This is a genomic window from Streptomyces sp. NPDC051963, from assembly GCF_044593495.1.
GTDB lineage: Bacteria > Actinomycetota > Actinomycetes > Streptomycetales > Streptomycetaceae > Streptomyces.
Window position 1 is genome coordinate 1,311,886 of the sequence record NZ_JBIUCC010000001.1, and the last position, 55,789, is coordinate 1,367,674.

52 protein-coding genes, 2 pseudogenes and 1 riboswitch (2 of these 55 running past the window's edge) are annotated in these 55,789 nt (G+C 71.7%); of the genes and pseudogenes, 27 read left to right on the forward strand and 27 right to left on the reverse strand.

The features are described from left to right. Together ACIHFB_RS05610 and ACIHFB_RS05615 are read right to left on the reverse strand one after the other, a co-directional pair. Nucleotides 1–689 carry the 5' portion of a PQQ-dependent sugar dehydrogenase gene (locus ACIHFB_RS05610; protein WP_365270514.1) on the reverse strand. It extends 445 nt beyond the left edge of the window, so the window shows 689 of its 1,134 coding nt (coding positions 1–689); its start codon is at nt 687–689; its stop codon lies off the left edge, out of view. 169 nt (nt 690–858) lie between these two features. Beyond that, nucleotides 859–3,096, reverse strand: coding sequence for a LuxR C-terminal-related transcriptional regulator (locus tag ACIHFB_RS05615; protein WP_400125386.1), 2,238 nt, complete (start codon nt 3,094–3,096; stop codon nt 859–861). 114 nt (nt 3,097–3,210) lie between these two features. Between ACIHFB_RS05615 and ACIHFB_RS05620 the strand changes: the two genes are divergently transcribed. Beyond that, a complete protein-coding gene (locus ACIHFB_RS05620) occupies nt 3,211–3,897 on the forward strand; it encodes an alpha/beta fold hydrolase (protein ID WP_365270520.1) in 687 nt (228 codons plus the stop codon). Nucleotides 3,898–3,979: 82 nt separating this feature from the next. Beyond that, on the forward strand, nt 3,980–4,669 hold the full coding sequence (locus ACIHFB_RS05625; protein ID WP_365270522.1) for a class I SAM-dependent methyltransferase: 690 nt from the start codon (nt 3,980–3,982) through the stop codon (nt 4,667–4,669). Here ACIHFB_RS05625 and ACIHFB_RS05630 read toward each other — a convergent pair. Together ACIHFB_RS05630 and ACIHFB_RS05635 are read right to left on the reverse strand one after the other, a co-directional pair. Then, nucleotides 4,664–5,038 (reverse strand): fic family toxin-antitoxin system, toxin component, encoded by a 375-nt coding sequence (locus tag ACIHFB_RS05630; RefSeq protein ID WP_365270525.1) that lies wholly within the window; start codon nt 5,036–5,038, stop codon nt 4,664–4,666. The two genes, ACIHFB_RS05625 and ACIHFB_RS05630, sit on opposite strands and share 6 nt — an antisense overlap. A 4-nt stretch (nt 5,039–5,042) precedes the next feature. Then, on the reverse strand, nt 5,043–5,282 hold the full coding sequence (locus tag ACIHFB_RS05635; protein ID WP_400125389.1) for a toxin-antitoxin system HicB family antitoxin: 240 nt from the start codon (nt 5,280–5,282) through the stop codon (nt 5,043–5,045). A gap of 130 nt (nt 5,283–5,412) precedes the next feature. On the opposite strand from ACIHFB_RS05635, the gene ACIHFB_RS05640 reads away from it, so the two are divergent. From ACIHFB_RS05640 to mug, 9 genes are all read left to right on the forward strand, one after another. Continuing rightward, the gene (locus tag ACIHFB_RS05640; RefSeq protein ID WP_365270531.1) at nt 5,413–6,240 is read left to right on the forward strand and encodes an ABC transporter ATP-binding protein; all 828 of its coding nucleotides are present in this window, start codon (nt 5,413–5,415) and stop codon (nt 6,238–6,240) included. Between the two features lie 5 nt (nt 6,241–6,245). Then, nucleotides 6,246–8,813 carry an ABC transporter permease gene (locus ACIHFB_RS05645; protein ID WP_365270534.1) on the forward strand — a complete coding sequence of 856 codons (2,568 nt, stop codon included), beginning with the start codon at nt 6,246–6,248 and terminating at the stop codon, nt 8,811–8,813. A gap of 46 nt (nt 8,814–8,859) precedes the next feature. Beyond that, complete coding sequence (locus ACIHFB_RS05650) at nt 8,860–9,723, forward strand: LLM class F420-dependent oxidoreductase (protein ID WP_400125392.1); 864 nt, start codon at nt 8,860–8,862, stop codon at nt 9,721–9,723. A gap of 56 nt (nt 9,724–9,779) precedes the next feature. Beyond that, nucleotides 9,780–10,205: a GNAT family N-acetyltransferase gene (locus ACIHFB_RS05655; RefSeq protein ID WP_400125394.1), complete on the forward strand. Its 426-nt coding sequence runs from the start codon at nt 9,780–9,782 to the stop codon at nt 10,203–10,205. Between the two features lie 152 nt (nt 10,206–10,357). Further along, nucleotides 10,358–11,692 (forward strand): hemolysin family protein, encoded by a 1,335-nt coding sequence (locus ACIHFB_RS05660; protein ID WP_400125396.1) that lies wholly within the window; start codon nt 10,358–10,360, stop codon nt 11,690–11,692. After that, nucleotides 11,689–12,702 carry a hemolysin family protein gene (locus ACIHFB_RS05665; protein ID WP_365270546.1) on the forward strand — a complete coding sequence of 338 codons (1,014 nt, stop codon included), beginning with the start codon at nt 11,689–11,691 and terminating at the stop codon, nt 12,700–12,702. Before ACIHFB_RS05660 ends, ACIHFB_RS05665 begins: the two co-directional genes overlap by 4 nt. A 66-nt stretch (nt 12,703–12,768) precedes the next feature. Next, the gene (locus tag ACIHFB_RS05670; RefSeq protein WP_400125399.1) at nt 12,769–13,551 is read left to right on the forward strand and encodes an SGNH/GDSL hydrolase family protein; all 783 of its coding nucleotides are present in this window, start codon (nt 12,769–12,771) and stop codon (nt 13,549–13,551) included. 109 nt (nt 13,552–13,660) lie between these two features. Beyond that, complete coding sequence (purB, locus tag ACIHFB_RS05675) at nt 13,661–15,103, forward strand: adenylosuccinate lyase (protein ID WP_400125401.1); 1,443 nt, start codon at nt 13,661–13,663, stop codon at nt 15,101–15,103. Beyond that, on the forward strand, nt 15,100–15,645 hold the full coding sequence (mug, locus tag ACIHFB_RS05680) for a G/U mismatch-specific DNA glycosylase (protein ID WP_400125615.1): 546 nt from the start codon (nt 15,100–15,102) through the stop codon (nt 15,643–15,645). Before purB ends, mug begins: the two co-directional genes overlap by 4 nt. Before the next feature lie 4 nt (nt 15,646–15,649). On the opposite strand, the gene ACIHFB_RS05685 is transcribed toward mug, so the two are convergent. The 3 genes from ACIHFB_RS05685 to ACIHFB_RS05695 all read right to left on the reverse strand — a co-directional run bounded on the left by ACIHFB_RS05685 (nt 15,650) and on the right by ACIHFB_RS05695 (nt 17,816). Next, a complete protein-coding gene (locus tag ACIHFB_RS05685) occupies nt 15,650–16,063 on the reverse strand; it encodes a hypothetical protein (protein WP_400125403.1) in 414 nt (137 codons plus the stop codon). 105 nt (nt 16,064–16,168) lie between these two features. Next, nucleotides 16,169–16,894, reverse strand: coding sequence for an ABC transporter permease (locus ACIHFB_RS05690; RefSeq protein ID WP_400125405.1), 726 nt, complete (start codon nt 16,892–16,894; stop codon nt 16,169–16,171). Nucleotide 16,895: 1 nt separating this feature from the next. After that, the gene (locus ACIHFB_RS05695) at nt 16,896–17,816 is read right to left on the reverse strand and encodes an ABC transporter ATP-binding protein (RefSeq protein WP_400125406.1); all 921 of its coding nucleotides are present in this window, start codon (nt 17,814–17,816) and stop codon (nt 16,896–16,898) included. Between the two features lie 108 nt (nt 17,817–17,924). On the opposite strand from ACIHFB_RS05695, the gene ACIHFB_RS05700 reads away from it, so the two are divergent. The 3 genes from ACIHFB_RS05700 to ACIHFB_RS05710 all read left to right on the forward strand — a co-directional run bounded on the left by ACIHFB_RS05700 (nt 17,925) and on the right by ACIHFB_RS05710 (nt 21,029). Beyond that, complete coding sequence (locus tag ACIHFB_RS05700; RefSeq protein ID WP_400125407.1) at nt 17,925–19,094, forward strand: sensor histidine kinase; 1,170 nt, start codon at nt 17,925–17,927, stop codon at nt 19,092–19,094. A gap of 14 nt (nt 19,095–19,108) precedes the next feature. Then, complete coding sequence (locus ACIHFB_RS05705) at nt 19,109–19,771, forward strand: response regulator transcription factor (RefSeq protein WP_365270565.1); 663 nt, start codon at nt 19,109–19,111, stop codon at nt 19,769–19,771. Nucleotides 19,772–19,871: 100 nt separating this feature from the next. Then, nucleotides 19,872–21,029, forward strand: coding sequence for an ROK family transcriptional regulator (locus tag ACIHFB_RS05710; protein ID WP_400125409.1), 1,158 nt, complete (start codon nt 19,872–19,874; stop codon nt 21,027–21,029). A gap of 96 nt (nt 21,030–21,125) precedes the next feature. Here the strand turns inward: ACIHFB_RS05710 and ACIHFB_RS05715 are convergent, their stop codons facing one another. Beyond that, on the reverse strand, nt 21,126–21,881 hold the full coding sequence (locus tag ACIHFB_RS05715) for a GntR family transcriptional regulator (protein ID WP_365270570.1): 756 nt from the start codon (nt 21,879–21,881) through the stop codon (nt 21,126–21,128). Nucleotides 21,882–22,035: 154 nt separating this feature from the next. Continuing rightward, nucleotides 22,036–22,914, reverse strand: a complete 879-nt coding sequence (locus ACIHFB_RS05720) for an RNA polymerase sigma-70 factor (protein WP_400125411.1) — start codon at nt 22,912–22,914, stop codon at nt 22,036–22,038. 174 nt (nt 22,915–23,088) lie between these two features. Here ACIHFB_RS05720 and ACIHFB_RS05725 point away from each other — a divergent pair, with 174 nt between their 5' ends. Then, nucleotides 23,089–23,919 carry an alpha/beta fold hydrolase gene (locus ACIHFB_RS05725; RefSeq protein WP_365270576.1) on the forward strand — a complete coding sequence of 277 codons (831 nt, stop codon included), beginning with the start codon at nt 23,089–23,091 and terminating at the stop codon, nt 23,917–23,919. Between the two features lie 87 nt (nt 23,920–24,006). On the opposite strand, the pseudogene ACIHFB_RS05730 reads toward ACIHFB_RS05725, so the two are convergent. Continuing rightward, nucleotides 24,007–24,795: pseudogene (locus tag ACIHFB_RS05730) on the reverse strand (DMT family transporter); the annotation flags it as partial. Between the two features lie 47 nt (nt 24,796–24,842). On the opposite strand from ACIHFB_RS05730, the gene ACIHFB_RS05735 reads away from it, so the two are divergent. From ACIHFB_RS05735 to ACIHFB_RS05745, 3 genes are all read left to right on the forward strand, one after another. Next, on the forward strand, nt 24,843–26,303 hold the full coding sequence (locus ACIHFB_RS05735) for a PLP-dependent aminotransferase family protein (protein ID WP_365270579.1): 1,461 nt from the start codon (nt 24,843–24,845) through the stop codon (nt 26,301–26,303). A gap of 140 nt (nt 26,304–26,443) precedes the next feature. Then, nucleotides 26,444–28,018, forward strand: a complete 1,575-nt coding sequence (locus ACIHFB_RS05740) for an alkaline phosphatase D family protein (RefSeq protein WP_365270582.1) — start codon at nt 26,444–26,446, stop codon at nt 28,016–28,018. A gap of 175 nt (nt 28,019–28,193) precedes the next feature. Beyond that, nucleotides 28,194–29,468, forward strand: a complete 1,275-nt coding sequence (locus ACIHFB_RS05745; protein ID WP_365270585.1) for a GNAT family N-acetyltransferase — start codon at nt 28,194–28,196, stop codon at nt 29,466–29,468. Here the strand turns inward: ACIHFB_RS05745 and ACIHFB_RS05750 are convergent. Beyond that, the gene (locus ACIHFB_RS05750; RefSeq protein ID WP_365270587.1) at nt 29,465–30,664 is read right to left on the reverse strand and encodes a PLP-dependent transferase; all 1,200 of its coding nucleotides are present in this window, start codon (nt 30,662–30,664) and stop codon (nt 29,465–29,467) included. The two genes, ACIHFB_RS05745 and ACIHFB_RS05750, sit on opposite strands and share 4 nt — an antisense overlap. 59 nt (nt 30,665–30,723) lie before the next feature. On the opposite strand from ACIHFB_RS05750, the gene ACIHFB_RS05755 reads away from it, so the two are divergent. Beyond that, on the forward strand, nt 30,724–31,215 hold the full coding sequence (locus tag ACIHFB_RS05755; protein WP_365270590.1) for an Lrp/AsnC family transcriptional regulator: 492 nt from the start codon (nt 30,724–30,726) through the stop codon (nt 31,213–31,215). A gap of 32 nt (nt 31,216–31,247) precedes the next feature. Beyond that, nucleotides 31,248–32,928, forward strand: a pseudogene (locus ACIHFB_RS05760) (DUF885 domain-containing protein). On the opposite strand, the gene ACIHFB_RS05765 reads toward ACIHFB_RS05760, so the two are convergent. The 3 genes from ACIHFB_RS05765 to ACIHFB_RS05775 form a co-directional block, all read right to left on the reverse strand. After that, nucleotides 32,929–33,762: an SDR family oxidoreductase gene (locus ACIHFB_RS05765; protein ID WP_365270596.1), complete on the reverse strand. Its 834-nt coding sequence runs from the start codon at nt 33,760–33,762 to the stop codon at nt 32,929–32,931. It lies immediately after the preceding pseudogene. A gap of 75 nt (nt 33,763–33,837) precedes the next feature. Further along, nucleotides 33,838–34,353, reverse strand: a complete 516-nt coding sequence (locus ACIHFB_RS05770; protein ID WP_365270599.1) for an immunity 21 family protein — start codon at nt 34,351–34,353, stop codon at nt 33,838–33,840. A gap of 47 nt (nt 34,354–34,400) precedes the next feature. Next, entirely contained in the window at nt 34,401–34,877 is a 477-nt protein-coding gene (locus ACIHFB_RS05775; RefSeq protein ID WP_365270602.1) for a rhodanese-like domain-containing protein, read from the reverse strand. Nucleotides 34,878–34,971: 94 nt separating this feature from the next. Between ACIHFB_RS05775 and ACIHFB_RS05780 the strand changes: the two genes are divergently transcribed. Beyond that, entirely contained in the window at nt 34,972–35,418 is a 447-nt protein-coding gene (locus ACIHFB_RS05780) for an Lrp/AsnC family transcriptional regulator (protein WP_365270605.1), read from the forward strand. A 2-nt stretch (nt 35,419–35,420) separates the two neighbouring features. On the opposite strand, the gene ACIHFB_RS05785 is transcribed toward ACIHFB_RS05780, so the two are convergent. The 9 genes from ACIHFB_RS05785 to ACIHFB_RS05825 form a co-directional block, all read right to left on the reverse strand. After that, on the reverse strand, nt 35,421–38,405 hold the full coding sequence (locus ACIHFB_RS05785) for an AAA family ATPase (RefSeq protein ID WP_400125417.1): 2,985 nt from the start codon (nt 38,403–38,405) through the stop codon (nt 35,421–35,423). After that, on the reverse strand, nt 38,402–39,565 hold the full coding sequence (locus ACIHFB_RS05790; RefSeq protein ID WP_365270611.1) for an exonuclease SbcCD subunit D: 1,164 nt from the start codon (nt 39,563–39,565) through the stop codon (nt 38,402–38,404). Before ACIHFB_RS05790 ends, ACIHFB_RS05785 begins: the two co-directional genes overlap by 4 nt. 108 nt (nt 39,566–39,673) lie before the next feature. After that, nucleotides 39,674–40,303: a YigZ family protein gene (locus ACIHFB_RS05795; RefSeq protein WP_400125418.1), complete on the reverse strand. Its 630-nt coding sequence runs from the start codon at nt 40,301–40,303 to the stop codon at nt 39,674–39,676. 70 nt (nt 40,304–40,373) lie between these two features. Continuing rightward, complete coding sequence (locus ACIHFB_RS05800) at nt 40,374–40,913, reverse strand: histidine phosphatase family protein (RefSeq protein WP_365270616.1); 540 nt, start codon at nt 40,911–40,913, stop codon at nt 40,374–40,376. Next, nucleotides 40,910–41,626: a hypothetical protein gene (locus tag ACIHFB_RS05805; RefSeq protein WP_400125421.1), complete on the reverse strand. Its 717-nt coding sequence runs from the start codon at nt 41,624–41,626 to the stop codon at nt 40,910–40,912. The genes ACIHFB_RS05800 and ACIHFB_RS05805 overlap by 4 nt, the downstream gene beginning before the upstream one ends. A gap of 174 nt (nt 41,627–41,800) precedes the next feature. Next, nucleotides 41,801–42,613 (reverse strand): ABC transporter ATP-binding protein, encoded by an 813-nt coding sequence (locus tag ACIHFB_RS05810; RefSeq protein WP_400125423.1) that lies wholly within the window; start codon nt 42,611–42,613, stop codon nt 41,801–41,803. Next, nucleotides 42,610–43,623 (reverse strand): FecCD family ABC transporter permease, encoded by a 1,014-nt coding sequence (locus tag ACIHFB_RS05815; protein ID WP_400125424.1) that lies wholly within the window; start codon nt 43,621–43,623, stop codon nt 42,610–42,612. The genes ACIHFB_RS05810 and ACIHFB_RS05815 overlap by 4 nt, the downstream gene beginning before the upstream one ends. Beyond that, nucleotides 43,620–44,639, reverse strand: a complete 1,020-nt coding sequence (locus ACIHFB_RS05820) for an ABC transporter substrate-binding protein (RefSeq protein WP_400125425.1) — start codon at nt 44,637–44,639, stop codon at nt 43,620–43,622. Before ACIHFB_RS05820 ends, ACIHFB_RS05815 begins: the two co-directional genes overlap by 4 nt. Before the next feature lie 69 nt (nt 44,640–44,708). Beyond that, a riboswitch (cobalamin riboswitch) is annotated at nt 44,709–44,894 on the reverse strand. Nucleotides 44,895–44,966: 72 nt separating this feature from the next. Next, on the reverse strand, nt 44,967–45,383 hold the full coding sequence (locus ACIHFB_RS05825) for a nuclear transport factor 2 family protein (protein ID WP_365270626.1): 417 nt from the start codon (nt 45,381–45,383) through the stop codon (nt 44,967–44,969). A gap of 230 nt (nt 45,384–45,613) precedes the next feature. Between ACIHFB_RS05825 and ACIHFB_RS05830 the strand changes: the two genes are divergently transcribed. Both ACIHFB_RS05830 and ACIHFB_RS05835 read left to right on the forward strand, forming a co-directional pair. After that, nucleotides 45,614–47,035, forward strand: a complete 1,422-nt coding sequence (locus ACIHFB_RS05830) for an MFS transporter (protein ID WP_400125428.1) — start codon at nt 45,614–45,616, stop codon at nt 47,033–47,035. Between the two features lie 35 nt (nt 47,036–47,070). After that, nucleotides 47,071–47,667, forward strand: coding sequence for a cysteine hydrolase family protein (locus ACIHFB_RS05835; RefSeq protein WP_400125429.1), 597 nt, complete (start codon nt 47,071–47,073; stop codon nt 47,665–47,667). Nucleotides 47,668–47,677: 10 nt separating this feature from the next. Here ACIHFB_RS05835 and ACIHFB_RS05840 read toward each other — a convergent pair whose 3' ends face one another. Beyond that, the gene (locus tag ACIHFB_RS05840) at nt 47,678–48,127 is read right to left on the reverse strand and encodes a MarR family transcriptional regulator (RefSeq protein ID WP_365270632.1); all 450 of its coding nucleotides are present in this window, start codon (nt 48,125–48,127) and stop codon (nt 47,678–47,680) included. A gap of 106 nt (nt 48,128–48,233) precedes the next feature. On the opposite strand from ACIHFB_RS05840, the gene ACIHFB_RS05845 reads away from it, so the two are divergent. Beyond that, nucleotides 48,234–51,107, forward strand: coding sequence for a LuxR C-terminal-related transcriptional regulator (locus ACIHFB_RS05845; RefSeq protein WP_400125431.1), 2,874 nt, complete (start codon nt 48,234–48,236; stop codon nt 51,105–51,107). Nucleotides 51,108–51,129: 22 nt separating this feature from the next. Here the strand turns inward: ACIHFB_RS05845 and ACIHFB_RS05850 are convergent, their stop codons facing one another. Next, nucleotides 51,130–51,534 (reverse strand): WhiB family transcriptional regulator, encoded by a 405-nt coding sequence (locus tag ACIHFB_RS05850; RefSeq protein ID WP_365270638.1) that lies wholly within the window; start codon nt 51,532–51,534, stop codon nt 51,130–51,132. 231 nt (nt 51,535–51,765) lie between these two features. Between ACIHFB_RS05850 and ACIHFB_RS05855 the strand changes: the two genes are divergently transcribed. Together ACIHFB_RS05855 and ACIHFB_RS05860 are read left to right on the forward strand one after the other, a co-directional pair. Next, nucleotides 51,766–52,644, forward strand: coding sequence for an LLM class F420-dependent oxidoreductase (locus ACIHFB_RS05855; RefSeq protein WP_400125434.1), 879 nt, complete (start codon nt 51,766–51,768; stop codon nt 52,642–52,644). 69 nt (nt 52,645–52,713) lie between these two features. Next, nucleotides 52,714–54,243, forward strand: coding sequence for a GMC family oxidoreductase (locus tag ACIHFB_RS05860; RefSeq protein ID WP_400125436.1), 1,530 nt, complete (start codon nt 52,714–52,716; stop codon nt 54,241–54,243). 19 nt (nt 54,244–54,262) lie between these two features. On the opposite strand, the gene ACIHFB_RS05865 is transcribed toward ACIHFB_RS05860, so the two are convergent. Beyond that, nucleotides 54,263–54,901 (reverse strand): TetR/AcrR family transcriptional regulator, encoded by a 639-nt coding sequence (locus tag ACIHFB_RS05865; RefSeq protein WP_365270647.1) that lies wholly within the window; start codon nt 54,899–54,901, stop codon nt 54,263–54,265. A gap of 57 nt (nt 54,902–54,958) precedes the next feature. Here ACIHFB_RS05865 and ACIHFB_RS05870 point away from each other — a divergent pair, with 57 nt between their 5' ends. Beyond that, nucleotides 54,959–55,426 carry a nuclear transport factor 2 family protein gene (locus tag ACIHFB_RS05870; protein WP_365270650.1) on the forward strand — a complete coding sequence of 156 codons (468 nt, stop codon included), beginning with the start codon at nt 54,959–54,961 and terminating at the stop codon, nt 55,424–55,426. Between the two features lie 3 nt (nt 55,427–55,429). Here the strand turns inward: ACIHFB_RS05870 and ACIHFB_RS05875 are convergent, their stop codons facing one another. Further along, nucleotides 55,430–55,789 carry the final stretch of a low temperature requirement protein A gene (locus ACIHFB_RS05875; protein ID WP_400125437.1) on the reverse strand. Its footprint extends 852 nt past the window's final position, so the window shows 360 of its 1,212 coding nt (coding positions 853–1,212); the start codon falls outside the window, past its right edge; its stop codon occupies nt 55,430–55,432.

Genomic DNA, 55,789 nt, shown 5'->3' on the forward strand with positions numbered 1-55,789 from the left:
ACGCGGGTGCCGAACGGGTTGCCGGGGGCCGCGGCGCCGGTCTTGGTGATCCGGAGGATCTTGCCGTTGAGCGACTTCTTGTCCTGCGCGAGCTTCGGCTGGTAGGCGTCGCCGGTCGAGACGTAGAGGTATCCGTCGGGTCCGAAGGCGATCTGACCGCCGTTGTGGTTCCCGATCCGCTTGATTCCGCCGAGCAGCACCTTGTAGTTGCGCAGGGACTTGCCGTCGTAGTCCATGCGGACCACTTCGGTCCGGGTCTTCGTGGTGTGCACGAAGAACACCTGCTTGTCCTTCTTGCCGTTCCAGGTCGGCGAAGGAGTGACGCCCAGCAGACCTCCGGGGCCGTCGTCATAGGGCTCGGGGACCGTCTTCGGTACTTCGCCGACCCGCGTCTTCTTGCCGTCGCGGCCGAGGCGGTAGACCTGGTAGGTGAGCCGCTCGGTCACCAGCGCCGAGCGTCCGTCCGGCATGAACTTGATCTCCCAGGGTGTCTGCCATCCCGTGGAGAGCGTGGTGACGTCGGCCGGGGCGCTGGCATCGACGTCGTCCCTGGCCGCTGCCTTCGTGGACGCCGCGGCGGCCGCGGGCGCGGGGTGCGGCAGGCCGGCCGCGAGCACCGCTGCCGATGCGGCGAGCGCGAACAGGACGAACCGGGCCGGGCGCCGCACTGAGCGGCCTCGATCGGTCATGTCGACACCCTTCGTCATTCCTCGAGCGAGCAGTTGTGACGCAGCGTGTCCTTACGCATGCGGAAAGCAGCGTATTTCCCGCCGGGCGCAACGCAATGCAATGACATTCCGACGATGATCAATTCACCGGCCGTTCGGGTGAACCACGGGCGTGAGGCCTGCTGCCCGGTCAGATGGGGCCGCCGTCGCCGAGCAGCCGTACCAGTTCGATGCGGGAGCGGATGCCCAGGCGGCTGAAGACGCCTCGCAGGTGGTGGTCGATCGTGCGTGGGCTGAGGGCGAGCCGGACGGCTATCTCGCGGTTGGTGGCTCCTTCGGCGGCCATCCGGGCGACCACCAACTGCTGGGCGGTGAGCCGGGCCGTCGGGTTGCCGGGGGCGCCGCGTGCGGGTGGGGCGGGGGTGCCGAGTGCGCGGAGTTCGGTGCGGGCCTGGGCCGCGCAGTGCGGAGCGCCGAAGTGCTCGAACGCCGCGAGGGCGCTGTGCAGCCGGTCCCGTGCCTCCGTACGGTGGCGCAGCCGTCGTAGGGCGCCGCCGAACAGCAGCTCCGTACGGGCGCGTTCGAGGTCCCGGGTGCCGTGCGCGTGCAGGTCGAGGGCGGCGCGGTAGTGCTCCAAGGCTTCGGCGCCGGGCGCGAGCAGGGCCCGGCAGCGGGCGCTGAGGGCCAGGTCGTCGGCGCTGCGTACCGCGCTCGCCCAGCGGTGGTAGTCGGCGTGTGCCGCCCGGGCGACGCGGGTGTCGCCGGTGCGGACGGCGGCCTCGACGTAGTGCGGGGCGGCCAGGTGCCGGATGGCCCGGTGGCCGTGGCCGGGTCCGAACCCGGCGAGGGCGCGCAGCCGTGCCGCCGCGGCGGCGAACCGGCCGTGACCGAGGTCGAGGAAGGCGAGCGCCCACTGGGCGAGGGCGGCGGGCAGGCCGAGGCCATGGGCCAGGGCGTACGACCGGACGGTCGCGGCGCGCTCGCGGCAGACGTCCGCGTCACCCGTGATCGCCGCGAACATGGCGAGGGCCGCCTGGAGATGGCAGGCCCCGTTGTCCTGACCGGTGGCGTACGCCTGCCACAGGGCGTCCGCGGCGGCTGCCTCGCCGGCCCGTGGGCGCCCGGTCCAGAAGTCCGCGTACACCTGGAACTCCATGGCCTGCGCCACGGTGACGGTCGTGCCCCGCGTCCGGGCGGAGGCGGCGGCGCGGACGGTGGCGGTCACGGCGAGGGTGTGGTCGCCGAGCAGCAGGGCGGCGATCCCGGCGTGGATGAGCAGGGTCGGGTCCTCGCCCGGACCCGATCGCCCGGCCGCCGTCCGCAGCAGGTCCCGCGCGTCGTCGTACCGTCCCTCCACTGCGGCCGCCAGCCCACCGAGCGTTCCGGGCGCCGCGACCCCCGACTGCCCGGCCATCCGTACGGCTTCCCGGCACCGACGCAGGTCACCTGTGTAGATGGCGGCTTCGGTGGCGCGGGCGAAGAGATGCGCACGGTCCGGTAACCCCACGTCCTCCCCGGGCGCCCCGGCGCCGTGCCACTTCTCGTGCGGCGGGCCCGTCTTCCGTACCGCCGCCGTGAGCAGGGCGTCGAATGCCTCCGATGCGTTGCCGGTGCGCAGGGCGAGGACGCCGGTCAGGGCGTCGTCGGTGAGGGCTGCGGCCAGGCGGCGGGCGCGGTCGGTGTCGCCCGACTCCCAGGCGCAGGCCGCCGCGTGGGCGTGGAGGCGGGACTGCCGGCGTGGGTCGGGGGAAAGTACGGCGGCGCGTTCGGCGAGGGTGCGGGCGAGGGCGGGCCGGCCCGTGCGGTGAGCGCTCGTCGCGGCCGCGGTCAGCTCCGCGGCGAGGCGGGCGCTCGGGCCCAGCGCGCCCGCCGCCCGGTGCCAGGAGCGCCCGGCCGTCTCACCGTCGCCGCGCAGCACCCGCGCCAGCAGGCGGTGGACGTCGCGCCGGTCCGCCGGGGACCCGGTCTCGTACGCGGCGATCCTCGTCCACACGTCCCGGAACACCACACCGCTCGCCGTCGCGTGGGCGATCCCGGCCGCCTCTGCCGCTTCCAGGGGGCGTGTTTCGAGACCGGCGGCGGTGACGGCGCGCACGAAGGCATGCGTGGGGACGGGGTGTTGGTCGGCCGCCGCGAGGAGCAGCAGCAGCCGGGTGTCGTCCGGCAGCGCCAGGATCTCGGCGCGGTGCGCGCGCAGCAACGCGGGGGCCAGTTCGGCGGGTTCGGTCGGCAGTGGGTCGAGGCCGCCGGACTGCCGTGCGGTGAGCCGCGGTACCGCCTCGGCGGCCGCGCGCGGATCGCCGTACACGGAATGCAGCAGGCGCACACGGACGCCTTCGGGGAGCGTGGGGGCCAGTCGTCGCCACGTGTCCGGGTGCTGGTGTGGCGAAGTGCGGTCAAGAGGTGGGGGGTTCACCGGAGTCACCACGCAATTGACGTTACTGGCGGGTTAGTTCAACCGTAAAGACCGGCGATTTCGCCGATGCGGCGCGCGTAGACCCGGCCGACACTCCTGACAACCCCACACGTTTCAGGAGGCATCATGCAGCGCCACAAGCGTCGCATCGCCACGGCTGTTTCGGCCGTGACCTCATCGCTCCTTCTGGCACTCTCCCTGTCCGCGACCCCCGCCCGAGCCGCGACCCACGACCCCGTCGTCTTCGTGCACGGCCTCAGCAGTTCGTCGAGCAGCTGGGACGAATGGGCCGGCTACTTCGAGGCCGACGGCTACACCTCCGCCGAACTGGACGCCTGGTCGTACAGCTGGTCCCAGTCCAACGCCACCACCGCGCAGCAGCTGGCCACCGAGATCCGGAACGTCCTCGCGAGAACCGGCGCCACCAAGGTCGACATCGTCACCCACTCCATGGGCGTGCTCAGCTCCCGCTACTACCTCAAGAACCTCGGCGGAACGGCCTACGTCGACGACTTCGTCTCGGTCGCCGGCACGAACCACGGCACGAGCACCGCGGCCTGGTGCGCCTGGCTGTACACCTCGTGCGCCGAGATGAACACCGGCAGCTCCTTCCTGACCTCGCTCAACTCCGGCGACGAGACCCCGGGCAGCGTGGCCTACGCCAGCTACTGGTCGAACTGCGACGAGGCCCTGAACCCGGACAGCACGGCACTTCTGAGCGGCGCCACGAACGTCGGGGTCGGGTGCGTCTCGCACACCGACATGAACAACGACCACGGCGTGTACGAGCAGGTGCGGGACTTCGTCTCCTGACGTACCCGCGAACCGCGGGGGTGCGCGGGGCCCGCACGGGGGACAATCGCGGTAGGGCACTCCGTCCGCCCGGGAGGTCGCCATGCCGCAACGGTCCGTCAACGGCTCCGGCAAGGGGCCGCGGGGTCCCGTGCACCACCCGCTGTTCGCCCGGTACTACGCCCGTGTCAGCGTGAGCTTGGAGACGCGCATGGGCATGGGCGGTGTGCGCGACCGGCTGCTGGCCGGGCTGTCCGGGCGGGTGATCGAGATCGGTGCGGGCAACGGCCTGAACTTCGCGCACTATCCGAGCGCGGTCTCGGAGGTCGTCGCGATCGAACCGGAGCGCACGCTACGGCAGCTGGCGGTGGAGTCCGCCCTGCGCGCCGAGGTGCCCGTGGACGTGGCGCCGGGCGCGGCGGAGGCGCTGCCGGTCAAGAGCGAGGCCTTCGACGCGGTGGTGCTGTCGCTGGTGCTGTGCAGTGTGCGGGACGTGTCGCGCGCCCTCGGCGAGGTGCGGCGGGTGCTGCGGCCGGGCGGTTCCGTGCGCTTCTTCGAACACGGCAAGGGCGGCGGCCGGGCGATGTGCTTCACCCAGCGCGCGCTGGACCGCACGGTGTGGCCACGGCTGAACGGAGGCTGCCATCTGGCCCGGGACCCCATCGCCGCGCTGCGCGCCGCAGGCTTCGAACTCGGCCCCTACCGGCGGATGATGATGCCGGAGAACGGGCCCACGCTGCCGTCCTCGTACTGCGTACTGGGGACGGCCTGGCGGCCCGAAGTCCCCTCATAGGCTCCACTGCCGCAGTTCCTGCGCGATGTCGTGCACCGTGGCCTCGCCGCTCTTCACCAGCCGGGCCAGGTCACGGACCTGCTCCGGAGAGGTGACGACCTTCAGGCCGCTGGCGACGAGGTAGGCGTACGCGACGGCGGAGGCGAACAGGGCGTTGGATCGCTCCAGCGCGGGCACGTGGAGCAGCAGTTGCAGCAGCGAGGCGGCCCGGGCCTGCGGGGTGTCGTAGACGGGGACGTCGAATATCTCGGCCTCATGGCGTGCGACGGCGGCGACGAGCGCGCCCCAGTCGGTGACCTGGGGGTCTCCGGGAGTGTTCTGTTCGGCGAGCATGAGCAGCCAGGCGAGGTCGATTCTGAGGTTGCTCAAGGGATCAGCGGCGACCTTCGCGGGTGCCTTCACGGTCGGCGCCGAACTCGTCGGCGAACACCGACTCGTACTGCTTCATGAAGTCGGCGGCGGCCTCCACGAAGGTGTGGCCGACCTCTCCGGTGTCCTGTCGGACCAGCTCTTCGATGTAGCGGTTGACGCTCATGCCGCGGGCCACGGCACGCTCGCGGGCGGCGCGGGCGGTGCCTTCGTCCACGCGTACGTTCAGCTGGGTCTTGGCCATGCGTCAAAGCTAGCGCCGATGCGCTAGCGGCCGCAAGGGCTCATCCCATGGGTGGAGACCGTCCAGGACCCAAGGGGGATACCGAGTGTGCGCTGGATCACACTAGGCTCGGCCCTGGCAAGGAGCCGCGATGTCCGATATCGAGGAGGCAGCGTTGTCCACATCTGCTGCGGAGCACGTCTCGGCCGACGCGATCGCGGCCCGCGCCCGCGGTCTGACCAAGGCGTACGGTTCGGGCGAGACGACGGTCCTCGCCCTCGACTCGGTGGACGTGGACATCACGCGCGGCCGCTTCACGGCGGTGATGGGGCCCTCCGGCTCCGGAAAGTCCACGCTGATGCACTGCCTCGCAGGGCTCGACACCGTCTCGGCGGGTCAGGTGTGGCTCGGCGACACCGAGATCACGGGGCTCAAGGAGCGGGAGCTGACCCGGCTGCGTCGGGACCGGATCGGGTTCATGTTCCAGTCGTTCAACCTCATCCCGACGCTGAACGCGGCCGAGAACATCACGCTGCCCATGGACATCGCGGGCAAGAAGCCCGACGAGAAGTGGCTGGACCAGGTCATCGACACGCTCGGGCTGCGGGACCGGCTGAAGCACCGGCCGTCGCAGCTGTCCGGCGGCCAGCAGCAGCGCGTGGCCTGCGCCCGTGCGCTCGCCTCCCGCCCCGAGCTGATCTTCGCCGACGAGCCGACCGGCAACCTCGACTCGCGGGCCGGACTCGAGGTGCTGGGCTTCCTGCGGGACGCGGTCGACGACCTCGGACAGACCGTCGTGATGGTCTCGCACGATCCGGGCGCCGCCGCCCACTCCGACCTGGTGCTGTTCCTCGCGGACGGGCGGATCGTGGACGAGATGCGGGAGCCGACGGCGGAGGCGGTGCTGGAGCGGATGAAACGCTTCGACCTGGTCCGCAGCCAGTTCGACGACCCCGCGCCCTCCGCCCAGGAGGACTGACCGACGTGCTGAAGGCGACGCTGAGGAGCTTCCTCGCCCACAAGGGGCGGCTGCTGCTGTCCGCGCTGGCCGTGATCCTTTCCGTGGCGTTCGTCGCGGGCAGCCTGATCTTCTCGGACACCGTCAGCCGTACCTTCGACCGGCTCTTCGCCTCGACCGCGGCCGATGTCACGGTCAGCCCGAAGGAGAACCTCGACGAGGCGCTGCCGTCCGGCTTCACCCCCACCCTGCCGGCCTCCCTCGCGGACCGCGCGGGCCGGGTCGAGGGCGCCGAGTCGGCCCGTGCCGACGTCGACGTCGAGGGCATCACCGTCGCCGACGAGGACAACAAGTCGGTGGGCCCGACCACCGGCGCCCCCACGATCGGCACCGACTGGAACCCGACCGACCGCAGCCCCGTCGAGCTGACCTCCGGTCACGCTCCCCGGGGGCCGGACCAGGTCCTGCTCGACGCGGACACCGCCGACAGCAAGGACGTGGCGATCGGCGACACGCTCACCATCATCGCCGCGCCCGGCTCCTTCAAGGCCGAGGTCGTGGGCATCGCCACGTTCACCACCACCAACCCCGGTGCCGCGCTGGTCTTCTTCGACACCGAGACCGCGCAGACCAAGCTGCTGGGCGACCCGGACGCCGCCACCAGCATCTCCGTCGACGCCGCGGACGGCGTCAGCGACCCGCAGCTCAAGCAGCGCGTGGCCGCCGCGCTGGGCGCCGACACCTTCGACTTCCGGACCGCCGACGAACAGGCCCAGTCGGACGTCGAGCAGCTGGGCGGATTCCTCGACGTCATCAAGTACGTGATGCTCGGCTTCGCCGGTATCGCCGTCCTCGTCGGTGTGTTCCTGATCGTCAACACCTTCTCGATGCTGATCGCGCAGCGCACCCGCGAGTTGGGGCTGCTGCGGGCACTGGGCGCCGAACGCCGCCAGGTCCGCCGCTCGGTCCTCACCGAGGCGCTGCTGCTCGGCCTGGTCGGCTCCACGCTGGGCCTCGCCACGGGCATCGGGCTCGCCATCGGGCTCATCGAGCTGATGGGCCTGCTCGGCATGAACATCAGGTCCGCCGACATGGTCGTCGGCTGGGCGACACCCGTCTCGGCCTACGTCGTCGGCCTCGGCGTCACCTTCGTGGCGGCCTACCTCCCAGCGAGGCGCGCGGCAGGCGTATCGCCGATGGCGGCGCTCGCGGACGCCGAGATCGCCGACGTGGGCCGGCCGCTGCGGATGCGCGCGGTGGTGGGCACGGTCGTCGGGGCGCTGGGCGCGGCGGCGCTGGTCGGCTGTGTCACCTCCTCGGAGACGTCGACGGCGGCCTCCCTGCTCGGCCTCGGCGTCGTCCTGACGCTCATCGCGACGGTCATCGCGGGCCCGCTGCTGGTCCGGCCGGTGATCCGCGTCCTGGGCGGGGCCTTCCCTGCGCTGTTCGGTTCGATCGGCCGGATGAGCCAGCGCAACGCCCTGCGCAACCCCCGCCGTACCGGGGCCACCGCGGCCGCCCTGATGGTCGGGCTCGCCCTGGTCGGCGGGATGTCGGTGGCGAGCGCCTCCATGACCAAGTCCTTCGACGACCAGATCGACAAGACGCTCGGCGCCGACTTCGTCGTGCAGAACAGCAACTTCGTGCCGTTCCCGCAGGAGGTCACCGACGCGGTGCGCGGCACGGAGGGAGTGGGCCTGGTCGTGCGCATGCGGCTCACGCCGGTCGCGGCCACCCTGCCGGACGGCGACCGCGTCGAGACGACCGCCGCGGGCTACGACCCGAAGCTCGACGACGTCGCCAACATCACGTACGCGCAGGGGGACTCGGCGGCCGCGCTGGCGGGCGGGCGTCTCGCCATGGACCTGGACTTCGCGCGGGACCACGGTGCGCGCGTCGGGAGCACGGTCTCGGTCGAGTTCCAGGGCGGACGCACGGCCGACCTGACGGTGGGCGCGCTGACCGACCAGGACACCGCCGAGGGGTTCGGGGCACAGGGCGGGCTGTACTTCGGCATGGGCACGCTGGAGCGGTACACGCCCGGCAGGCAGGACTCGGCCGTGGACGTGAACTCCTCCCCCGGCACCAGCGCCGACGACCTGCGCGCGAACCTGGAGGACACCCTCGAGCCGTATCCGCAGGTGGACGTCCGGGACATCGCCGACTACAAGGAGCTGATCCACGACCAGATCGCCGTCCTGCTCTATCTCGTGTACGCGCTGCTCGGGCTCGCGATCATCATCGCGGTGCTCGGCGTGGTCAACACCCTTGCCCTGTCGGTCGTCGAGCGGACCCGCGAGATCGGTCTGCTGCGGGCCATCGGGCTCGCCCGGCGCCAACTGCGCCGCATGATCCGGCTGGAGTCGGTGGTGATCGCGGTGTTCGGCGCCGTGCTGGGGCTCGCGCTGGGGCTGGTGTGGGGCGTGTGCATACAGCAGGTTCTGGCGCTTCAGGGCATGAAGGCGTTCGCGATCCCGTGGAGCACGCTCATCGCGGTGGTGATCGGCTCGGCGGTCGTGGGTGTGGTGGCGGCCCTGCTGCCGGCGTTGCGTGCCTCGCGCATGAATGTGCTGGCGGCCATCGCCCACGAGTGATGGAATCGCGGCACGTACTCAAGTCGCTTTCAGCTGAGGAGAGTTCATGCCGCGCCCGTTCCGCTTCGGCGTCAGTCTGATCACCCCGGCGCCCGCCGCGGAGTGGCGCGCCAGATGCCGACGGGCCGAGGAGCTCGGCTACGACGTGATCCTGGTCCCGGACCACCTCGGCATGGTCGCGCCGTTCCCGGCGCTCGTGGCGGCCGCCGAGGCGACCGAACGGCCCCGGCTGGGCACCTTCGTGCTCAACGCGGGCTTCTGGAATCCGACGTTGCTCGCCCGCGAGGTGGCCACGACGAACGCGTTGACCGGCGGACGCCTGGAACTCGGGCTCGGCACCGGCTACGTCCAGGCGGAGCACGACGCGGCCGGGCTGCCGTACGGAACGCCACGCGCGCGTGTCGACCATCTCCAGCACACGGTCGAGGAGTTGGACCGGCTGCTCGACCCGGCGGAACGGGTGCCGTTGATGATCGGCGGCAACGGAGACCGCATGATGCGGCTCACCGCCGAGCACGCGGACATCGCCGCCTTCACGGCCGCGCGTGCGGTGCCCGGGACCAGGACGGGGCAGCTGCTGCCGATCCCGCCCGAGGAACTCGACGAGCGCGTGTCCCTGTACCGGCGGCTGGCCGAGGGCCGCAAGGAGCCCGCCGAGCTGAATCTGCTCGTCCAGATGGTGACCGTCACTGAGGACCGCGAGGCCGCCGTCCGGCCTCTGGTGGAACGGGTGCCGGGCGCGACCGTGGAGCTGGCACTCGACCTGCCCCTCCTCCTGGTGGGCACCCTGGAGCAGATCACCGCGCAGGTGCGGGCGCAGCGCGAGCGGTACGGCTTCTCGTATCTGACCGTCCTGGAGCCGTACATGGAGGCGTTCGCGCCGGTGATCGAGGCGTTGCGGGCCGAGTAGCCGTCCGGATGCTGGAATGTCGTGTCCCGTCCGATCGCGGGTGATGGGATCACACCATGACTGATCTGCGGATACGGCCCGCCGGGCCCGACGACCTCGACACCGTGCTGGCCTTCTGGAAGACGGCCGCCGAGGGCACGAGCATCAGCGACGACCGAAGCGGCGTCGAGCGGCTCGTCGCCCGTGACCCGGAAGCGCTGATCCTGGCCGAGCTGGACGGCGAGCTGGTTGGCACGGTGATCGCCGGCTTCGACGGCTGGCGGTGCCATCTGTACCGGCTGGCGGTGCATCCTGACCGTCGACGGCAGGGCATCGGTGCGGCGCTGCTGGCCGCCGCGGAGGAGCGATTCGTACGGCTCGGCGGGCGCCGTGGGGATGCGATGGTGCTGCGGCGCAACGAGACCGCACATCATGCCTGGCGCGCGGCGGGGTACGAGCCCCAGGAGCAGTGGCGGCGGTGGGTCAAGCCCTTCGGGGGGTAGGGTCGCGGGGCATTTTTGCTGACCCTTTACCCTGGAGGACCACTTCGGTTCTCCAAGGAAAGGTGTGAGCGTCCGCCCATGGGCGAGCCTCCCAGTACACGACATCGCGCGATCCTCCCCGCCCTGCCCGATCATGGGACGGAGGTGACCCGATGACCGAAGTGCTCCTTCTTCTGGTGGCGATCCTGCTGTCGCTCGCGTGCGGTGCCTTCGTCGCCGCGGAGTTCTCCCTCACCACGGTCGAGCGCGGCGACCTCGAACGTGCCGCGGAGCGCGGCGAGCGGGGCGCCGCCGGGGCGTTGAAGGCCGTACGGAGCCTGACCTTCCAGCTCTCGGGGGCACAGCTCGGCATCACGGTCACCAATCTGGTCGTCGGTATGCTCGCCGAGCCGTCGATCGCCGCGCTGATCGCGGGCCCGCTCGAGTCGATGGGCATCTCCGGCTCCACGGCCTCCTCGGTGGCGCTGGTGCTGGGTACGGCCCTGTCGACCGTGGTCCTGATGGTCGTAGGCGAACTGGTCCCGAAGAACTGGGCGATCTCCTCGCCGCTGGCCGTGGCCAAGCGGGTGGGCAACGCCCAGCGCTGGTTCAGCGCCGCCTTCCGGCCCTTCATCACCCACCTCAACAACACGGCCAACCGGATCGTGCGCCTCTTCGGCGTGGAGCCCGCCGAGGAGCTGGCCTCCGCGCGCGGACCGCAGGAGCTGGCGGCGCTGGCCCGGCACTCCGCCCGGGAGGGCGCCCTGGAGGCGGACACCGCCGAGCTGTTCGTCCGGACCCTGAACCTCGCCGACCTGACGGCGGAGAACGTGATGACGCCCCGCGTGCAGGTCTTCGCCCTCGACGTCCAGGCGACCTGCGAGGACGTGGCGAACGCGACCCGGGCGACCGGCCTGTCCCGGTTCCCGGTCTTCCGCGGCAACCTCGACTCGGTCGTGGGCACCGCGCACATCAAGGACGTGCTGGCTGTGCCCGCGGACCGCCGGGCGCGCGTCCGGGTCGCGGAACTCATGCGCGAGCCGCTGCTCGTGCCCGAGTCGCTGACCGTCGACCGGCTGCTGGACCGCCTCTCCGGCAAGCGCACGATGGCCGTCGTCATCGACGAGTACGGCGGTACGGCGGGCGTGGCCACGCTGGAGGACATCGTCGAGGAGGTCGTCGGCGAGGTGCGGGACGAGCACGACCCGCACGAGACGCCCGACCTCGCCGGAGCGGGCAGTGACGACGACGGCCGTGCGCTGTTCTCGGCGGACGGCGCCGCCCGCACGGACCAGCTCGCGCGCGTCGGACTGAGGGTGCCCGAGGGGCCGTACGAGACGCTGGCCGGTCTCGTCGCCCACGAGCTCGGCCGTATCCCCGCCGTCGGCGACCGTGTCGAGGTCGTGGGCTGGCGGCTGGACGTGGTCGACGCGTCGGGCCGCAGGGCCGCGCGCCTGCTGCTGCACGCGCCGCTGAACGACCCGAGCGAGGGGGAGACCGCACGATGACCGCCGTACAGCTTCTGATCGGTTTCGCGACCCTGGTCGTCAACGCCTTCTTCGTGGGCGCCGAGTTCGCGCTGATCTCCGTACGCCGCAGCCAGATCGAGCCGCACGCGGAGCAGGGCGACCGGCGGGCGAAGAGCGTGCTGTGGGCTCTGGAGCACGTGTCCGCGCTGATGGCGGCGGCACAGCTCGGCATCACCCTGTGCACGCTGGTCCTGGGTATCGTCGCGGAGCCGGCGATCGCACATCTGCTGGAGCCCGTGTTCCATGCGATCGGTGTGCCGACCGGTGCGGGGCACGCGGTGTCCTTCGTGATCGCGCTGGCCCTGGCGACGTATCTGCACATGCTGCTCGGCGAGATGGTGCCGAAGAACATCGCGCTGGCCGAGCCGGTGCGCAGCGCGCTGGTGCTCGGCCCGCCGCTGGTCGCCCTGTCGCGGGCGCTGCGCCCGGTGATCTTCACGATCAACGCCTTCGCGAACGGTCTGCTGAAGCTGCTGCGCGTGGAGACCAAGGACGAGGTGGCAGCGACTTTCTCGGACGCCGAGCTGGCCCGAATCGTCCGGGACTCCGGAGAGGCCGGCCTCATCGACGACCGGGCTCGGGAGCGGCTGCACGACGCGCTGGAACTGGGCCGCCGGCCCGTCCACGATGTCGTGCTGCCGCTGGAGAGCGTCGTCTACGCGCGCGTGGGCGTCACGCCGGAGCAGTTGGAGGGGCTGTCGGCCGAGTCCGGGTTCTCACGCTTCCCCGTGGTGGACGAGGGGCGGCGCATCGTCGGATATCTGCACGTGAAGGACGCGCTGGACAAGCTGCCGCGGGACCTGCCGTTCGAGGTGCGGGAGATGCGGCCCATCGCGCGCGTGCGGGCCGGCACACCCCTGGACGACGTACTCACGGCGATGCGGCGCAGTCGTACGCATCTCGCCGCCGTGCTGGGCGAGGACGGACTGCTGGCCGGGCTGGTGACCATGGAGGACGTGCTGCGGGAGCTGTTCGGGCAGCGGACCTGACCGGCCCGGAGGGGAGACGGGCCGACGTACCGGCGGGTATGGAAGCGGGTTACCATCTGTGTCGCCATGCAGAAGAACCCCACATTCACCAGTTTGGTCGCGGTCGGCGACTCCTTCACCGAGGGCATGTCGGACCTGCTGCCGGACGGCTCCTACCGCGGCTGGGCGGACCTCCTCGCCGGGAGGATGGCCGCCCGCACGCCCGGATTCCGGTATGCCAACCTCGCGGTGCGCGGCAAGCTGATCGCGCAGATCGTCGAGGAGCAGGTGCCGGTGGCCGTCGCCATGCAGCCCGACGTGATCACGCTGGTGGGCGGGCTCAACGACACGCTCCGCCCCAAGTGCGACATGGGGCGGGTGCGCGATCTGCTGACGGAGGCCGTGGAGCGGTTGGCCCCCGCCTGCAAGCAGCTGGTGCTGATGCGCAGCCCGGGCCGTCAGGGTCCGGTGCTGGAACGGTTCCGGCCGCGCATGGAGGAGCTGTTCTCCTGCGTCGACGACCTCGCCGCGCTGCACGGCGCGGTGGTCGTCGACCTGTACGGCGCCCCTTCGCTGAGCGACCCGCGCCAGTGGGACGTGGACCGGCTGCACCTCACCGCCGAGGGGCATCGACGCGTCGCGGAGGCGGTGTGGCAGGCGCTCGGCCACGAGCCGGAGGACACCGAGTGGCGCATGCCGATGCCGGCCACCGCACCGCCGGCGTGGGTCGCGCGCCGCGTCGGGGACGCGCGTTTCGCCCGGCAGTACCTGCTGCCCTGGATCGGCCGCCGGCTGACCGGCCGCTCATCCGGCGACGGCCTGCCCCCGAAGCGCCCCGACCTGCTGCCGTACGAGGGTCCGTCGGCGTGACGCCGGGTGCCGAGGCGGCGCCTTGCGCACCGGGGGCCGGGCTTTCGTAGGTTCCGCCAAACCGCCCGGTGGCGCTGGCCTGCACAAACCGCCAGTAGAATCCGTTTACGTGACTTCAGCGCCCGCCAAGCCCCGCATCCCGAACGTCCTCGCCGGACGCTACGCCTCCCACGAGCTCGCCACGCTCTGGTCCCCCGAGCAGAAGGTGAAGCTGGAGCGTCAGCTCTGGCTTGCCGTGCTGCGGGCCCAGAAGGACCTCGGGATCGAGGTGCCGGACGCGGCGATCGCCGACTACGACCGTGTTCTCGACCAGGTCGACCTGGCTTCCATCGCCGAACGCGAGAAGGTCACGCGGCACGATGTGAAGGCGCGGATCGAGGAGTTCAACGACCTCGCCGGGCATGAGCACGTGCACAAGGGCATGACCTCCCGCGACCTCACGGAGAACGTCGAGCAGCTCCAGATCCGGCTCTCCCTGGAGCTGATGCGCGACCGTACGGTGGCCGTGCTGGCCCGCCTCGGCAAGCTCGCCGGCGAGTACGGCGAGCTGGTCATGGCCGGCCGCTCGCACAACGTGGCCGCGCAGGCCACCACCCTCGGCAAGCGGTTCGCGACCGCCGCGGACGAGCTGCTCGTGGCGTACGGCCGGGTCGAGGAACTGCTCGGTCGCTATCCGCTGCGCGGCATCAAGGGCCCGGTCGGTACGGCGCAGGACATGCTGGACCTGCTGGGCGGGGACGCCGCGAAGCTGGCCGAGCTGGAGGGGCGGATCGCGCGGCACCTGGGCTTCTCGGAGGCGTTCACGTCGGTCGGCCAGGTCTACCCGCGCTCCCTGGACTACGAGGTCGTGACCGCGCTGGTGCAGCTGGCGGCGGCGCCGTCGTCGCTGGCGAAGACGATCCGGTTGATGGCCGGGCACGAGCTGGTGACCGAGGGCTTCAAGCCGGGCCAGGTCGGCTCGTCCGCGATGCCGCACAAGATGAACACCCGCTCCTGCGAGCGCGTCAACGGCCTGATGGTCATCCTGCGCGGCTACGCCTCGATGACCGGCGAGCTCGCGGGCGACCAGTGGAACGAGGGCGACGTGTCCTGCTCGGTGGTGCGCCGGGTCGCGCTGCCGGACGCGTTCTTCGCCCTGGACGGTCTGCTGGAGACGTTCCTGACCGTGCTGGACGAGTTCGGCGCCTTCCCGGCCGTGGTGGCCCGTGAGCTGGACCGCTATCTGCCGTTCCTCGCCACCACGAAGGTGCTGATGGGCGCGGTGCGGGCGGGCGTGGGCCGTGAGGTCGCGCACGAGGCGATCAAGGAGAACGCCGTCGCCTCCGCGCTGGCGATGCGTGAGCAGGGCGCCGAGCGCAACGAACTCCTCGACAAGCTCGCCGCGGACGAGCGCATTCCGCTGAACCGTGCCCAGCTCGACGATCTGATGGCCGACAAGCTGTCCTTCACCGGCGCCGCGGCCGCCCAGGTCGCCGCCGTCGTCGGCCGCATCGAGGAGATCGTGAAGCAGCACCCGGAGGCCGCGGGCTACACCCCCGGAGCGATCCTCTGACGCGCTTCACCGCCGAGGAGTTGGAGGCCGCCCGCGACCGTCTCGTACCGGACGTGATCGCGGACGGCCTCCGCGTGCTGTTCTGCGGTATCAACCCCGGTCTGATGACGGCGGCGACGGGCCATCACTTCGCCCGGCCCGGCAATCGCTTCTGGCCGGTGCTGCATCTGTCCGGGTTCACGCCTCGGCTGATGAAGCCGTCGCAGCAGGGGGAGTTGCTGTCGCACGGCCTTGGCATCACGAATGTCGTGGCGCGCGCGACGGCCAGGGCGGACGAGTTGAGCGCCGAGGAGTACCGCGAGGGCGGGCGGCTGCTGGCGACGAAGGTGGCGGACGTACGGCCGCGCTGGCTGGCCGTGGTGGGTGTGACCGCGTACCGGGCCGCCTTCGACGACCGCAAGGCTCAAGTGGGGCCGCAGGAGCGGACGATCGCCGATACGCGCGTGTGGGTGCTGCCCAATCCGAGCGGGCTGAACGCGCACTGGACGGCGGCGACGATGGCGGCGGAGTTCGGGCGGTTGCGGGTCGCAGCCGACGCCTGAGCGGTCACCGCGGGTTCAGGTCCGTGACGACGACGAACGGCTGAGGCCGGTTCTCGTCCTCGCGGTCGGCGACCGCCACGGTGATCGAACGACCCGTGCCGTTCGCTTGCCAGGTACACAGGTCGGATGCCTGGGCGTTGAGCGTCGCCCACGGCTCGGCCAAGTGCTCACCTCGTGCGAGGCGTTCGCCGAGCGTCACGGTCCCCCACCGCGACGGCTCTCCCCACCGCTCGGTCAAACGCTCGCCGATGCCGGTCTCGTAGGCGTAGCAGTCTTCCGCGCCCGGCCAGTCATCGGGCCCTAACCTGGCTATGTGATACCCGGGTCCGCCCCTGCCGACGTCCGTGCCGCCGTGCTCCGCGGGGAAGTCCAGGGTGCACAGCAGGTCGATCAGGGCGAGGTCCTTCGCGATGTCCATGTGATCCAGTATTCCCGCCGCCACTGACAATTGGCGTGGCGTCAGACGCCTCCCGGGTCGGGCGTCCCGCGCCCTACTGGGTCAGGCATCCCGCGCCCTTCCGGGTCAGGCGTCCCGGCGTCGCACACTCCACGCTCCCGCCCCCACCGCGGCGGCCGTCCAGAGCGCGGTCACCGCGAGGCCCGTCCACGGACCCAGGGTCCCGTCATGCGTCTGATACAGGACCACCTGCCCGGCCCTGTCCGGCAGGAAGTCGGTGAGCCCGCCGGCCGCGTCGCCGATCACGAAGGAGACGACGAGGATGAACGGGATCAGCACGGACAGGGCGCCCACCCCACTGCGCAGCACCGCCGTGAGCCCGGCCGCGAGCAGCGCCATGAGCATGAGATAGATCCCGGCGCCCACGACGCCCCGCACCTGCTCGCCCGCCGTCAGCCCGCTCGCCGCGTCGCCGAGTCCCGCCCGTGCGACGACCAGGGCGGCGCAGGCGGTGACCAGCCCCACCACGAGGGTCGGTACGGCGATCACTGCCAGCTTGCCCGCGAACCACCGCCCGCGCCGGGGCACCGCCGCCAGCGAGAGCCGGAGTCCACCCCCGTGGAACTCCGACGACACCGCCATGGCCCCGAAGGCGATGGCGGCGATCTGACCGGGCGCGACACCGGACAGCGCCATGAACAGCGGGTCGAACTCCGGGTCGGACGTCTCGGAGACACCGGCGATCGCGGAGAACGCCGTGGTCGCGACGGACAGGGCGAGGAGCGCTCCGCAGAGGGAGCGGAGTGTACGGATCTTCAGCCACTCGGAGTGGAGCACGGGTGCGAACGACATGTCAGGCCTCCTGCGGCTGGGCGGTGAACTCGGTCTCGGACGCGGTGAGATCGAGATAGGCCTGTTCCAAGGTGCCCTCCTCCGTGCTCAGTTCGAGGATCGGTACGCCCGCGGCCGACGCGAGGCGGCCGATGTCGTCCACGCGTGCGTGGGGCACCGTCCAATGCCCGTCCTCGTGCTCGACGGCGTCGTGGCCATGCCCGGCGAGGGCCCTCTTGAGCGCGATGGCGTCCGTCGTACGGATGCGCACACTGGGCTGCACGCGTGCGTGGATGAACTCCCGCATCGGGGTGTCGGCCAGCAGTCGGCCCCGTCCGAGGACCACGAGGTGGTCGGCGAAGGAGGCGGTCTCGTTCATCAGATGGCTGGAGACCAGGACCGCCCGCCCCTCCTCGGCGAGCCGGCGCAGCAACCGGCGGATCCAGATGATGCCTTCGGGGTCGAGGCCGTTCGAGGGCTCGTCGAGCATCACGACCTGCGGGTCGCCGAGCAGGGCGGCGGCGATGCCCAGCCGCTGGCGCATACCCAGGGAGTACGTCTTCACCCGGCGGCGCGCCACCGACGCGAGCCCGGTCTCCTCCAACAGCTCGTCGACGCGGCTGGACGGAATGCGGTTGCTCGCCGCCAGGGTGCGCAGATGGTCTCGGCCGGTACGGGAGCCGTGCGCGGCGTCCGCGTCGAGCAGAGCGCCCACATGGCGCAGGGGTTCGCGGAGAGCGGCGTAGGCGCGGCCACCGACGGTGGCCGTCCCGGAGGTCGGGCGGTCCAGGCCGAGCACCAGCCGCATGGTGGTGGACTTTCCGGCGCCGTTGGGGCCGAGGAAGCCGGTGACGCGGCCGGGGAGGACAGAGAAGGTGAGGTGGTCCACGGCTCGTCGGGGGCCGAACTCCTTGGTGAGGTCCTGGACTTCGATGCTGGTCATGGCGCCAGCCTTGCGGTCGGGCAGGGGCCGGGTCCTCCCCCGCCGGTGGAGATCGTCTCCCCCGCTCGGGGGAGGGCCGTTGTCAGTGGTGGCTGGCACGATGACGGAATGGTCCGCATTCTGCGCCCGTTCGCTCGGGCGGTGACGTACACACGGTGGCTGCATCTGTTCATGGCCGTCGTGTGGCCGGCCATGTGGTGGTACATCTTCGACGAGTTCCTGGCGTGGAGCACCGCGATCGTGCTGCTCGCCTGCGCGGGGCTGGTGCCGGCGATGCGCACCGTCGAGGGGTTCCAGGCCCGGCTGTTACTGCTCGCGCACGGGGACGACAGCGGGGACACGGAGATCGTCACCGCACCGTCCAGCACGTGGGGCGACCGCGGACGGACATCGCTGTGGCTCGAGTTCCGGCTGTTTCTGGGCTGCGGGGTCGGTTTCCTGACCGTCCATCTCCCCATGCTCGCCGAGGACTTGGCGCGCACGGCCCAGGGAGGCAGCCCGGACAGGGCGACGTTCATCCAGGTGCCGGGCCACCACTGGTGGTACGCCCTGCTCGCGCCCCTCCCCGTGATCGCACTGGCCGCCGTCGTCGTCGGCGCCGGAGCGCTGATCACCGTGATGGCCCGTCGTCTCCTCGGCCCCTCACCCGCAGAACGCCTCGCCGCCATGGAGGAGCGCACGGAACGACTCCTGGAGCGCACCCGGATCGCCCGCGAACTGCACGACTCCATCGGCCACGCCCTCACCGTCGCCGTCGTCCAGGCGGGCGCCGCACGCGCTGCCGGCGACCCCGCGTTCACCGACCGGGCCCTCGACGCCATCGAGGAGACCGGCCGCGCCGCCCTGGAGGACCTGGAGCGCGTCCTCGGCATCCTGCGCGAGTCGGACCGGCCGGTGAGCAGTCGGCCGACCCTCATCGACGCCGACCGGCTGCTGGAGTCTGCCCGCGCCTCCGGGGCGAAGGTCGACGCCGAGCTGACCGGCGCCGTGGACACCCTGCCGGGCCCGGTCTCCCGAGAGGGCTACCGCATCCTCCAGGAGTCGCTGACCAATGTGCTGCGGCACGCGGGCGCCGTTCCCGTCCGGGTCCGCATCGCCGTCGCGGAGGGCACCCTCGGCCTGGAGGTCCGCAATCCGCTGACCGCCGAGATACCCGGCCCGGGCCGGGGCAGCGGACTGCGCGGCATACGCGAGCGGGCGGCGCTGCTCGGCGGGAGCGCACAAACCGGCCCGGACCAAGGTGACTGGCAGGTGCATGTGGAACTGCCCCTGCGCTGATCTAGGCTGGTCGGATGCCGGTCACCGTTCTCCTCGTCGACGACGAACCCCTCGTCCGCGCGGGTCTGCGGGCCGTGTTGGAGGCGCAGCCCGACATCGAGGTGGTCGGCGAGGCGGCCGACGGGGCGGCGGTGATCCCGCTGGTTCGGCAACTGCGGCCGGACGTGGTCGCCATGGACGTACGGATGCCGCTGCTGGACGGTATCGAGGCCACGCGCGCGGTGCTGCGGTCGATGGACGAGCCGCCGAAGATCCTCGTCGTGACGACCTTCGAGAACGACGAATACGTGTACGAGGCGCTGCGTGCCGGTGCCGACGGGTTCCTGCTGAAGCGGGCCCGGCCCGCCGAGATCGTGCACGCGGTGCGACTGGTCGCCGAGGGCGAGTCGCTGCTGTTCCCGGCCTCCGTGCGGCAACTCGCCGCCGAGTACGGCGACGACGGCGGGAACCGCGCGGCCCGCGCCGTGATGGAGCGGGCCCAGTTGACCGAGCGCGAGGCCGAGGTGCTGCGGCTGATGGCCCGCGGGCTGTCGAACGCGGAGATCGCCGCCCGGCTGGTGGTCGGCACGGAGACGGTCAAGTCGCATGTCAGCGCCGTGCTGGCGAAGCTGGGGGCGCGCGATCGCACCCAGGCGGTGATCGCGGCGTACGAGTCGGGGTTCGTCGAGCCGGGATGATTCCGCCGCTGCCGCAGATCAGTGGGTGCCCGGCACTCGCCGGGGTGCGGTGTGCCGAGTACGATCCGGCCAACACGCGCACGAGCTGGGAGGACGGACGTTGGGGCAGCTGACCGGCGGGGATCCCTCGCTGCTGCGAAGGATCAATTCCGCGGTGGTGCTGCATGCGCTGCGTGCCGCGGACTGCGCGACGCTGACCGAGATCACCCGGGTGACCGGACTGTCCCGGCCGACCGTCGAGGGCGTCGTCGAGGGACTCATCGAGGCGGGGTTCGTCGTCGAGAAGGCGGCCGACGAGAGTGTCGCCCGGCGCCAGGGGCGGCCGGCACGGCGCTTCAGGTTCCGGGCCGAGGCCGGTCATCTGCTGGGGCTGGAGATCGGGGCGCACCGCGTCGCCGCGCAGCTGGCCGACCTCGACGGCCGGGTGCTGGGCGCCATCGCCAAGGACGTGGACGAGACGGCTCCGGCTGACGAGCGGCTGGAGCGGCTGCGCTCAGCGGTCGCCGAGCTTCTGCGCCGGGCCGGCGTCGCGCGCAGCTCGCTGCGGGCCGTCGGGGTCGCCACGCCCGGAATCGTCGAGGCGGACGGCACCGTACGACTGGGCACCGCACTGCCCGAGTGGACGGGGCTGCACCTGGGCGAGCGGCTGAGCCGTTCCTTCAAGTGCCCCGTCCTGGTCGAGAACGACGCCAACGCCGCCGCGGTCGCCGAGCACTGGAAGGGCGCCGCGATCGAGTCCGACGACGTCGTGTTCGTCCTGGCCGGGCTCAGCCCGGGTGCCGGGTCGCTGATCGGCGGACGGCTGCACCGCGGGTACGGCGGGGCGGCGGGAGAGATCGGCGCCCTGCATCTGCTGGGCCGCGAGGTGACTCCGGAGACCCTGCTGTCGACCACCGACGAGCCGTTGCATCCGCTGGACGAGCGAGCGGTGGCCAAGGTGTTCGCGCAGGCACGCGAGGGCGACGAGCGGGCCCGTGCGGCCGTCGACCGCTTCATCCAGCGCCTCGTCCACGACGTGGCCGCGCTCGTCCTGGCCCTCGACCCGGAGCTGGTCGTCATCGGCGGCTGGGCGGCCGGACTGGACGGCGTACTGGAGCCGCTGCGCCGCGAACTGGCGCGCTACTGTCTGCGGCCGCCGAACGTGACGCTGTCCCTCCTCGGCGAGGCGGCCGTGACGACGGGCGCCCTGCGACTCGCCCTGGACCATGTGGAGGAGCAGCTTTTCGCGGTGGAAGGCACGGTGACGGCCCGCCGCTGACCTGCGATGCGCGGGAAACGCGACGCGCCCCGGAGGAGTTCCGGGGCGCGTTCACAAGGTCGCACTGCGCTGTCGTACGACCGTGTCATGCGGTGGTCAGGAGGCCTGGCGCTCCGGTCCCTCGTGGATCTCCACACCGCCGGAGTCCCCGAAGGTCAGCCGGCAGGTGTCCGCGCGGTACGTGGCGACGGAGAGCGCGGCGGTGCGGCCCTCGGCGATGAAGCGGGTGGTGACGATGAGGACCGGTGATCCGGGGAGCCGGTCCAGCTGCTTGGCGTCGTCCGCGCGGGCCGAGCCCAGCTCGACGGAGCTCTCCTGGCCCTCCAGCTCCAGTCGCTGCAACTCACGCAGCACGGCACGCGCGCGTGCCGGTCCGGAGGGCGCGTCGATGGCGGAGAGGTCGGGCACCGACGACTCCGGGACGTACAGCAGCTCGGCGGCGACGGGCTGGCCGTGCGTCCTACGAGAGCGGCGCACGGTATGCACCGGCTCCTGCGTGCCCGTCTCCGAGGCGACCGCCGCTGGCGGGACCTCCGTCGTGGAGTCGACGGGCTGCCAGGCATCGCCTTCCTCGCCCGGCCAGGCGTGCTGCTCGGTGCCGACGGCGACACCGACGCGCGGCGGGGCGACCGTCGTCCCGACGCCGCGGCGGCGCTGGAGCCTGCCTTCGAGTTCGAGCTGCTCAAGCGCCTGACGGAGCGTGGCTCGGGCGACGCCGAAGCGGGCTGCGAGGTCGCGCTCGTTGGGCAGAATCTCGCCCACGGTGAACTCGGAGTCCAGTGCCTCGCTGAGCACGGTCTTGAGGTGCCAGTACTTTGGTTCCGGCACCGATTCCAGCTGCGTGGTCCCCACCCTGATCCTCCGCAATCGCCGTGATCCGGCGGCGTTTTAGCGCCCTTGTTTATTAAAGGTTGTTGCACTTATCTGCGACCATAGGGCGGCCCCCACCCTTGGTCAAGACCAATCAGAACCAATCAGTGGGCTCTCGGGCCGTCGCCGGGACCTGTCAGGCCAGTGACCTGAGCTTGTCGGGGTTGCGGATGATGTAGACGGATTGGATGCGCCCGTCCAGGACGTCCAGTTGGAAGACGCTGTCCGGCCGGTCCGCGGAGAGCACCAGCACCGCGGGACCTCCGTTGAGCTCCAGGAAGCGGAAGGACAGCTCCGGTCCGCCCTGACCTGCGACGCCGACGAGGAACCGGCCCACGTTGTCGGCGGTCTCCAGGACCCGCAGCGGCGCCTTGGCCTTGCCGCCGCTGTCGCCCACGAGCCGCACGTCGGGGGCGAGCAGGGACATCAGCCCTTCGAGGTCGCCCTCCGCCGCGGCGGCGAGGAAACGTTCGGTGAGATCACGGCGTTGGGCCGGATCGACCTCGTAGCGCGGCCGTCTCCCCTCGACGTGCTTACGGGCCCGCCCGGCGAGTTGCCGTACCGCCGGCTCACCGCGGTCGAGCATGGCGGCGATGTCGGCGTACGGGTAGCCGAACGCCTCCCTGAGGACGAAGACCGCCCGCTCCAGCGGCGACAGCGACTCCAGTACGACGAGGACGGCCAGGGAGACGGAGTCGGCGAGCACAGCCCGTTCCGCGGTGTCCGGGACGCTGTCCCCGAAGTCGGTGACGTACGGCTCCGGCAGCCACGGACCGACGTACGTCTCGCCGCGCGCCTTGACCTGGCGCAGCCGGTCGATGGCGAGACGGGTGGTGATGCGCACCAGATAGCCGCGCGGTTCGCGCACCTCGCTCCGGTCGGCACCGGACCAGCGAAGCCAGGCCTCCTGGACCACGTCCTCCGCGTCGGCCACCCGCCCGAGCATGCGGTAGGCGACTCCCAGGAGGACGGGACGGTGTTCTTCGAAGAGGTCGGTCTCGGTATCGGTGGTCACGGATTCCATCCCAACCGACGCATCCGCACCTGTCCAGGCCATATCGGCGGACGGAGGGGACCCAGGGGCTACCCGCCGGTAGCGACTGCTGACAAGCTGTCTACGAGCAGTCCGTCAGCGAGTCCCGGACTCGGCAGGTCCCCGGACTCAGCGCGCCCAGACGAGGAGCAGTCAATGTCCGCCACCGTCTCCTTCAAGGTCCCCTACGCCCACGGCCCGCGGACCGTGACCCTCTCCTACGCGCGCGTGGGGACGGGCGAACCGCTGCTCCTGCTGCACGGCATCGGGCACCATCGGCAGGCCTGGGACCCGGTGATGGACATCCTGGCGACCGAGCGCGATGTGATCGCCGTGGATCTGCCCGGGTTCGGCGCGTCCCCCGCCCTTCCGGACGGCCTCGCGCACGACCTGCCCACCGTGAACGCCGCGCTCGGCGCCCTGTGCGAGGAGTTGGAGGTCGAACGGCCGCATGTGGCGGGCAATTCGCTCGGCGGGCTGCTGGCCCTGGAACTCGGGCGCGAGAAGCTCGTACGGTCCGTCACGGCCCTGTCCCCGGCCGGGTTCTGGACACCGGCCGAACGTCGCTACGCCTTCGGTGTCCTGCTGGCGATGCGCGGGCTCTCCGTCCGGATGCCGTTGCCGCTGGTGGAGCGGCTGTCCCGTACGGCGGCCGGCCGTACGGTCCTGACGAGCACGATCTACGCCCGCCCGGCCCGCCGTTCACCCGAGGCCGTGGTCGCCGAGACGCTGGCGCTCGCCAACGCCGCCGGCTTCACCGAGACGCTCCGGGCGGGCTCCGACGTCCAGTGGACCGACGACATCCCCGGCGTCCCGGTCACCGTGGCCTGGGGCTCCAAGGACCGGCTGCTCGTGCGCCGGCAGGGGGTCCGGGCCAAGCAGATCATTCCCCGGGCGCGTCTGGTGCGGCTGCCGGGCTGCGGTCACGTCCCCATGAACGACGATCCGGCGCTGGTCGCCCGTGTGATCCTCGACGGCAGTCGCTGACCGACGCCGGGCCAACGCGCCTGATCCGAGGGCGACTCCGATGCCGACGAGGGCACTGCCCGCGGCCTGGGCGGGCCCGTAGGAGCCCGTTCCGACCAGGGGCGCGGTGCAGGCGGCCGCGACCGGGATCAGGCCGGAGAACAGCGTGGCGCGCTCCGCGCCGATCCGCTGCATGCCCATGTACCAGCACACGAATCCGATGACGGTGACGACCGCCGCCTGCCACAGCAGCGCGGCGGTCTCGGTGCCGTCCGGTCGCCGCAGCCATGCGCCCCCGTCCAGGAGGAGCGCGGCCGCCAGGGACTCGACCGCGGCGACACCGCACACCGTGGCGGACAGCAACCGCGGGCCCAGCGGCCGCAGCACGGGCACGGCGAGCACCGCGAAACCGACCTCACCGGCGAGCGCACCCGCCGAGAACGCGATTCCGGCACCGTCCGTACGCCCCCAGCCCTGGACCGTGCACGCGCCGACGGCGACGAGCAAGGCGCCGTACAGGACTGCGCCTTGGGGTCGACGCCCCTCCAGGACGGGCACGAGCACCGCCACCACCACCGGCGCGCAGCCGACGAAGACGCCCGGCACGGCCGGTTCGGCGGTGCGCTCCGCCGCGATGACCGCCAGGTTGAAGCCGACCATGCCCACGGCCGCGAGCAGCGCCAGACGGGTCCACTGGCGGGGCGTGAGCTTCCGCAGCCGGGCCGTGGCGTTCCGGCCGACCAGCGGGAGGAACAGCAGACAGGCCAGGCCGTAGCGGAGGAACTGGCCACCGGCGTACGGGTATTCGCCGAGGACGCTGTTGGCGGTGAAGGACCCTCCTACGAGGACACAGGCGAGCGCGGCGAGCAGGGCGCCGCGTGTGGTGGTGGCGTTCATGGAGAAGACGCTAGGCAGCGCGGCGGTCCGGTTTAAGGTCCACTTTCATGAGGCCATCGCAGACCAATCCGGGTGAGGAGCCGTCGACGACCGAGGGGCGTCCGGGGTCCGTAGCCTGGGAGCTGCTCCTGCCGGCCGCCTCGGCGCCGGCACGCGCGCGTGGACGTTCGTTGCAGGCGGCGCTGCGGGAGGCGGTTCGTGCGGGCAGGCTCACGCCGGGAACCCGGATGCCGTCGAGCCGTGATCTCGCCGCCGACCTCGGCGTGTCGCGCGGTCTGATCACGGAGGCGTACGAGCAGCTGACGGCGGAGGGGTACCTGCGCAGCGGTCGGGGTGCCGGGACCTGGGTGGGCGGTGCCGTACGGGCGGCGCGGCCACGCGCGCGTGACCTCGCTCCGCGCCCGCCCGGCGCTCGGGCCGACTTCGTGCCCGGGACGCCGGATCTGTCGCTGTTCCCGCGTGCCGCGTGGGCGGCGGCCCACCGCGGTGTGCTGGCCGAGCTGCCGCACCGCGACCTCGGCTATCCGGATCCGCGCGGCCTGCCCCGGCTGCGTACGGCGCTGGCCGAACTGCTCGCCCGCCGCCGCGGTGTGGTCGCGGACCCGGAGCGGATCGTGGTCGTCTCCGGCGTGGCCCAGGCGACGGCCCTGCTCGGATTCGTGCTCCACGCGCGCGGGATGCGCACCGTCGGCGTCGAGGACCCGGGCAGCCCGGGCCATGACGCCCTGTACGCCGCGACCGGCGTTATCACCGTCCCGGTGCCCCTGGACGACGAAGGGCTCGCCGTCGGCCCGCTGAAGGCCTCGGGCGTACGGTCGGCCGTGGTGACCCCGGCCCACCAGTACCCCACGGGGATCGCCTACTCCGCGCGGCGCCGCACGGAACTGCTCGACTGGGCACGGTCCGTGGACGGTTTCGTCCTGGAGGACGACTACGACGGCGACTTCCGCTACGACCGCGCGCCCGTCGGTGCGCTCCAAGGACTCGACCCGGAACGCGTCGCCTACGCGGGGTCGGTGAGCAAATCCCTCGCTCCGGGGCTGCGACTCGGCTGGCTGCTGGTACCGGAGTCGATCGCCGACGAGGTGATCGAGCGCAAGCGCACCATCGATCTCGGTCATCCCACCGTCGACCAGGCGCTGTTCGCCCGGTTCCTGGAGCACGGCGACTACGACCGTCAGTTGCGCCGCTGCCAGCGCGCGTACCGCGAGCGGCGCGACACGCTCGTCGCCGCCCTGGAGGAGCACTTCCCCGGCTCCGAGGTGTCCGGGATCGCCGCGGGGCTGCACGTCATCGCCACCCTCCCCCGCCGCTACGGCCCCGAGGACGACTTCCTCGCGCGCATGGTCGAGGCCGGTGTCCGGGTGCACCCGCTCAAGGACTGCACGCACGCACCCGCCGACGTCGGCGGCGGTGAGGACGTACGGCTGGTGCTGGGCTACGCCCATGTGTCACCGGCGGGCATCCGGGCGGGCGTACGGCTGATGGCGGAGGCCGCCGGGGCGTGACGACGGCGATCCGCGCCGGCCGACCGGTCTGTTCCCTTTTTCCCGCGGCCGGTTGTTCACTTGTGGTTTCCGTGTGCGCTGCGGGGCGCGAGTAGTTGTGGCATCGCACACTGGCCGGATTCCGTCCCGGAGGCGCAAACATGTCGCACCGTCCCTTGCCCGCCCGCCGCAGCGTCCTGCGCGGCTCCCTCGCCGCCTCGGCGGCCCTGACCCTGCCATCCGCCCTCGGCGCGGCACCGGCATTCGCGCTGTCCGGGCGTCCCAAGGCCGGCTGGGGCGTTCAGACGGGAGACGTGACCTGCAACTCGGGTCTGGTGTGGGTACGTTCCGACCGTCCCGCCCGGATGATCGTCGAGACGTCGGCCACCGAGTCGTTCCGCAATCCGCGCAGATGGCACGGCCCGCTCCTCGGCGCCGACACGGACTTCACCGGCACGACCCGGCTGCGCGGGCTCCCGTCCGGCGAGCAGATCAACTACCGCGTCCTGCTGGCCGACCCGGACGACCCGCGCCGCACCGGCGAGCCGGTCACGGGCACCTTCCGTACGGCGTCCGCCAAGCGGCGTGACGGCATACGGTTCGTCTGGTCCGGCGACCTGGCGGGACAGGGCTGGGGCATCAACCCGGACTTCGGCGGCTACACCATCTACAACGCGATGGGCGCGCTGGACCCGGACTTCTTCCTGTGCAGCGGCGACAACATCTACGCCGACGGGCCGATCACCCAGTCCGTCGCCCTGCCCGACGGCAGCACCTGGCGGAACATCACCACCGACGAGAAGGCCAAGGTCGCGGAGACCCTCGCCGAGTTCCGCGGCAACTTCCGCTACAACCTGCTCGACGAGAACCTCAAGCGCTTCAACGCCCAGGTCCCCTCCATCATCCAGTGGGACGACCACGAGGTGTCCAACAACTGGTTCCCCGGCGAGATCTTCGCCGACACCCGCTACACCGAGAAGAACCTCGACGTCCTGGCCGCGCGGGCCCGGCAGGCGTTCTCGGAGTACTTCCCGATCTCGACCCTGCGCCGCCCCGACGGCCGGGTGTACCGCGTGGTCAACCACGGGCCGCTCCTCGATGTGTTCGTGCTGGACATGCGGACCTACCGCAACGCCAACTCGGCGGACAACCAGACCACCGACGCCCAGGGCATCCTGGGTGCCGAGCAACTGGCCTGGCTCAAGCGCGAACTCGCCCGCTCCCGGGCGGTGTGGAAGGTGATCGCCTCCGACATGCCCATCGGCCTGGTCGTGCCGGACGCCACGGACGGCCCGGCGAACATCGAGGCCGTCGCGCAGGGCGACCCGGGCGCCCCACTCGGCCGTGAACTTCAGATCGCCGAGCTGCTGCGGTTCATCAAGCACCGTCGGATCACCGGCACCGTGTGGCTGACGGCCGACGTGCACCACACCTCGGCGCAGCACTACCAGCCGTCGCGGGCCGCGTTCACCGACTTCGAGCCGTTCTGGGAGTTCGTCTCCGGTCCGCTCAACGCGGGCGCCTTCCCGGCCAGCGCCCTCGACGGCACCTTCGGCCCGGACCGGGTGTTCGTGAAGGCCCCGACCGCGTCCAACGTCTCCCCCGCCGGCGGCTACCAGTTCTTCGGCGAGGTCGACATCGACGGCCACAGCGGAGAACTGACGGTGCGACTGCGCGAGCAGGACGGCACGGTGCTGTTCACCCAGGTGCTCCAGCCGGGCCGCGTCGGCCAGTAGGTCCCGTACCCTCGTATCAGTGCCGCGCACCGGCGTCATCCCCTGGTGCGCGGCAGCGGCGTTTCGGCCGAAAAACGGCCGCGATGTTTGAGCCATAAATCGGACAGAACCCTGCTTTACCCGTAGGTCACAGTACGTTCGTGATCACGCAACACCCTTCCTTCACAGTGGGTGCATGAGTCGAGACATATCTGATGTGACGCGTGTGAAGCACGGACGTTCGGTGCACCAATGGCGGCGGGACATCACGGCGGCGTTCCACACATGGTGGACACGACGCCACGGTCATGCCCCGCCGACGGGTGATACCGGCACCCGGCCGCTCCCCACGGAGCACGCCGGGACCGGGGAGAGCGCGCTGTGGCGGATGCGGACGACGGTGAAGGACGCGCCGGGGTCGCTGGCCGCGCTGTGCGCCGCCCTCGCCGGGCGGCAGGTCGACATCCTCAGCCTCCAGACGCACCCGTTGGCCGAGGGCACGGTGGACGAGTTCCTGCTGCGGGCTCCCGGTGAGCTCGCGCCGGCCGACATGACCCGGGCGATCGCGCAGGCCGGCGGCACCGGCACCTGGATCGAGCGGGCCGACGCCCACGACCTGGTCGACGCACCGACCAGGGTCCTCGGCCTCGCCACGCGCACCGCCCTGGACGCGGCGGAACTCCCGCTCGCACTACGGCAGTTGCTGGGCCGGTGCACGATCCGCTCGCTCCCCGCGGTCCCGCCGGGCGGCGGCCGGGCGCCCGACGGCGTCCCGATGGAGGGGGTGTTGGAGGACACCGTGATGCGGCTGCGGGCCCCGGAAGGCGGAGTGATCACCGTGGAGCGGCCCTATCTGCCGTTCACCCCGACCGAGTTCGCCCGCGCACGGGCGCTGGTGGAGTTGGACGCCCGGCTCGGCCCGCGCGTTCCAAGCGGCCAGGACGTGCTCACGCTCCCCGAGGGCAACGCGATCACCATCCGCAGGGCCGACCCGAGTGACCTGGAATCCGCGACGGCGATGCACACGCGGTGCTCTGCGCGGACGCTCGGCATGCGCTACCACGGGCCGGTCGGTGACGCCGACCGCTACCTCCACCACCTGCTCAGCCCGCGCTTCGGGCGGACGCTCGCCGTGCAGACCGCCTCGGGGCGCGTCGTCGGCCTCGGCCATCTGCTGTGGGACGGGGACGAGACGGAGGTCGCGCTGCTGGTCGAGGACGAGTGGCAGCGGCGGGGCATCGGCGGGGAGTTGCTCCGCAGGTTGGTGGGGATGGCGGTCGAGGCGGGCTGCGAGAGTGTGTACGCGGTGACTCAGTCGTCCAACACCGGGATGGTGGCCGCGATGCGGGGGCTGGAACTGCCGCTCGACTACCAGATCGAGGAGGGGACGTTGGTTGTCACCGCGCGGCTGGCTTCGCAGGACGGTGCGGAGCGGGTCGGTTCTGGGTGGCCTGAGCGCCGTAGGGGTTAATGCCGGATGGCGGCTGCCGGTGCTCCGTGGCTGGTCGCGCAGTTCCCCGCGCCCCTGCCTGGGTTCCTGCCCAGCGCGTCATCCAGATCCGTCCAGAGATCCTCTACGTCCTCCAGGCCCACCGACATCCGTAGCAAGCGGTCGCTCACCCCGGCGTCCCGTCGGTCGTCCGCGTCCACGACGCGGTGGCTGATGGACGCCGGGTGCTGGATGAGGGTGTCCACGCTGCCGAGGCTCACGGCCGGGGTGATGAGGCGGACGCCGCCGATGACCTCGTGGGGGTCGCCATGGACCTCGAAGGCGATCATCGCGCCGCCGATGCGCGGGTAGTGGACGCGGGAGACGCGCGGGTCGGCGGCGAGGCGGCGGGCGAGTTCGGCGGCGTTCGCGGACGCCGCCCGTACCCGCACGGGCAGCGTCGCGAGACCGCGCAGCAGCAGATAGCCGGCCAGCGGGTGCAGGACACCGCCGGTGGCGAACCGGACCTGCCGTAGCCGCCCGGCGAACTCCTCGTCGCAGGCGACCACACCGGCCATCACATCACCGTGCCCGCCGAGGTATTTGGTGGCGCTGTGCAGTACGAGCCGCGCGCCCTGCTCGGCGGGGCGCTGGAGCACCGGCGTGGCGAAGGTGTTGTCGGCGAGCAGTGGCACCGAGCCGCAGGCGTGGGCGACGGCCCGCAGGTCGAGTTCGGCCAGCGTCGGGTTGGCCGGGGACTCGACCATGACCAGCCCGGTGTCCGGCCGCAGGGCCTCCGCGATCCCGGCCGGGTCGGTCCAGGTCACCTCCGAGCCCAGCAGCCCGGCGTTGAGGAGATGGTCGCTGCAGCCGTACAGGGGCCGTACGGCCACGACATGGCGCAGGCCGAGCGAGCCCCGTACCAGAAGCACCGCGCTCAGCGCCGCCATCCCGCTGGCGAACGCGACGGCGGACTCGGTGCCCTCGAGACGGGCGAGGGCGGTTTCGAAGCGAGCGACTGTCGGGTTGCCCAGCCGTCCGTAGACCGGAGGACCGTCCGGTGTCGCACCGGTGGCGGCGAAGGCGTCGATGCGGGCGGCTTCGCCTCGGCTGTCGTACGACGGATAGGTGGTGGACAGGTCGATCGGCGGGGCGTGCAGGCCCTGGCGGGCGAGGTCGTCCCGGCCGGCGTGTACGGCCTCGGTGGCGAGTGCTCTCGATGCGATGGGCGTGTCCATGAGGGAAGAGTGAACGTCGACCGGGGATTCGCCGCCGATCTCCGTGCTACGTTCGACCGATGACCGAATCTGTCGAACTGGATCCGGTGGATCTCGAACTGCTGCGACTGCTTCAGAACGACGCCCGGACCACCTACCGCGACCTCGCCGCGCAGATCGGCGTGGCACCGTCGACCTGTCTGGACCGGGTGACCAGGCTGCGACGCGCCGGCGTGATCCTCGGGCATCGCCTGCAGCTGGATCCGGCCAAGCTGGGGCGGGGTCTGGAGGCGTTGCTGTCGGTCCAGGTCAGGCCGCATCGGCGGGAGTTGGTGGGACCGTTCGTGGAACGCATCCGGGCGCTGCCCGAGTCGCTGACCGTCTTCCATCTGACCGGCCCGGACGACTATCTGGTGCATGTCGCGGTCGCCGACATGGCGGATCTCCAGCGACTGGTCCTCGACGGGTTCACCTCACGCCGGGAAGTGGCCCGGGTGGAGACGCGGTTGATCTTCCAGAAGTGGGACTGCGGACCGCTGCTGCCGCCCTCGCCGTCGGCTCAATCCGGATGACGCGCGGCGGCCCCTCGTATGAGGATGTCCGCATGTCAGAGACGAAGAGCCCGCTGCCCCGAGAGGTCGCCGACGCCTACGTCGACGAGCTCATCGCCCTCGATCCGATCACCGGTACGTATCTCGGCACGAAGGAGAGTTCGAGCCGGCTGCCCGACACCTCGCCCGCGGGCCAGGAGGCGCTCGCGGAGCTCCAGCGGGCCACGCTCGCGAAACTCGACGCGGCCGAGCGGCAGACCGGCGCGGACAGTGACATCGAGCGCCGGTGTGCACGCCTGCTGCGTGAGCGGCTCACCGCGGAGCTGGCCGTGCACGAGGCCGACGAGGGCCTGCGTGCGGTCGGCAACCTGCACACGCCGCCCCACTCGGTGCGGGAGGTCTTCACCGTCACGCCGAACCGGACGGAGGAGGACTGGACAGCCATCGCCGAGCGGCTGCGCGCGGTGCCCACCGCCCTCGCGGGCTACCGCGAGTCCCTCCAACTCGGCCTGGAACGCAAGCTGTACGCGGCCCCGCGCCCCACCGCCACCTTCGTCGAGCAGCTCACCGAGTGGGCGGACACGGGCGAGGGCCGCGGCTGGTTCGAGGACTTCGCGTCCTCGGGGCCCGACGCGCTGCGCGCCGAACTGGACGAGGCCGCACACGGAGCGACCGCGGCCGTGGTGGAGCTGCGGGACTGGATGCGCGACGTGTACGCACCGACCGTCGAGGGCGCGCCGAACACGGTGGGCCGGGAGCGGTACGCCCGCTGGTCGCGCTACTTCAACGGCACCGATCTCGACCTGGACGAGGCGTACGCGTACGGCTGGTCCGAGTACCACCGGCTGCTGGGCGAGATGAAACTCGAGGCGGAGAAGATCCTTCCCGGCGCCGGGACGCCGTGGGTGGCACTCGCGCACCTCGACGTGCACGGCCGGCACATCGAGGGCGTCGAGGAGGTGCGTGAGTGGTTGCAGGGCCTGATGGACCAGGCGATCGAGGCGCTCGACGGGACGCACTTCGAACTCGCCGAGCGGGTACGGAAGGTGGAGTCCTGCATCGCCCCGCCCGGCGGCGCCGTACTACACGCCCCCGTCCGAGGACTTCTCGCGGCCCGGCCGCACCTGGCTGCCGACCATGGGCCAGACCCGCTTCCCGGCGTACGACCTCGTCTCGACCTGGTACCACGAGGGCGTCCCCGGCCATCACCTCCAGCTCGCCCAGTGGACGCACGTCGCCGGGAACCTCTCCCGCTACCAGGCCACCATCGGCGGGGTCAGCGCCAACGCCGAGGGCTGGGCGCTGTACGCGGAGCGGCTGATGGACGAACTCGGCTTCCTCACCGACGCGGAGCAACGGCTCGGCTATCTCGACGCGCAGATGATGCGGGCCACGCGGGTCATCGTCGACATCGGCATGCACCTGGAGCTGGAGATTCCGGCCGACTCCCCCTTCCACCCCGGCGAGCGCTGGACGCCTGAGCTGGCCCAGGAGTTCTTCGGCGCGCACAGCAGCCGTCCGGCGGATTTCGTGGAGAGCGAGCTGACGCGCTATCTGACCATTCCGGGCCAGGCCATCGGCTACAAGCTCGGCGAGCGGGCCTGGCTCCTGGGCCGCGAAAAGGCTCGCGGGCGACACGGCGACGCCTTCGACCTCAAGGCCTGGCACATGGCGGCCCTGTCCCAGGGCTCCCTGGGCCTGGACGACCTGGTGGACGAGCTGTCTGCACTCTGATCAGCGCCGGAATCCGCCCTCCGAGTCGATCACCTGACCGGTGACCCACTCCGCCTCGTCCGTCGCGAGCCACGCGATGAGACGGGCGGGGTCGTCGGGCATGCCCCACCGCCCGCCGGGGAAGCGGGCCGCGACGGCCTGGTAGGCGTCGCCGGTCAGGTAATCCGTGTCCACGGGGCCGGGGTTGACGGTGTTCACCGTGATCGCCCGCTCGGCGAGCGTGGTCGACAGGGACCGGGTGATCGAGGCGAGGGCGCCCTTCTGGAGGGCGTAGGCGATCTCGCCCGGCATACCGCCCGCGATGTCCTGACCGGAGGTCATCATCACCACGCGTCCGCCCCGGGGGCGCTCCGGCTGCCGGGCGTAGGCCTGGACGAGGAGCAGCACCGAGCGGGTGTCGACCGCCCAGTGCGCGTCGAGCATCGCCGCGTCGATCTCGTCGAGCGGTCCGTCCGAGCCGCTGAGGGCGTGGTTGGCGACGAGGATGTCGAGCCGTCCGCCGAGCGCTGAGGCGGCTGTGGCGACGAGTTCGGCGGGTGCCGAGGGGGCGGCGAGGTCGCCGGGCCCCGCGTGGACCCGGGCCTCGGGGTCACCGAGTGCCGCGCGCACGGAAGCGGTCACGTCCTCGGGCCGGTCGGCTCCCCAGGGCATGGCGGCGTCGTGCGGCACATGGTGATGCAGATAGACGCTCGCGCCGTACGCGGCGAGCCGTCGGGCCACCGCATGACCGATACCGCCGCGCCGGCTGGCGCCGGTCACCAGGGCGGTGCGGCCACGCAGCGGCAGGGGGTCACGGAGCAGGGCTTCAGGGGCGGGGTGCGGGAGTCGCGGCATGGTCGACCATGATGGGCAGCGGGCGGAAGCCGCGCATCCGAATTTCCCGGGGTGCCCCGGGAAGCGACCCGAAGGTCAGTCCGCGAGCCGTCGCAACTGCACCAGCCCCAGCCATGTCTCCGGCCCGGGCTGCACCTGCGCCGCCCGGACCCCGTAGGCCCCCGCGTCCAGGGCGATCCGCACATGGCCGGCCCGCTCGGAGTCCCGGCCGGGCCAGGCCGAGTCGAACAGCAGCACCGGCCCGGGCACGCTCCAGCGCACCTCGTCCGACCAGACCGCCGTGGCGAGGGCCGCCGGCACCCGGGCCAGCAGTTCGTCCTCGGAGTCGGCGGCGCACCACCGTACGAACGTGTCGTGGGCGGGCAGGAAGGCGGTCGAGGCGGGCTCGTCGCCCAGGACCAGGGCGGCGGAGTCGCCGACCGGGAGCAGCCCGACGAAGCCGTCGATCTCACAGGCCCGGTCGTAGTCCGAGGCGGTCTCGTCGCCGTCGGCGCCCGCCCAGAACGGCAGGACCGTCTCCGGCACCGCTATGAGCGGCCCGCCGCCCGACTCGACCCACTCCACCACGCCCGGCTCCGCGTATCGCACCATGGCGCAGAAACCTACACGCACAGCGGCCTCACATGTCACGGCGCCTTTCAGCAGCCGCAGTCCTCCGCGTCCACGGGCGCCGTCAGGGGGTCGGCGGCTCGGCGTTGGCGGTTCTGCCAGGTCTCGAACTCGAAGCCCTCGCGCACCCAGTACTCGAAGCCGCCCAGCATCTCCTTGACCTGGAAGCCGAGTTCGGCGAGGGCGAGGGCGGCCCGGGCCGCGCCGTTGCAGCCGGGGCCCCAGCAGTACGTCACGACGGGCACCGACCTGTCGAGGAGTTGCCCGGCCTGTTCGGCGATGAGGGCGGTCGGGAGGTGGACGGCACCCGGGATGTGGCCCTGGTCGAAGGACTCGGTGGACCGGGAGTCCAGCACGACGAACCCCGGGTCGCCGTCGGCCGAGAGCGCGGCGGCCACATCGGAGACGTCGGCGTGAAAGACGAGGCTCGCGCGGAAGTAGTCGGCGGCCTCGGCCGGCGTTGCGGGGGCGATGCGCAGGACGGGGTTCGGGGTGGTGGTCGTCATGGCCACGAACCTACGGCTGTTGATCCGCCCCCTGAAGCGGCAATCCCCGGCACTCCCCTTGATCGCCCGGGGATTCCCCTGCTATCTCTCGCAGATGACCACGTTTTCCCCGGACGCCACCGACTGGCGCATCCTCGACGTCCTCCAGCGGGAGGGCAGGGCCAGCTTCGCCGAGCTGGCCCGCGCCGTGTCCATGTCGCCGAGCGCGGTCACCGAGCGGGTGCGGCGGCTGGAGGAGGCGGGCGTCATCCAGGGCTATGCGGCGGTCGTCGACCCGGACCGGCTGGGGCTGTCGATCATGGCGTTCGTGCGGCTGCGCTATCCGACCGGCAACTACAAGCCGTTCCACGACCTCGTCGCCGTAACGCCCGAGATCCTGGAGGCACACCACGTCACGGGCGACGACTGCTTCGTCATCAAGGTGGCCGCCCGCTCGATGCGCCACCTGGAGGAGGTGTCCGGAAAGATCGGCGCCCTGGGTTCGGTCACCACGAGCGTCGTGTACTCGTCGCCCCTGCCCCGCCGCCCGCTCGGCCGCTGACGTCAGCCCACGCCCCGCTGCCGCAGCTGGGACCCCGCTCTGCCCTTGACGACCTCCAGCTGCGCGTGAATACGTCTGCGCAGGTCGGCGACGTGGCTGACGATGCCGACGCTGCGGTCGCGCTCGCGCAGTGAGTCGAGCACGTCGAGCACTTCGTCCAGGGTCTGTTCGTCGAGGCTGCCGAAGCCCTCGTCGATGAAGAGGGTGTCCAGCCGGACGCCGCCGGCCTCGTCCGTGACGACGTCCGCGAGGCCCAGGGCGAGGGCGAGCGAGGCGAAGAACGTCTCGCCGCCGGACAGGGTGGCCGTGTCCCGCTCCCGCCCGGTCCAGGCGTCGACGACATGCAGTCCGAGGCCGCTGCGACCGCGGCCGGCGCGGTCGTCGGAGTGGACGAGGGTGTAGCGGCCGGAGGACATCCGCAGCAGCCGTACGGTCGCGGCGGCCGCCACCTGTTCCAGACGGGCGGCCAGCACATACGACTCCAGGCGCATCTTGCGTTCGTTGTCCGCCGAGGTGCCCGCGCTCAGGGCGGCGAGGCGGGCCACCCGGTCGTACTCCTCGCGCAGCGGCGCCAACCGACGTACACCCGCCGCCGATCGGGCGGAGAGCCGGTCGAGTTCGGTGCAGCGCCGGGCCGAGGCGTCGCGGGCGGAGGCGGCGTCGCGCAGCCGCTGGGCCGCGGCCGACGCGGCCCGCTCGGCCGCTTCGAGATCGGCGGGCGGCTGCTGGGCGGCGGCCGCGGTGTCGGCCTCGGCGAGGACCGCGCGTACGGCGGCCTCCTCGGACTGCCATGCGTCCAGCCGCCGTTGCAGCTCCCGGTGGGACGCCTCGTCGAGGAGGGCGGCCGCCGCGGCCTGCGGGGTGTCGAACCCGGCGCGGAAGGCGGCCTCGGCAAGCCGGCCGTCGGCGGCCTTGAGTCGCTCGGCGCTCTCCTCCGCGGCCCGCGCGGCGTCGGCGGCGTCGGAGAGCAGGGCGACCTGCCGCTCCAGCTGCGCCGACCGTGCGGCCACGCTCACCGAGGCGCCCCGGGCCTGCGCCAACTCCTCCTCCAGCGCTGCCTTCTCGAGCTCCAGGCGCTCCCGATGGCCTACTCGGGAGGCGGCTCGAACGGCAGCATCCTGCCGTACGGCGGTGCGCCGCTCGTGCTCCTGCTCCGCCCGGCGCAGCTCCTCGTGCCCGGAGTGCAGCCCGGAGGCGTCCCGGCGCGCCCGCTCGTACAGCCGCTCCAACTCCTGTGCTTCCCCGGCGAGTTGGGCTGTGGGTGCGTCCCCGGCCTCGGCGGTGGCGGCGGCCAGGGCCTCCCGTACGAGGCCGAGGCGTCGCTCGTCCTCGGCGCGCTGCTCGTCGGCGCGCTGGAAGGCAGCGAGTGCGCGCTCCTCCGCCTCCCGGTCGACGTGCCCGGCGACCTTCCGTGCGGGAGCGGGGTGTTCGGTGGCTCCGCAGACGGCGCAGGGCTCGCCGTCGGTGAGGTTGGCGGCGAGTTCGGCGGCGATGCCGTTCAACCGCTGTTCCTTGAGGTCGAGCCAGTGGGTGCGGGCCTCGACGGCACGCTCGGCCGAGGCGAGCGCCTGCCGCTGCGCGGCTTCGGTGTCGCCCCCGAACTGGTCCCGCTGCCGGGCCGCCCTGAGCCGCCGCTGTGCGGGATCGCGCTGTACGGCGAGCTGCTCGGCCAGGGTCGCGGCCTGCTGGGCGGAGTCGATGCGGGTCTGGAGGGCGGTGCGGGTCGCCTCCCACTCGGCGAGCCAGCTCTCCGCCTCCTGGAGGACGTCCTCGTCCGCGCGCTCCTGACGGTCCAGGTCGGCCCGCTCGGCGACGAGTTCGCCCAGCCGGTGTTCGCCGCGGCGGGCCGACTCCAGGCCGCCCAGTTCCTCGGCGGCCCTGCGTGCGGCGCCCGCGAGCCCGCCCGCGCCGGAGCCGGCGAAGGTCTCCGGCAGCAGGGCACGCGCGTGTGTCTGTGCCGCGGCCGCGCGCCGGTGTTCGGCGTCGGCGGCCTCGCGCAGCTCCAGCGCGGGTGCCACCACCTCCGCCTTGCGCGCCCGCTCCATGCGCGCCTGCGCCTCCCGGTAGGCGCCGACGCGCTCCTCCATCAGCTCCGCACGCTCGCGTGCCTGAGCGAACCGCTGTTGCAGCCGCGCCACTTCACGTACGTCGGCCAGGGCCCGGTCGACGGCGGCGTGCGCGGACTCGGCGGCCGTGAGACGGCAGTGGGCGATCGTCAGCTGTTCGCGGGCCGTGCTGCGGGCGACGGCGGCGGCGCTCATGACGGCGGCGGCCAGGCCGGGGTCGCCCGGCGTCAGCTCCGGCAGGTCCATGGCGTCGCCCGCCGCCTGCTGCATACGGTGCACATCGGCCAGCAGCGCGCCGTCGCCCTCCCGCACCCGCGCCTCGGTCGCGCGTCGGCGCTCGGCGAGGCTCTTCTCCACCTCCGCGAAGCGATGCGTGTCGAAGAGGCGGCCCAGCAGTCTGCCGCGCGCCTCGGCGTCCGCGCGCAGGAAGCGGGCGAAGTCGCCCTGGGGCAACAGCACGACCTGGCAGAACTGCTCCCGGCTCATACCGAGCAGCTGGGTGATCTCCTCGCCGATCTCCTGGTGGGAGCGGCTGAGGTCCTTCCAGGTGCCGGCGCCCGTCTCGTACTCGCGCAGCCCGCTCTGGGCCTTCTCCAGGGTCGTGCCCGCACCGCGCTTCTTGGGCCGCTCCCAGGGCGGCTGTCGGGTCAGCTCCAACCGGCGTCCGGCGACGGTGAGTTCGAGGGTCACCTCGGTGCGGGTGTCGGCCGCCGCATGGTCGCTGCGCAGCGAACCGCCTTGGCGCGCACCGGGCACCGAGCCGTACAGCGCGTAGCACACGGCGTCCAGGACGGATGTCTTCCCGGCACCGGTCGGTCCGTGCAGGAGGAAGAGCCCCGCCGTCGAGAGCTCGTCGAAGTCGACGGACTGGGACCCTCCGAAGGGCCCGAAGGCGGTCAGGTCCAGCCGGTGCAGCCTCATCGCGCCACCTCGCGCACAACCCCGCCCGCGCGCACCGCGTCGAACGCGTCCCGCAGCACGGTCCGCTCCTCTCCGTCGGGCTCGGCGCCGCGCACATGGGCCACGAAGTCCTCGGCGATCTGCTGGTCGCTGCGGCCCGCGAGCCGCTTGGCGTACGACACGTCCGGGTCGTCCGGGGTCCGCTCGGGGTCGAAGACGAGGCTGAGCGTGTGCGGGAAGCGCTCGGTGAGCCGGGCCATGGGGTCGGCCGGGCGGACCGGGTCGGTGAGCGTGGCCTCGACCCACGCCTCCTCGTGCCGCGCCAGATCCGGGTCGGCGAGCAACTCCTCCAGGGAGCCCCTGATCCGGGCCAGCGCACGGGGTACCGGGCAGTCGACGCGCTCGGCGGTCACGGCCCCGTCGGCGCCCAGGTCGACGAGCCACATGGTCTTGCGGTGGTCGGCCTCCGAGAAGGAGTACGGCAGCGGGGAGCCGGAGTAGCGCACGCGCTCCGTGATGGTCTGGCAGCCGTGCAGATGCCCGAGCGCCGCGTAGTCGACACCGTCGAACACCCCGGCGGGCACCGAGGCCACCCCGCCGACCGTGATGTCCCGTTCGCTCTCGCTGGCCTCGCCGCCGGTGACGAAGGCGTGCGCGAGGACAACGGAACGGGTGCCGCGCGCGCGTGCCGCGAGGTCGGCGCGGACCCGGTCCATGGCGGCGGCGAGGACGGCCTCGTGCCCGGCCTTGTCCACGCCGAACTCGTCCTTCACCAGCGCCGGTTCGAGATACGGCAGGCCGTAGAACGCCACATCCCCATGCGCATCGGAGAGCACGACCGGCGTCCCGCACGCGGACGGCTCGGTGCGCAGGTGGACACCCGCGCGCCCGATCAGGCCGGCGCCGACGCCGAGCCGGCGGGCCGAGTCGTGGTTCCCGGAGATCATCACCGTCGGCACACCCAGGTCGGCGAGCCGGTGCAGGGCGTCGTCGAACAGCTCGACCGCGGCGAGCGGCGGCACCGCCCGGTCGTACACGTCTCCCGACACGACCACCGCGTCCACCTCGCGCTCGCGCACGGTCGTGACGAGGTGGGCGATGAAGTCGGCCTGGGCACCGAGCATGTTCACGCGGTGGAACGCCCGGCCCAGGTGCCAGTCGGAAGTGTGCAGGAGCCTCATGATCCCCGAAGGGTAACGGCCGGGTCTGACATCACGAGTGGTTACTCCCGTATCGGCCCGTCATGACCGCACATGGGCTTGCCCGTTATGCACTTCTTGCCGGTTCCGTCAGGCGTCCCCGTACGCTTCCCCGCCCGGTTCGAACCCGGCCGTGCCCGCGGTGACGTCGGCCAGCCAGGCGCGGAACGCGTCCACGTCGGCGTCCGGCAGCCCGATCTCGATCGTGACCGCCTCTGCTCCGTAGCGCACGTCCCGTACCTCGCGTCCGGTGGTGTGCAGGTCGTTCTGGACCTTGCCCGCGCGCTGGTGGTCGACGGTCACCGTGGCGAGGCGGAAGCGCCTGCGGGTGAGCGTGCCGAGGGTGTCCAGGGCCTCGCCCACCGCACCACCGTACGCCCTGATGAGGCCGCCCGCGCCGAGCTTGACGCCGCCGTAGTAGCGGGTGACGACGGCGACGACGTACCGCATGTCGCGGCGCAGCAGCATCTGGAGCATGGGGACGCCCGCGGTGCCGCCGGGTTCGCCGTCGTCGCTCGCCTTCTGGACCGCGGCGTCGGCGCCGATGACGTAGGCGTAGCAGTTGTGGGTGGCGTCCGCGTGCTCCTTGCGGACGGCCGCGACGATGTCCTGGGCCTCCTGCTCGGTGGCCGCCGGCGCCAGTGAACAGATGAAGCGGGAGCGGTTCACCTCGATCTCGTGCACGCCCGCGCGGGCCACTGTGCGGTACTCGTCCTGCATCGGGCCAGCCTATGTGCAGGGCACGCGCGCGTGGACAACTACTTCCTCCTGCCGCTCCATCTTCCTGCCGCTATTTCTTGCCGCGCGGCACCGTCACCGACGTCAGCAGAGCCGCGCCCGGGGCGAGGGCACGCCAGGCGCTGCCGTGCCAGGCCAGGACGGCGATCGCCGAGGTCGGGAACTTCACGCGGACCTTGTCCAGCGAGTCGTCGAGGCTGTCCCCGGCGAGCGCCAGGACCAGTTCCTCGAGGCCGGGGTTGTGCCCGATCAGCAGCAGCGTCTCGACCTCGGCGGACACGGCGTGCACGGCGGCGAGCAGGTCGGGGACGTCGGCCGCGTACAGCGTCGGATCGTGGCGCACCGGTGGCGGAGTCCCCCACTGGGCGGAGGCGAGCTCCCAGGTCTGCCGGGCGCGGACGGCGGTGGAGCACAGTGCCAGGTCCGGCAGACAGTCGGTCTCGGCGAGCGCGACACCCGCGGCGGGCGCGTCCCGGCGGCCGCGGGGTGCGAGCGGGCGTTCGTGGTCGGCGACGCTGTCCGGCCAGGCGGACTTGGCATGCCGCAGGACGACCAGTCGGCGCAGCGGGCCGGTTCCGAAGCGCGCGTTCATGCCGGGGCCCCCAGATCGCGCGTGAGCTCGAGACCGAGCAGCCGGTCGGCGTAGGCGTACGTCTCGAAGCGGGCACCGTCGGGGACGTCGGACTCGGACTCCACCCACCGCAGGGTCGCCAGTACCTCGGGGACATCGAGATCGTCCTCCCAGGCGGTGCGGAGTCGTCCGCGCACCTCGTCGGGGACGGGCCGCGACGGCCGGTGGGCCCAGGCGGCGACGGCTCGCCGCCAGCGCATGAGTGTCTCGTTCGCCTCGGCGAGACCGGCCTCGTCGAGCCGCACCTGCTCGGTGCGCGGACGGCACAGCAGCGCCAGCCGCAGCACCGCGGGGTCGGTGGCTTCGGGTGCCGACGGGTCGACGGGCGCTACGGCGACGCGCACACCGTCGGGTGCGCTGCCGCCCTCGGGCACCACATGGATGACCTGTGCCTCGCCCAGCCCCGGGCCGGCGTCCCGGCTGTTCTCGAAGGGCCGGATACCGAGCGCCGCGGCGCGCGCACTCAGGTCGGCCGTCTCCCGCTCGCCGGTCAGCAGCGCCCAGACCGGTGTGCCCCCGAGTTCCAGGGCGCGGACGAGCAGATCCGCGACGAGCAGCACCCGCAGGGCGGTCGGGTCGAAGCCCGGCGGATGCACCTCGACACGGGTCAGCCCCCGTCGGACGGGAGCGGCCTCGACATGGTCGCCGGTACGGGCGTCGGTGATGCGCAGCACGGGCTGAGCGTAGGCGGACGGACGGCCGTGCGCAGGGATCCGGCGCCAAATCCGGACACAATGGCGGGAATCAGTAGTGCGCGCGAATCGGCCGGGCGCGGCCCACTGCTGGTGCCGGGTCATCCGCCACCCCCTGCGGTAGGGGCTGTTCCGACCGTACGCCCGAACGGGCGTTCATGTCAGCGTCCCCAGAAACCGCACGTGGGGCCGCCGGTCCGGCCCCTCGGAGCTGACGGCGGCCCGGACGCCGTACACGTCGGCGATCAGGGCCTCGGTCAGTACGTCGGCGGGGGCACCGCGGGCCACGACACGGCCGGTGCTCAGCACGACGACCTGGTCGCAGTACATCGCGGCGAGGTTGAGGTCGTGCAGGGCGACGACTGTGGTGACCGGGAGTCCGGTGACCAGGTCGAGCAGGCCGAGCTGGTGGTGGATGTCGAGGTGGTTGGTGGGTTCGTCCAGGAGGAGTTCGCGGGGTTCCTGGGCGAGCGCCCGGGCGATCTGCACCCGCTGGCGCTCGCCGCCCGACAGGGTGTGCCAGGGCTGTCCGGCGTGGTCGGTGAGTCCGGTGCGTTCCAGGGCGGCGCGCACGGCCCGCTCGTCGTCCGCGGTGGTGGGCGTCCAGGCCCGGCGATGCGGCACCCGCCCCAGTCGTACGACATCGAGGACCGTCAACTCGATCTGCGTGTCGGCCTGTTGCTCGACCACTGCGAGCCGGCGGGCGACGGTACGGCGGGACAGCTCTGCCAGTGGACCGCCGTCCAGCGTGACCACCCCGGCCGTCGGCGCGAGCAGCCCGGCGAGCAGCCGCAGCAGGGTGGACTTGCCGGAGCCGTTGGGGCCGAGGACGCCGACGGTGGTGCCGGGTTCGGGCGCGAGGTCGACGCCGTCGAGGATGAGGCGTCCGTCGGCCCGGCGGCCGACCCGGTCGGCGCGGAGGCCCTCGGCTCCGCGGACACAGGGCTCGGCGCGCATGTCCCCGGTCATCGCACCCTCCGCGTCCGATACAGCACCAGCACGAACGCCGGCACCCCGATCAGCGAGGTCACGACACCCACCGGCACCTCCTGCGGGTCGAGGACGGTGCGGGCCAGCGTGTCGACCCACACCAGGAACACGGCACCGGTCAGCGCGGTGACCGGCAGCAGCCGGGCGTGGCCCGGGCCGGTCAGGGCGCGGGCGGCGTGCGGCAGGACCAGGCCGACGAAGCCGATGGCGCCGGCCGAGGCCACCAACGCCGCCGTGAGGAGGGCCGTGACGCACAGGAGCACCAGCCGGGTGCGGGCCACGGACACCCCGAGGGCGGCGGCCGCGTCCCGCCCGAAGGCGAAGGCGTCGAGGGTGCGGGCGTACGAAAGGCTCACCACCAGGGCGACGGCGAGCACCGCGAAGCACATCCAGACGTCCGTCCAGCCCGCGCCGCCGAGGGAGCCGAGCAGCCAGAAGAGCACGCCCCGGGTGGTCTCGGCGTCGGCGGCGGTCAGCACCACGAACGAGGTCAGCGCCGAGAACAGCTGCATCGCGGCGACGCCCGCGAGGACGACCCGGTCCGTGGTGCCGCCGAGGGTGTGGCTGAGCAGCAGCACCAGTGCGAACGACACCAGGGCGCCCGCGAACGCGCCCGCGGACACGGACACCGCGCCGCCTCCCACGCCGAGGACCACCACGAGCACCGCTCCCGTGGACGCGCCCGAGGACACTCCGAGGACGAACGGGTCGGCGAGCGGATTGCGCAGCAGTGACTGCATCACCGCACCGCACACGGCGAGCCCCGCCCCGCAGACGGCCGCGAGCAACGTACGGGGCAGCCGGAGCTGCCAGACGATGCCGTCCCGGATCGGGCTCAGGTCCGAGGTGCCGACGCCGAGGTGGGCCACGACACTCGCCCATACGTCGCCGACCCGGATGTCGGCCGGACCGATGGTGATCGCGACGGCGAGGGAGGCACACAGCAGAAGGGCTCCCGCCGCGCCCAGGGAGAGCGTGCGCAGACTCACCTGGCGAGCCCGAACTCGCGCAGGCCCGCCGCGACCCGTTCCACGCCCTCGATCGTCCGGATGGTCGGGTTCATCGCCTGCCCGCTGAGCAGGACGTACCGCTTGTGCTTGACCGCGTCCATGTTCCTGGTGACCGGGTCGGACTCCAGGAAGGCGATCTTCTTCGCCGCCGACTCGGCGGTCTGCGACTTGCGCGTGAGGTCGCCGATGACGAGCACGTCAGGGTTGCGGTCGGCGACGGTCTCCCAGTTGATCTGGGGCCACTCCTCGTGCGAGTCGTCGAAGACGTTCTTCGCGCCGAACGCCCGCGTGATGATGCCGGGCGCGCCACAGCAACCCGCCATGTACGGCGACTCGGAGTTGGCGAACCAGTACAGGAGCGTCACGTCCGAGCCCTCCACGCCCGAAGTGGCCTCGGCCATGCGCTTCTTGAGGGAGGCGACCAGCTGCTCGCCCCGCTCCTTCACACCGAACACGGCGGCCAGGTCACGGATTTCGCCGTACACGGCGTCGATGCCGAGCGGCTTGCTGCGCGCACCGTCACCCCCGCCGGAGTTGTCCTTGCCCGCGCAGTCCGACGGCGAGACATAGGTCGGCACACCGAGCTTCTCGAACTGGTCCCGGGTGGCCACGCCGCCCTTGCCCAGGGTGGAGACGAAGGAGGCGGCGACGAAGTCGGGGTCGGCGTCCAGGACCCGTTCGAAGGAGGGGTTGTTGTCGGCGATCCGCTCCACCTCGCCGTTCGCCTTCTCCAGCCCCTTCATCACCGGGTCGGTCCAGGTGGCGGTGCCCGCCATCCGGTCGGCGAGGCCGAGCGAGAGCATGATCTCGGTGGTGCCCTGGTTGAGGGAGACGGCGCGCTTCGGCGGTGACTCGACGCCGACCGTCCGGCCGCAGTTGTCGAAGGTGGCTGCCGCCTTGGAGCCGTCGGTCGTGCCGCTGTCAGCGCAGCCGGCCAGGAGCAGGGATCCGGCCGCGAGCAGGGTGGCGCGACGGGCAAGACACGGGAAGGGCACGGGAGTCGGTCCTCAGTCGTCGAGGGCTCGAACGCGGAGCCCGGTCGTACGGTGCTCCCCCGCCGTACGCCGACCGCGGAGGCCGCCAGCAGGTCTTCGGACTCGGGTTCCTCCGGTCGGGGCGCCTTCCCAGACGTCGTCGCGTCCAGTGGCAGAGGCCCCGCCCGTCACCCTCACCGCTGCGCGTCAGCTCCGGATTCGCACCGGATTCCCTGACCCACGTACATGGGTTCGACTGGCCTCGGCAAGCTATCACGCAGGCAGAACGGAAAACCCAGCGAATCGGCCCGGAGCTCGATTCGCTGGGCCTGGCCCGCGCTTGTGAGGCTAGAAGGACGCGCCGCTCAGCGCCTTGGTGAACGCCTCCGGATTCCAGTACTCGCGGTACGAGACGATGAGGCCGTCCTTGAACGTCACGAAAGTGGCGTAACTCATCTCGTAGGGGTTCCCGTTGGCGAGGACTCGACCCGTGACACTCCAGTCCGCGACCGCCACGTTCGGGTCGTCGGTGGCGTAGATACGCAGCGACGTGATCCGGTGCACGTCGATGAGGTCGGGGTAGCCACGCAGGTACTCGTAGGCAGCTGTCCGGCCCTCCAGCCGGACCGGGCTGCCCGCGGGCGCGAAGGGGAACTCAAGGACGACATGCTCGTCGCACAGCTCCGTCCAGCCCTTCATGTCCTTGGCGAGGAAAGTGTCCAGGCTGCGCCGCAGCATGTCCGCGGAAGTAAGGGTTTCACTCATTGTTCGTTCCCATCATGAAATTCGGAACAGACCCACCGACAGCGCACCTGCGCCCTGCGGGTTCGGTACCGAAAACCGTACGTTAGCTTGCTTGCTTCGGCAAGTATGTAGCGACACCAGAGATAGGCAGGTGGCCTGCTATAATTTGTCAGGCAACCTGCTCAAAGTGCTGCCACGCCTCCCCCGGCGCAGCACCAGGACAGCGGAGACGGGAAGCGAGGAGCAGCGCCTTGGAAAGCACCGCGAGGGTCACCGTGCGGCAGGGCACGGCTCCGTCGGACAAGCCCTTCGGGCCGACCTTCGTCACCCCGCTGTACATGGGCGCCGTGCTCAACCCGATCAACAGCTCGGTGATCGCGCCCGCCCTGGTCACCATCGCGGCCGCCATGCACACCTCCGTCGGCGGTACCGCGATCCTGATCTCGAGCCTGTATCTGACCAGCGCGATAGCGCAGCCCGCGGCCGGGCGGCTCGCGGAGGAGTTCGGGCCCAGGCGCGTGTTCTTCGTCGGGATCCTCCTCGTACTCGTCGGAGGTGTCCTCGGCGCGGTCGCCCGTGACCTGCCGTCTCTGGTCACGGCCCGCGTTCTCATCGGAGCGGGCACGTCCGCCGGATATCCGTCCGCGATGCTGCTGATCCGGCGGCGGGCCCGGGCAGCCGGCTTGCAGGCACCGCCCGGCAGTGTCCTGGGCGGACTGGCGATCGCGGGAGCCGCCACCGTGGCCGTCGGCCCTGCCATCGGTGGCCTGCTCGTGGGATGGCTCGGCTGGCAGACGGCCTTCTGGATCAACGTCCCCTTCGCGGTTGCCGCCTTCGCCATGGCTGCGGCCTGGATCCCCAAGGATCCCGACCGCGTGCGCGGCCGCTCGGCGCGCGACCTCGTCTCCCGTATCGACGTGGCCGGCATCGTGGGTTTCGGCGCGGCGCTCACCGCGTTGCTGGTGTTCCTGTCCGCACTGCCGGACCCCGACTGGACGGCCCTGTGCATATCCGTCGCGGCCGCCGCCGCCCTCGTCGGCTGGGAACTGCGCGCCGCCAACCCCTTCCTGAACGTCCGTCTGCTCGCCTCGAACCTCGCGCTCACCCGCACCTACGTACGCAACGGCCTTACGCTCCTCGGCACTTACGTGATCCTCTACGGGCTCACCCAGTGGCTCGAAGCGGCCCGCGGACTCTCCGCCTACCAGGCAGGTCTGGTCCTCATCCCGATGGGTGCCCTGTCGGCCCTCTCCGCCCGTGTCGTATCGCGGCGCGCCCGCGTCCGGGCGCCGCTGGTCGTCTCGGCGCTGCTCCTGCTCGTGGGAGCCGTCGCCACGCTGTTCCTGGACAGCGGCAGCCCCGTGATCGCGGTGACAGCGGTCACGGCGGTGTTCGGCCTCACCTCCGGGGCGAGCAACGTGGCGAACCAGACGGTCCTGTACAAGGAAGCGCCCCCCGAGAGCGTCGGCACCGCCTCAGGACTCCTGCGTACCTTCGGCTACATCGGCTCCATCGCCTCGGCGGCCATCACCGGCACCGCCTTCCGCACCCACGTCGACGACACCGGCCTTCAGCACATCTCCTGGGCGCTGGTCGGTATCGCTGCCCTTGTACTCGTCATGACGGTCTCGGACCGCCACCTGGCGAGAACGGACCGGCAACCAGCTCACTGACACCCCATCCCGCAACAACCCGGAAAGACCAGGTCATGACCACCAACACCCCTCACCTCGACCCCTCCCGCACCGCCCTGCTCCTCATGGACTTCCAGTCGGCGATCATCGCCTCGCTCCCCGACACCGACCAGCCGCTCTCCCGCGCACAGGCGTCCCTGTCCTGGGCCCGGTCCCACGACGTCCAGGTCGTTTATGTCCGCGTCGCCTTCACTGCCGAGGACTTCGCCGCCGTTCCCGCCCAGAACAAGTCGTTCGCCCCCCTCGCCCAGAGCGGCTTCCTCGTCGACGGCAGCCCCGAGGCCGCACTGCACGAGTCGTTCGACGTGCAGGAGCGGGACATCACCGTGCGCAAGATCCGTATCAGCGCCTTCGCAAGCGCCACCGACCTGCGCACCACCCTTCGCGAGCGGGGCATCGACACGCTCGTCCTCGCCGGACTGTCCACCAGCGGAGTGGTGCTGACGACCCTTCGACAGGCCGCCGACGACGACTTCCGGCTCTACGTCCTCAAGGACGCGACCGGCGACCCCGACCCCGAGGTCCACCGCGTTCTGACCGAGAAGGTCTTCCCCCATCAGGCCTACGTCATCGACACCGACGAACTCGGGACGCTGACCAAGACGGCCTGAGGGTCTGCGGTCAACGCTTGCTGTCAGCGATTCGGTTCATGATCGCCGCGGCGTCGAGCAGGGTCTCGCGCTCGTCCGCGCTCAGGTGCGCCGCAATCGCTCCGCCGAGCCAGCTCACCCGGGCGGCCGGGATCGTTTCGATCAGTGTCCGGCCCTCGGGTGTCGCGTGGATGAGTGTCTTGCGGCCGTCGCCGGGATCCTTGCTCTTGGTGATCAGGCCTCCGCTGCGCAGAGCGGCGAGCGTCTCGGCCATCGACTGACGGCGCACATACTCGGCCTGTGCCAGCTCGGTGGCCGTGACAGCACCCTCCTCGACGATCCGGTGCAGAGTGGTCAGCTGCGACCAGGTCCACCGCAAGTCACCCGGCGCGGACTCGGTGCGCAGCCGTGCCCGCAGCCGGGTCATCGCCTTCATCAACTCGGCAGCGGCCTCGGCTTCGGGCTCGGGGGCACTCGTCATCCGCCAACCCTACCCAGCGCGCAGGCCGCCTGCCGTTACGTGCCCCCGTTGCAGCCTTTGACAACTATTTGCGTCGTCAAGCACATAAGTAGTCTATATTCGGACCGTGACCACCTCCGACAGGCGCCGCCCGGCCGAGGGGCCGAGGCCATCACGGTCAGGCGGGGCAAACCTTCCGGGGCGTACGGCCGAGCTGGAGCTGATCGACTCCTTGCTCACCGGAGACGGCCCGGTCGGCTCCGGCCTCCTGCTGCGCGGCGAACCCGGGGTGGGAAAGACCGCGCTTCTGGACGCCGCCGGCGCACGGGCCGCGAACCTCGGAATGCGCGTCCTGCGCGCCTCCGGCACCGAGTTCGAGGCCGGGATCGCCTTCTCGGCGCTGCACCAGATGCTCTACCCGTTGCGGCATGACGTCGATCGGCTGACCGATCCCCACCGGGACGCTCTCCACCAGGTTTTCGGTCTCACACAGGTACCGGTACCGGACCCGTTGGTGTCCACGGCGGTGCTCGCTCTCCTGGAACGGATCACCGCCGAGCACACCGTGCTGATGATCGCCGACGACGTGGCGTGGCTCGACCGGGCCAGCGCCGCCGTCCTGGGATTCGTCGTACGGCGCATCGCCGACGCCCCGGTCGTCTTCCTTGCCGCGGCCCGGACAGGCGCCGAGGCCCTCTTCGACCAGGCCCGGCTGCCCGAGCACCCGGTCGAGCCGCTCGACGCGAGATCGGCGGCCGACGTGCTGGACTCGCATTCGCCGGCCCTTGCACCCGGAGTGCGCCGACGGCTGCTGGCCGAAGCGGTGGGCAATCCGCTCGCGCTACGGGAGTTGCCCACCGCGCTCACCGACCGACAGCGTTCCGGCAAGGAACCGCTGCCCGCGCGACTGCCTCTGTCGGGGCGGCTGGAGTCCGCCTTCGTCGCGCCGATCGCGGAACTGCCCGCGCCGACCCGCAAGCTCCTGCTGCTGGCGGCGCTGAACGGCGACGCCGGTCTGCCCATGCTGCGGACCGCCGCACCGGGGACCGCCGACGTCGACGACCTCGCCCCGGCCGAACGGGCCGGCCTGGTACACACCCACGCGATCACCGGTCGCGTGACGTTCCGCCACCCGCTGATCGCGTCGGCCACCGTGCACATGACCCCGCCGCCCGAACGCCGGGCCGCGCACAAGGCTTTGGCCGCCGCCCTGACCGACGCCCCCGAGCGCCGCGCGTGGCATCTCGCGGAGGCGGCCACCGCACCGGACGAGCCGGTGGCACGGGCGCTGGACGAAGCGGCGCTGGCCGCGTGGCGGCGCGGCGCACTGCCCGCTCCCGACCCGCACGCACCGGACGGGACGGGCGTCTCGGACCGTCGGCGCGTCGCCACGTCCGCCGCGGTGACGGCGCTCATGCGTGCCGGTGAACTCAGTCCGCACCCGGTCGACCGGTCCCGCCGCCTGGTCGAGGCCGCCTTCCTCGCCACCATGACGGGCCAACTCGACCAGGTGAACCGGCTGTTGGCCGACGCCGGACAGGCTCCCGACACCCCGACCGGCCTGGTCTTCGCCGCCACGGCCCACCTCCTCACCAGTGACGAGGGCGATGTCGACGCCGCCTACCGGCTGCTGGCCCGAGCGCTCGATGTCGTCACCGACACGTCCCAGAACGACCATTGGGACCACCTCGGGATCCTCTACGCCCTGCTGCTGGTCAGCCTCTACACCCTCAGGCCCGAGCCGTGGGAGCTGCTCGCCTCCGCCATGGACCGCTTCCCCGCGCAGGCCGTCACCACATTCCGGCTGTGCTACGACGCGTACGTGGACCCCTCCCGCAAGTCCGACGCGATCCGCGAGGGCCTCGCCGACGCGTTCGCCGGTCTGCCCACCGACGCGGCGCCCTGGCAGCTCATCCCGCTGGCGTTCGCCGCCGTCGCCATGGACTCGCTGGTCGAGTACCGGTACCTGCTCAACCGGATGATCGAACGAGAACGCGACGGCGGCGCGATCGCCATGGTGATTCCCGCGCTGATGCTGCTCTGCCACGACTCCTACGTCCACGGACAGTGGGACGAGGCGGAGAAGCTCGCACAGGAGGGGCTGGACCTGGCGGTGTCCTACGGCTACCACTTCTGGGAACGCCAGGTTCGCGCCCTGCTGGCCTCGGGCGCGGCGCTGCGCGGCGACGCGGATCTCGCCCGTGCCCGTAGCGAGGAGATCACGACCTGGGCGGCACCGCGCGGCATGGACGTGACGGAGGGGTACGCCCGGTCGGCACGCAATCTCGCGGCCATCGGACAGGGCGACTACGAGGAGGCCCTCTTCCAGGCGGCGCGGATCGACCCGCCCGGTGCCCCCAGCCCCGGCGTCCCGGGCCGTTGGGTGGTCCTCGACCTCGTGGAGGCAGCGGTCCGCACCGACCGCATCGAAGACGCCCGGGCCCACGTCCGCGCCGCCCAGGAGGCGGGCATTGCGCGTATCGGGCCGCGCACGGCGCTGATCACCGCCGGGGCCGCCGCCCTCGCCGCCGACGACGGGGAAGCCGGCGCCTTGTTCGAGGCCGCCCTGGCCCTCCCGGGAGCCGCCCGCTGGCCCTGGGAGCACGCACGCGTCCAGTTCACCTACGGCCAGTGGCTCCGGCGTACACAGGACATGGCCGGTGCCCGTCTGCAACTGGGCGCGGCCCTGGAGACGTTCGAGCGGATCGGCGCCGCGATGATGGCACAACGCGCTGCCGCCGAACTACGGGCCACCGGCGTCTCCTTCACCCCGTCGGACACGGCGACGGACCCCCTGACCACTCAGGAGCGGCAGATCGCCGAGCTGGCGGCCACCGGCCTGAGCAACAAGCAGATCGGCGAGCGGCTCTTCCTGTCGCACCGCACGGTCGGCTCCCATCTGTACCGCGTGTATCCCAAGCTGGGCATCACGTCGCGCGCCGCCCTTCGTCGCGCGCTGGAGGCGGTGGTCGCCTCCGACGAGGACGACCGGCTGCCTTAGCGCAATGCGGCGGCCGACCCGGTCATCCGGCCTCTCGTACTTCACGACCACGGCCGAGGGCAGGTCGAGGCGCCGCCATGTCCTCGCCCGACTCGTCGACGCCTTCGGTCAGTTCATCGTCCACGGCATCTCGCCGGAGGAGCGGAGTCACGGCGCTTGGGCGTGGGGCTTGTTGCAGCGTCCGGCGCTCGCCCTCGGACAAGGCGCCCCAGACTCCGTACGGTTCACGACTGCTCAACGCGGTCCAGGCGCAGGCTTCGAGCACGCTGCAACGCCTGCACACTTGCCGGGCCTTCTCCTCCCGCGCCTGCTTCTCGGCGCCGCGTTCACCGTGCGGCGAGAAGAAGACAGCACTGTCCATGCCACGGCAGAGCGCATGCTGCTGCCAGTCCCAGTACGTGAGCAGGGGGCGGTGTCGGTTGATCATGCTGGTCCCTCCCGGAGTCAGCGGTCCGGTTGTGGACCCAGCGTCGCCGCCGGGAAATGTCACGTCATCAGTCGTCTGACTGCACAGCAGGCCACACCCCGCACTGGATGCGGCCACACGTGCGGCCTGTCTGGGTCTCTCGCGGCTTTTTCCTTGCTTGACAAAGCATGTAGCAACCCAGGCATACTCGATGCAGATTCGGTCCAGCGGTTCGCACCACGGAAGGCCCGCATGAACCTCGGCGTCGCCATCGCGGATTTCACCCAGCCCGGAGGCCCGGCAGGCATCGCACGTCACGTGAGCCGCCTCGCCCGCACCGCGGAGGAGCTCGGCTTCACCCGTATCGCCGTCATGGACCACCTCTTCCAGATCGGGATCGTCGGCGCCTCCGAGCAGGAGATGCTGGAGGCGTACACCACCCTGGGCTACCTGGCGGCGGCCACCGAACGCGCGGAGCTGCTCGCCCTGGTGACCTCGGTCGGCTACCGCGAACCCGGACTGCTGGCCAAGATGATCACCACGCTCGACGTCCTGTCCGAGGGCCGCGCCGCCCTGGGCATCGGCGTAGGAGCGGGCTTCAACGTCGCCGAGGCACGCGGACTCGGCCTGCCCTTCCCGCCGGTCGCCGAGCGGTTCGAGCGACTGGAGGAAACGCTGCGCATCTGCCTACAGATCTGGGGCGACGACGAAAAGCCCTTCGACGGCCGGTACTACCGACTCGAGCGCACACTCAACTCCCCCACCACGGTACGGCGACCCCGACCGCCGATCCTGATCGGCGGATCCGGCGAGCGGAAAACCCTGCGGCTCGTCGCGCAGTACGCGGACGCCTGCAACCTCTTCCACGGCCCCGACCTACGGCACAAACTCGACGTACTCCGTCGACACTGCGATCACGTCGGGCGCGACTACGACGAGATCGAGAAGACGGTCCTGCTCCCCCTCGATCCCGGCGCACGGGGTGAGAACCTCCGGGCCCTGCTCGCGGAACTGCGCCGACTGGATCACATCGGTATCGACCACGTCATCGGACCGATCCGCGGAGCCGATCAGCATGCCGCCCTGCAACTGCTGGGCGAGCGCCTCGTACCGGAAGCACTGCGCATCTGACCGCACACACCCCACGGTCGACGATCACTCTTTTATTTGCTTGCTGAAGCACATGAATAGGAGACGCAGATGAACACCACCAGCGAACGCCCCGGACACGGCGCCGATGTCGTCATCATCGGCGGAGGTTCCGCCGGCGCCGCGCTCGCCGCCAGGATCAGCGAAGATCCACGGCGTACGGTCCTGCTGATCGAGGCGGGACCGGACTACCCCGCCACCCGGGTCCCCGAAGGGCTGCTGGCCCCCCACGTCCTGGCCGACCCCGACCACGACTGGGGCTACACCGCACGTGCCACTGACCGCGCCCCCAACATCCCCGCCCCGCGCGGCCGGACCATGGGCGGCAGTTCCTCGGTGAACGCGGGTGCGGCGATCCGGGCCCGCGCCGCGGACTTCGCCGCCTGGGGAGATCGCTACGGGATCAAGGGGTGGTCGTACGAGGAAGTCCTCCCGGTCTTCAGGGACATGGAGAACACACCGGGCGGCGACGACGCCCACCACGGCCGCACCGGCCCCTTTCCCATCCGGCAGTGGACGTACGAGGAACTCACGTCTCCGCTGCGGGCGTTCGTGGACAGCGCGGCGGACCTGGGGTTCCGGCGGAACGACGACTTCAACGGCGCCCGGCAGGACGGCACCGGCGGCTACCCGGTCAACATCGTCGACGGTGTACGCCAGAACACCGCCCTGGTGTACCTGACGCCGGAGGTGCGGCGCCGCCCCAATCTGGAAGTGCTCAGCGACATCACGATCGACAGGGTGCTCATCGAGGACGGCGTGGCGCGAGGCGTCGTGAGCGCGTCGGGCATGATCTTCCGGGCCGCCGAGGTGGTGCTGTCCGCGGGCAGTTACGGCAGTCCGGCCATCCTGCTGCGCTCCGGTGTCGGCCCCGCCGAGGATCTGCGGGAGCTCGGGATCGACGTGGTCGCCGACCTCCCGGTCGGCCGGCGGCTACAGGATCACCCGTTCTTCCACTCGCTGTTCGCCCTCACGCCCGAGCACCAGACGATGACGTCCGCCTTCCAGGCCCATCTGTGGCTCGCCTCGCGCGACGCGCACGACGGCGACCTCGATCTCAGCGTCGTCGCCACCCATCTGCCGGACGGCTCCTTCAGCCCCACCGGCGGGGCGATCCTCCTCGCCGCGGCCGTCACCCGGCCGGAGTCGCGCGGCACGGTGCGGCTGGCCAGTCCCGATCCCCACGAAGCTCCGGTCATCGACAACAACTACCTCGCGACGGCCAGGGACCGCAGTCGCATGCTGGAGGGCGTGAAGCTCGTACGCCGGCTGGCGAGCAACCCGCCCTTCGCCGAAGCGGTGGTCGCCGAACTCGTTCCGGGTGACGCCGTACGGAGCGATGTGGAGCTGGGGGCGGCGATCACGACTGGAATCGCCACCTACGGGCACCCGACCTCGACCGTGCCCATGGGAGGGCCTGGGGACGAGTGGGCAGTCGTCGACGAGTCGGGGGCCGTGAAGGGGCTGGCGGGTCTGCGGGTGGCCGACGCCTCGATCATGCCCGAGGTCCCGTCCACCGTGACCAACACGACGACCATCATGATCGCGGAGCACATCGCACGTCGGGTGTACGGGAGTTGACCGGACTCGGCGCCGGCTCCTACGGACGATCGGACGTGTCCGTGGAGTCGGCGTCGACCGCCCACCAGGCGGGAGCGCTCGCCACGGCCGCGTCGACCAGGTCGTCCTTCGTGGCCGACGGGTCGTTCAGCCATGCCCTGATGGCACCTGCGAAGCCGTGGGCCATGAACTGCGCGATCAGCTCACGGTTGGCCTCGGGCAACCCCGGGTGGTGACCACGGGCCATGAACCCCAGGGCGTAGTCGCTGAAGTGGCGTATGAGCGCCTCGTACACCCCGCTGTCCGCCGGATCCTCGATGGCGTGCCGGTACACCGCCATGAACCGCTCGACATGGTCGGCCACCTCCGTCGTGGCCAGGCGCAGCAGTGCGCGGGCCGAGTATCCGCCCTGTGCGCGCCGCTCCTCCTCCAGCCGGTGACCTCGCTCCAGGTCTGCGTAGAGCACCTGGATGAGCAGGTCCAGCGGCGTGCTGTAGCGGTTGTAGAACGTCGCGCGGGTGACCCCGGCGCGCTCGGCCAGCTCGGCGACGGTGATCTGGGAGACGGGCCGCTGGGCGGCCAGTTCCACGATGGCCTGCTCGAAGGCCAGGGTCGTACGGGTGATGCGCGGATCGATCCGGGCGTTCAGTGTTCTGCCCTCCCTGCGGTCACGTTGCACTCTGCCATGAGCGGTGATTTTATACATCTGTAAAATAGTGTGCCGGAAGGAGCCGCCATGGCCTCGCACACCTCGCTCCCGCCGCAGGAAGCCGCCGACCGGTTGGCGATCCGCGAGCTGATCGACGCCTACGCGCACTGCGCGGACCGGCGGGACGCCAAGGGCCAGATGGCCCTGTTCACCGAGGACACCCGTTTCCTGGTGTTCATGGACGCGACCGCGGCGGAGCCGACACAGGAACTGCACGGCCGTGACTCGCTCGCCCCGGTGTTCGACAACCTCAACGTCTACCGGGCCACCACGCACTTCAACGGCCAGAGCACGATCACCCTGGACGGGAGCCGCGCCACGGGCGAGAGCTACTGCCTGGCGCACCACCTCTCGGTCGACGAGTCCGGCGGGCGCAGCCTCATGATCGCGTCGATCCGCTACCTCGACGAATTCACCAAGCAGGACGGCGACTGGTACTTCGCCGAGCGCCGCCTGATGGTCGACTGGACCGAGGCCCGCGCCTCCGCGCCCTGAGCGTCACAGGTCGGCCGTCTCCTCCCGCGACAGCCGCAGGGCCACGGCGAGTCCCCACGGGATGCCGAGGAGGACGACGAGCGCGAGGCCGAGCAGCAGTGGCGCGGGACGTGCGGCGCCGAGGGCCACGGCCGCGAGAGCCACGGCGACGCAGGTGCGGGCCAGCGGCCGGTACAGGTCGCGGTCCGGGTCCCATGAGCGCAGGGAGGTCGCAAGGACCGTCGTGGTGCAGAGCACGACGGCCACTCCCCCGCAGAGCACCCAGGCCGTGGCGGCGGGGGTCCGGCTGTCGTGGGCGTGCTCGACGAGGCCCACCATCGCGGCGCCCATGGCGGCCACCGCGGCCGTGAGCGGCAAGTGCAC

Excerpts from the sequence above, each read along its gene's own strand:
- ACIHFB_RS05825 (WP_365270626.1), bottom strand. The coding sequence starts at position 45,383 with ATGAGTGAAACCCTTACTTCCGCGGACATGCTGCGGCGCAGCCTGGAC.
- ACIHFB_RS05705 (WP_365270565.1), top strand. The coding sequence starts at position 19,109 with ATGCCGGTCACCGTTCTCCTCGTCGACGACGAACCCCTCGTCCGCGCG.
- ACIHFB_RS05620 (WP_365270520.1), top strand. The coding sequence starts at position 3,211 with ATGCAGCGCCACAAGCGTCGCATCGCCACGGCTGTTTCGGCCGTGACC.
- ACIHFB_RS05650 (WP_400125392.1), top strand. The coding sequence starts at position 8,860 with ATGCCGCGCCCGTTCCGCTTCGGCGTCAGTCTGATCACCCCGGCGCCC.
- ACIHFB_RS05775 (WP_365270602.1), bottom strand. The coding sequence starts at position 34,877 with ATGACGACCACCACCCCGAACCCCGTCCTGCGCATCGCCCCCGCAACG.
- ACIHFB_RS05800 (WP_365270616.1), bottom strand. The coding sequence starts at position 40,913 with ATGAACGCGCGCTTCGGAACCGGCCCGCTGCGCCGACTGGTCGTCCTG.
- ACIHFB_RS05810 (WP_400125423.1), bottom strand. The coding sequence starts at position 42,613 with ATGACCGGGGACATGCGCGCCGAGCCCTGTGTCCGCGGAGCCGAGGGC.
- ACIHFB_RS05665 (WP_365270546.1), top strand. The coding sequence starts at position 11,689 with ATGACCGCCGTACAGCTTCTGATCGGTTTCGCGACCCTGGTCGTCAAC.
- ACIHFB_RS05685 (WP_400125403.1), bottom strand. The coding sequence starts at position 16,063 with ATGGACATCGCGAAGGACCTCGCCCTGATCGACCTGCTGTGCACCCTG.
- ACIHFB_RS05850 (WP_365270638.1), bottom strand. The coding sequence starts at position 51,534 with ATGATCAACCGACACCGCCCCCTGCTCACGTACTGGGACTGGCAGCAG.
- ACIHFB_RS05755 (WP_365270590.1), top strand. The coding sequence starts at position 30,724 with ATGACCGAATCTGTCGAACTGGATCCGGTGGATCTCGAACTGCTGCGA.
- ACIHFB_RS05700 (WP_400125407.1), top strand. The coding sequence starts at position 17,925 with ATGGTCCGCATTCTGCGCCCGTTCGCTCGGGCGGTGACGTACACACGG.
- ACIHFB_RS05870 (WP_365270650.1), top strand. The coding sequence starts at position 54,959 with ATGGCCTCGCACACCTCGCTCCCGCCGCAGGAAGCCGCCGACCGGTTG.
- ACIHFB_RS05735 (WP_365270579.1), top strand. The coding sequence starts at position 24,843 with ATGAGGCCATCGCAGACCAATCCGGGTGAGGAGCCGTCGACGACCGAG.
- ACIHFB_RS05670 (WP_400125399.1), top strand. The coding sequence starts at position 12,769 with ATGCAGAAGAACCCCACATTCACCAGTTTGGTCGCGGTCGGCGACTCC.
- ACIHFB_RS05795 (WP_400125418.1), bottom strand. The coding sequence starts at position 40,303 with ATGCAGGACGAGTACCGCACAGTGGCCCGCGCGGGCGTGCACGAGATC.
- ACIHFB_RS05695 (WP_400125406.1), bottom strand. The coding sequence starts at position 17,816 with ATGACCAGCATCGAAGTCCAGGACCTCACCAAGGAGTTCGGCCCCCGA.
- ACIHFB_RS05725 (WP_365270576.1), top strand. The coding sequence starts at position 23,089 with ATGTCCGCCACCGTCTCCTTCAAGGTCCCCTACGCCCACGGCCCGCGG.
- ACIHFB_RS05770 (WP_365270599.1), bottom strand. The coding sequence starts at position 34,353 with ATGGTGCGATACGCGGAGCCGGGCGTGGTGGAGTGGGTCGAGTCGGGC.
- ACIHFB_RS05740 (WP_365270582.1), top strand. The coding sequence starts at position 26,444 with ATGTCGCACCGTCCCTTGCCCGCCCGCCGCAGCGTCCTGCGCGGCTCC.
- ACIHFB_RS05860 (WP_400125436.1), top strand. The coding sequence starts at position 52,714 with ATGAACACCACCAGCGAACGCCCCGGACACGGCGCCGATGTCGTCATC.
- ACIHFB_RS05660 (WP_400125396.1), top strand. The coding sequence starts at position 10,358 with ATGACCGAAGTGCTCCTTCTTCTGGTGGCGATCCTGCTGTCGCTCGCG.
- ACIHFB_RS05750 (WP_365270587.1), bottom strand. The coding sequence starts at position 30,664 with ATGGACACGCCCATCGCATCGAGAGCACTCGCCACCGAGGCCGTACAC.
- ACIHFB_RS05840 (WP_365270632.1), bottom strand. The coding sequence starts at position 48,127 with ATGACGAGTGCCCCCGAGCCCGAAGCCGAGGCCGCTGCCGAGTTGATG.
- ACIHFB_RS05835 (WP_400125429.1), top strand. The coding sequence starts at position 47,071 with ATGACCACCAACACCCCTCACCTCGACCCCTCCCGCACCGCCCTGCTC.
- ACIHFB_RS05855 (WP_400125434.1), top strand. The coding sequence starts at position 51,766 with ATGAACCTCGGCGTCGCCATCGCGGATTTCACCCAGCCCGGAGGCCCG.
- ACIHFB_RS05655 (WP_400125394.1), top strand. The coding sequence starts at position 9,780 with ATGACTGATCTGCGGATACGGCCCGCCGGGCCCGACGACCTCGACACC.
- ACIHFB_RS05625 (WP_365270522.1), top strand. The coding sequence starts at position 3,980 with ATGCCGCAACGGTCCGTCAACGGCTCCGGCAAGGGGCCGCGGGGTCCC.
- ACIHFB_RS05780 (WP_365270605.1), top strand. The coding sequence starts at position 34,972 with ATGACCACGTTTTCCCCGGACGCCACCGACTGGCGCATCCTCGACGTC.
- ACIHFB_RS05765 (WP_365270596.1), bottom strand. The coding sequence starts at position 33,762 with ATGCCGCGACTCCCGCACCCCGCCCCTGAAGCCCTGCTCCGTGACCCC.
- ACIHFB_RS05635 (WP_400125389.1), bottom strand. The coding sequence starts at position 5,282 with ATGGCCAAGACCCAGCTGAACGTACGCGTGGACGAAGGCACCGCCCGC.
- ACIHFB_RS05640 (WP_365270531.1), top strand. The coding sequence starts at position 5,413 with ATGTCCGATATCGAGGAGGCAGCGTTGTCCACATCTGCTGCGGAGCAC.
- ACIHFB_RS05690 (WP_400125405.1), bottom strand. The coding sequence starts at position 16,894 with ATGTCGTTCGCACCCGTGCTCCACTCCGAGTGGCTGAAGATCCGTACA.
- ACIHFB_RS05785 (WP_400125417.1), bottom strand. The coding sequence starts at position 38,405 with ATGAGGCTGCACCGGCTGGACCTGACCGCCTTCGGGCCCTTCGGAGGG.
- ACIHFB_RS05790 (WP_365270611.1), bottom strand. The coding sequence starts at position 39,565 with ATGAGGCTCCTGCACACTTCCGACTGGCACCTGGGCCGGGCGTTCCAC.
- ACIHFB_RS05745 (WP_365270585.1), top strand. The coding sequence starts at position 28,194 with ATGAGTCGAGACATATCTGATGTGACGCGTGTGAAGCACGGACGTTCG.